Annotated in this window: 53 protein-coding genes (2 of these 53 cut by a window edge); 37 read left to right on the top strand and 16 right to left on the bottom strand. The window is 53.6% G+C overall.

The window, feature by feature from the left end:
- Positions 1 to 44, top strand: partial view of a hypothetical protein gene (locus tag HP435_RS16035; protein ID WP_173596552.1) — the end only. It extends 112 nt beyond the left edge of the window; the window shows 44 of its 156 coding nt (coding positions 113-156); its start codon lies beyond the left edge, outside the window; the stop codon is at positions 42 to 44.
- A gap of 66 nt (positions 45 to 110) precedes the next feature.
- Here HP435_RS16035 and HP435_RS16030 read toward each other — a convergent pair whose 3' ends face one another.
- Entirely contained in the window at positions 111 to 1,595 is a 1,485-nt protein-coding gene (locus HP435_RS16030) for an amino acid permease (RefSeq protein WP_122965377.1), read from the bottom strand.
- Between the two features lie 230 nt (positions 1,596 to 1,825).
- Positions 1,826 to 2,674, bottom strand: coding sequence for a serine/threonine protein kinase (locus HP435_RS16025; protein ID WP_173599482.1), 849 nt, complete (start codon positions 2,672 to 2,674; stop codon positions 1,826 to 1,828).
- Positions 2,675 to 2,780: 106 nt separating this feature from the next.
- Here HP435_RS16025 and HP435_RS16020 point away from each other — a divergent pair, with 106 nt between their 5' ends.
- The 3 genes from HP435_RS16020 to HP435_RS16010 all read left to right on the top strand — a co-directional run bounded on the left by HP435_RS16020 (position 2,781) and on the right by HP435_RS16010 (position 5,700).
- Complete coding sequence (locus HP435_RS16020) at positions 2,781 to 3,896, top strand: DUF3900 domain-containing protein (protein ID WP_173599483.1); 1,116 nt, start codon at positions 2,781 to 2,783, stop codon at positions 3,894 to 3,896.
- A gap of 11 nt (positions 3,897 to 3,907) precedes the next feature.
- Positions 3,908 to 4,495, top strand: coding sequence for a DUF1444 family protein (locus HP435_RS16015; protein ID WP_173599484.1), 588 nt, complete (start codon positions 3,908 to 3,910; stop codon positions 4,493 to 4,495).
- A 308-nt stretch (positions 4,496 to 4,803) separates the two neighbouring features.
- Positions 4,804 to 5,700: a sugar phosphate isomerase/epimerase gene (locus tag HP435_RS16010; protein ID WP_173599485.1), complete on the top strand. Its 897-nt coding sequence runs from the start codon at positions 4,804 to 4,806 to the stop codon at positions 5,698 to 5,700.
- Here HP435_RS16010 and HP435_RS16005 read toward each other — a convergent pair.
- The 3 genes from HP435_RS16005 to HP435_RS15995 all read right to left on the bottom strand — a co-directional run bounded on the left by HP435_RS16005 (position 5,679) and on the right by HP435_RS15995 (position 7,955).
- Positions 5,679 to 6,638, bottom strand: a complete 960-nt coding sequence (locus tag HP435_RS16005) for a prenyltransferase/squalene oxidase repeat-containing protein (RefSeq protein ID WP_173599486.1) — start codon at positions 6,636 to 6,638, stop codon at positions 5,679 to 5,681. The genes HP435_RS16010 and HP435_RS16005 overlap by 22 nt on opposite strands.
- A 20-nt stretch (positions 6,639 to 6,658) precedes the next feature.
- Positions 6,659 to 7,717, bottom strand: a complete 1,059-nt coding sequence (locus HP435_RS16000) for a DUF2515 family protein (protein ID WP_173599487.1) — start codon at positions 7,715 to 7,717, stop codon at positions 6,659 to 6,661.
- Positions 7,718 to 7,814: 97 nt separating this feature from the next.
- Entirely contained in the window at positions 7,815 to 7,955 is a 141-nt protein-coding gene (locus HP435_RS15995) for a hypothetical protein (protein WP_167470339.1), read from the bottom strand.
- 101 nt (positions 7,956 to 8,056) lie between these two features.
- On the opposite strand from HP435_RS15995, the gene HP435_RS15990 reads away from it, so the two are divergent.
- Positions 8,057 to 8,365, top strand: a complete 309-nt coding sequence (locus HP435_RS15990; RefSeq protein ID WP_063228506.1) for an iron-sulfur cluster biosynthesis family protein — start codon at positions 8,057 to 8,059, stop codon at positions 8,363 to 8,365.
- A 17-nt stretch (positions 8,366 to 8,382) separates the two neighbouring features.
- On the opposite strand, the gene HP435_RS15985 is transcribed toward HP435_RS15990, so the two are convergent.
- Both HP435_RS15985 and HP435_RS15980 read right to left on the bottom strand, forming a co-directional pair.
- Entirely contained in the window at positions 8,383 to 8,811 is a 429-nt protein-coding gene (locus HP435_RS15985; RefSeq protein WP_173599488.1) for a DUF441 domain-containing protein, read from the bottom strand.
- A 118-nt stretch (positions 8,812 to 8,929) separates the two neighbouring features.
- Positions 8,930 to 9,241 carry a YfhH family protein gene (locus HP435_RS15980; RefSeq protein WP_063228508.1) on the bottom strand — a complete coding sequence of 104 codons (312 nt, stop codon included), beginning with the start codon at positions 9,239 to 9,241 and terminating at the stop codon, positions 8,930 to 8,932.
- 95 nt (positions 9,242 to 9,336) lie between these two features.
- Between HP435_RS15980 and HP435_RS15975 the strand changes: the two genes are divergently transcribed.
- Positions 9,337 to 10,101 carry an SDR family NAD(P)-dependent oxidoreductase gene (locus HP435_RS15975; protein ID WP_173599489.1) on the top strand — a complete coding sequence of 255 codons (765 nt, stop codon included), beginning with the start codon at positions 9,337 to 9,339 and terminating at the stop codon, positions 10,099 to 10,101.
- 337 nt (positions 10,102 to 10,438) lie between these two features.
- On the opposite strand, the gene HP435_RS15970 is transcribed toward HP435_RS15975, so the two are convergent.
- Positions 10,439 to 11,077 carry a cell wall hydrolase gene (locus HP435_RS15970; protein ID WP_122965385.1) on the bottom strand — a complete coding sequence of 213 codons (639 nt, stop codon included), beginning with the start codon at positions 11,075 to 11,077 and terminating at the stop codon, positions 10,439 to 10,441.
- 246 nt (positions 11,078 to 11,323) lie between these two features.
- Positions 11,324 to 12,019, bottom strand: coding sequence for a peptidylprolyl isomerase (locus HP435_RS15965; protein ID WP_122965386.1), 696 nt, complete (start codon positions 12,017 to 12,019; stop codon positions 11,324 to 11,326).
- 126 nt (positions 12,020 to 12,145) lie between these two features.
- Between HP435_RS15965 and HP435_RS15960 the strand changes: the two genes are divergently transcribed.
- From HP435_RS15960 to HP435_RS15920, 9 genes are all read left to right on the top strand, one after another.
- Complete coding sequence (locus tag HP435_RS15960; protein ID WP_122965387.1) at positions 12,146 to 13,303, top strand: trans-sulfuration enzyme family protein; 1,158 nt, start codon at positions 12,146 to 12,148, stop codon at positions 13,301 to 13,303.
- 133 nt (positions 13,304 to 13,436) lie between these two features.
- Entirely contained in the window at positions 13,437 to 14,000 is a 564-nt protein-coding gene (locus HP435_RS15955; protein WP_063228514.1) for an RNA polymerase sigma factor, read from the top strand.
- On the top strand, positions 13,997 to 15,070 hold the full coding sequence (locus HP435_RS15950) for a TolB family protein (RefSeq protein WP_173596560.1): 1,074 nt from the start codon (positions 13,997 to 13,999) through the stop codon (positions 15,068 to 15,070). Before HP435_RS15955 ends, HP435_RS15950 begins: the two co-directional genes overlap by 4 nt.
- A gap of 17 nt (positions 15,071 to 15,087) precedes the next feature.
- Entirely contained in the window at positions 15,088 to 17,319 is a 2,232-nt protein-coding gene (locus HP435_RS15945) for a hypothetical protein (RefSeq protein ID WP_122965389.1), read from the top strand.
- Positions 17,313 to 18,245, top strand: a complete 933-nt coding sequence (locus HP435_RS15940) for an ABC transporter ATP-binding protein (RefSeq protein ID WP_173599490.1) — start codon at positions 17,313 to 17,315, stop codon at positions 18,243 to 18,245. Before HP435_RS15945 ends, HP435_RS15940 begins: the two co-directional genes overlap by 7 nt.
- Positions 18,242 to 19,108: an ABC transporter permease gene (locus HP435_RS15935; protein WP_122965391.1), complete on the top strand. Its 867-nt coding sequence runs from the start codon at positions 18,242 to 18,244 to the stop codon at positions 19,106 to 19,108. Before HP435_RS15940 ends, HP435_RS15935 begins: the two co-directional genes overlap by 4 nt.
- Position 19,109: 1 nt before the next feature.
- A complete protein-coding gene (locus HP435_RS15930; RefSeq protein WP_122965392.1) occupies positions 19,110 to 19,313 on the top strand; it encodes a hypothetical protein in 204 nt (67 codons plus the stop codon).
- Positions 19,314 to 19,502: 189 nt separating this feature from the next.
- Positions 19,503 to 20,936, top strand: a complete 1,434-nt coding sequence (locus HP435_RS15925) for an ATP-binding protein (RefSeq protein ID WP_122965393.1) — start codon at positions 19,503 to 19,505, stop codon at positions 20,934 to 20,936.
- Between the two features lie 82 nt (positions 20,937 to 21,018).
- Positions 21,019 to 21,324, top strand: coding sequence for a DUF1292 domain-containing protein (locus HP435_RS15920; protein WP_063228520.1), 306 nt, complete (start codon positions 21,019 to 21,021; stop codon positions 21,322 to 21,324).
- A gap of 88 nt (positions 21,325 to 21,412) precedes the next feature.
- Here HP435_RS15920 and HP435_RS15915 read toward each other — a convergent pair whose 3' ends face one another.
- Entirely contained in the window at positions 21,413 to 21,790 is a 378-nt protein-coding gene (locus tag HP435_RS15915) for a YflT domain-containing protein (protein ID WP_122965394.1), read from the bottom strand.
- 500 nt (positions 21,791 to 22,290) lie between these two features.
- On the opposite strand from HP435_RS15915, the gene HP435_RS15910 reads away from it, so the two are divergent.
- The 11 genes from HP435_RS15910 to HP435_RS15860 all read left to right on the top strand — a co-directional run bounded on the left by HP435_RS15910 (position 22,291) and on the right by HP435_RS15860 (position 36,997).
- A complete protein-coding gene (locus tag HP435_RS15910) occupies positions 22,291 to 24,261 on the top strand; it encodes a DNA gyrase/topoisomerase IV subunit B (RefSeq protein WP_122965493.1) in 1,971 nt (656 codons plus the stop codon).
- 2 nt (positions 24,262 to 24,263) lie between these two features.
- Positions 24,264 to 26,810 carry a DNA topoisomerase IV subunit A gene (gene parC / locus HP435_RS15905; RefSeq protein WP_173599491.1) on the top strand — a complete coding sequence of 849 codons (2,547 nt, stop codon included), beginning with the start codon at positions 24,264 to 24,266 and terminating at the stop codon, positions 26,808 to 26,810.
- A gap of 6 nt (positions 26,811 to 26,816) precedes the next feature.
- On the top strand, positions 26,817 to 27,143 hold the full coding sequence (locus HP435_RS15900; RefSeq protein WP_173599492.1) for a hypothetical protein: 327 nt from the start codon (positions 26,817 to 26,819) through the stop codon (positions 27,141 to 27,143).
- 186 nt (positions 27,144 to 27,329) lie between these two features.
- Entirely contained in the window at positions 27,330 to 27,977 is a 648-nt protein-coding gene (locus tag HP435_RS15895; RefSeq protein ID WP_173596563.1) for a nitroreductase family protein, read from the top strand.
- 155 nt (positions 27,978 to 28,132) lie between these two features.
- Complete coding sequence (locus HP435_RS15890; RefSeq protein ID WP_122965398.1) at positions 28,133 to 28,813, top strand: metallophosphoesterase family protein; 681 nt, start codon at positions 28,133 to 28,135, stop codon at positions 28,811 to 28,813.
- A 114-nt stretch (positions 28,814 to 28,927) separates the two neighbouring features.
- Positions 28,928 to 29,968, top strand: coding sequence for a Gfo/Idh/MocA family protein (locus tag HP435_RS15885; RefSeq protein ID WP_173596564.1), 1,041 nt, complete (start codon positions 28,928 to 28,930; stop codon positions 29,966 to 29,968).
- Between the two features lie 53 nt (positions 29,969 to 30,021).
- Positions 30,022 to 30,225 (top strand): hypothetical protein, encoded by a 204-nt coding sequence (locus tag HP435_RS15880; protein WP_063228527.1) that lies wholly within the window; start codon positions 30,022 to 30,024, stop codon positions 30,223 to 30,225.
- 102 nt (positions 30,226 to 30,327) lie between these two features.
- On the top strand, positions 30,328 to 30,843 hold the full coding sequence (locus HP435_RS15875) for a MarR family transcriptional regulator (protein ID WP_229049693.1): 516 nt from the start codon (positions 30,328 to 30,330) through the stop codon (positions 30,841 to 30,843).
- Between the two features lie 76 nt (positions 30,844 to 30,919).
- Positions 30,920 to 32,107: an MFS transporter gene (locus tag HP435_RS15870; RefSeq protein WP_173599493.1), complete on the top strand. Its 1,188-nt coding sequence runs from the start codon at positions 30,920 to 30,922 to the stop codon at positions 32,105 to 32,107.
- 85 nt (positions 32,108 to 32,192) lie between these two features.
- Complete coding sequence (locus HP435_RS15865) at positions 32,193 to 34,601, top strand: AAA family ATPase (RefSeq protein ID WP_173599494.1); 2,409 nt, start codon at positions 32,193 to 32,195, stop codon at positions 34,599 to 34,601.
- A gap of 143 nt (positions 34,602 to 34,744) precedes the next feature.
- Positions 34,745 to 36,997, top strand: coding sequence for a S8 family serine peptidase (locus tag HP435_RS15860; RefSeq protein WP_173599518.1), 2,253 nt, complete (start codon positions 34,745 to 34,747; stop codon positions 36,995 to 36,997).
- Between the two features lie 48 nt (positions 36,998 to 37,045).
- Here HP435_RS15860 and HP435_RS15855 read toward each other — a convergent pair whose 3' ends face one another.
- The gene (locus HP435_RS15855) at positions 37,046 to 38,692 is read right to left on the bottom strand and encodes a PucR family transcriptional regulator (RefSeq protein WP_122965402.1); all 1,647 of its coding nucleotides are present in this window, start codon (positions 38,690 to 38,692) and stop codon (positions 37,046 to 37,048) included.
- Between the two features lie 171 nt (positions 38,693 to 38,863).
- On the opposite strand from HP435_RS15855, the gene HP435_RS15850 reads away from it, so the two are divergent.
- Positions 38,864 to 40,372 (top strand): CoA-acylating methylmalonate-semialdehyde dehydrogenase, encoded by a 1,509-nt coding sequence (locus tag HP435_RS15850; RefSeq protein WP_173599495.1) that lies wholly within the window; start codon positions 38,864 to 38,866, stop codon positions 40,370 to 40,372.
- 14 nt (positions 40,373 to 40,386) lie between these two features.
- On the top strand, positions 40,387 to 41,751 hold the full coding sequence (locus HP435_RS15845) for an aspartate aminotransferase family protein (RefSeq protein WP_122965404.1): 1,365 nt from the start codon (positions 40,387 to 40,389) through the stop codon (positions 41,749 to 41,751).
- An 89-nt stretch (positions 41,752 to 41,840) separates the two neighbouring features.
- On the opposite strand, the gene HP435_RS15840 is transcribed toward HP435_RS15845, so the two are convergent.
- Entirely contained in the window at positions 41,841 to 42,161 is a 321-nt protein-coding gene (locus HP435_RS15840; protein WP_122965405.1) for a MazG nucleotide pyrophosphohydrolase domain-containing protein, read from the bottom strand.
- A gap of 95 nt (positions 42,162 to 42,256) precedes the next feature.
- Between HP435_RS15840 and HP435_RS15835 the strand changes: the two genes are divergently transcribed.
- The 3 genes from HP435_RS15835 to HP435_RS15825 all read left to right on the top strand — a co-directional run bounded on the left by HP435_RS15835 (position 42,257) and on the right by HP435_RS15825 (position 45,813).
- Entirely contained in the window at positions 42,257 to 42,841 is a 585-nt protein-coding gene (locus HP435_RS15835) for an LOG family protein (protein ID WP_063228535.1), read from the top strand.
- 193 nt (positions 42,842 to 43,034) lie between these two features.
- Positions 43,035 to 44,369 carry a hypothetical protein gene (locus tag HP435_RS15830; RefSeq protein ID WP_173599496.1) on the top strand — a complete coding sequence of 445 codons (1,335 nt, stop codon included), beginning with the start codon at positions 43,035 to 43,037 and terminating at the stop codon, positions 44,367 to 44,369.
- Positions 44,370 to 44,547: 178 nt separating this feature from the next.
- Positions 44,548 to 45,813 carry a hypothetical protein gene (locus tag HP435_RS15825; protein WP_173599497.1) on the top strand — a complete coding sequence of 422 codons (1,266 nt, stop codon included), beginning with the start codon at positions 44,548 to 44,550 and terminating at the stop codon, positions 45,811 to 45,813.
- 53 nt (positions 45,814 to 45,866) lie between these two features.
- On the opposite strand, the gene HP435_RS15820 is transcribed toward HP435_RS15825, so the two are convergent.
- Both HP435_RS15820 and HP435_RS15815 read right to left on the bottom strand, forming a co-directional pair.
- Positions 45,867 to 46,274: a hypothetical protein gene (locus tag HP435_RS15820; RefSeq protein ID WP_122965408.1), complete on the bottom strand. Its 408-nt coding sequence runs from the start codon at positions 46,272 to 46,274 to the stop codon at positions 45,867 to 45,869.
- Positions 46,275 to 46,283: 9 nt separating this feature from the next.
- Positions 46,284 to 46,805 carry a hypothetical protein gene (locus HP435_RS15815; RefSeq protein WP_173599498.1) on the bottom strand — a complete coding sequence of 174 codons (522 nt, stop codon included), beginning with the start codon at positions 46,803 to 46,805 and terminating at the stop codon, positions 46,284 to 46,286.
- A gap of 189 nt (positions 46,806 to 46,994) precedes the next feature.
- Here HP435_RS15815 and HP435_RS15810 point away from each other — a divergent pair, with 189 nt between their 5' ends.
- The 6 genes from HP435_RS15810 (at position 46,995) to HP435_RS15785 (ending at position 54,564) form a co-directional block, all read left to right on the top strand.
- Complete coding sequence (locus HP435_RS15810; protein ID WP_173599499.1) at positions 46,995 to 48,338, top strand: NAD(P)-dependent oxidoreductase; 1,344 nt, start codon at positions 46,995 to 46,997, stop codon at positions 48,336 to 48,338.
- A gap of 102 nt (positions 48,339 to 48,440) precedes the next feature.
- Complete coding sequence (gene preA / locus HP435_RS15805) at positions 48,441 to 49,718, top strand: NAD-dependent dihydropyrimidine dehydrogenase subunit PreA (RefSeq protein ID WP_122965411.1); 1,278 nt, start codon at positions 48,441 to 48,443, stop codon at positions 49,716 to 49,718.
- A 97-nt stretch (positions 49,719 to 49,815) separates the two neighbouring features.
- Positions 49,816 to 51,201, top strand: coding sequence for a dihydropyrimidinase (gene hydA / locus HP435_RS15800; RefSeq protein WP_173596573.1), 1,386 nt, complete (start codon positions 49,816 to 49,818; stop codon positions 51,199 to 51,201).
- A gap of 34 nt (positions 51,202 to 51,235) precedes the next feature.
- Positions 51,236 to 52,126: a nitrilase-related carbon-nitrogen hydrolase gene (locus HP435_RS15795; RefSeq protein WP_173596574.1), complete on the top strand. Its 891-nt coding sequence runs from the start codon at positions 51,236 to 51,238 to the stop codon at positions 52,124 to 52,126.
- A gap of 100 nt (positions 52,127 to 52,226) precedes the next feature.
- Positions 52,227 to 52,745 carry a hypothetical protein gene (locus HP435_RS15790; protein WP_173599500.1) on the top strand — a complete coding sequence of 173 codons (519 nt, stop codon included), beginning with the start codon at positions 52,227 to 52,229 and terminating at the stop codon, positions 52,743 to 52,745.
- A 106-nt stretch (positions 52,746 to 52,851) separates the two neighbouring features.
- A complete protein-coding gene (locus HP435_RS15785) occupies positions 52,852 to 54,564 on the top strand; it encodes a methyl-accepting chemotaxis protein (RefSeq protein ID WP_173599501.1) in 1,713 nt (570 codons plus the stop codon).
- A 135-nt stretch (positions 54,565 to 54,699) separates the two neighbouring features.
- Here HP435_RS15785 and HP435_RS15780 read toward each other — a convergent pair whose 3' ends face one another.
- Both HP435_RS15780 and HP435_RS15775 read right to left on the bottom strand, forming a co-directional pair.
- Positions 54,700 to 56,190 carry an NCS1 family nucleobase:cation symporter-1 gene (locus HP435_RS15780; protein ID WP_122965416.1) on the bottom strand — a complete coding sequence of 497 codons (1,491 nt, stop codon included), beginning with the start codon at positions 56,188 to 56,190 and terminating at the stop codon, positions 54,700 to 54,702.
- A gap of 176 nt (positions 56,191 to 56,366) precedes the next feature.
- Positions 56,367 to 57,671, bottom strand: partial view of a UbiD family decarboxylase gene (locus HP435_RS15775; RefSeq protein WP_173599502.1) — the 3' portion only. It continues 459 nt past the right edge of the window; the window shows 1,305 of its 1,764 coding nt (coding positions 460-1,764); the start codon falls outside the window, past its right edge; the stop codon is at positions 56,367 to 56,369.

Raw genomic sequence — 57,671 nt, 5'->3', positions numbered from 1 at the left:
AAGAAAAGATGGAAGCGGCCAAACAGGAGCCAATTTCTGAGTAACCCCACTGTAACAGTAAAAAAGAGCAGGGCTGCCGACCAATGCGGCGCCCTGCTTATTTTGATCGATTACTCGTCTTTTGTAAGCTGACATTGTTGCAGCGGAATGACTTTGGTCTTTTTCACGAACTTGTAGCCAAGCCACAGCAGGATGAACATGGGCAAGCCGATGTAGGAGACGAGAATGCCGTTCCAGTCGATGGTGTCGCCAGTGAATGCGCTGTAGTTTTGCCCGATAATAATGAAGGAGCAAAGGACGAAGGCGAACACAGGTCCGAACGGATACCATTTGGCCCGGTAAGTTAAATCGCTGAGGCTGCGTCCTTGGGCAAGGTACGCTTTGCGGAAGCGGTAATGACAGATGGCGATGCCGACCCAGGCAATAAAGCCGGACATGCCGCTCGCATTAAGCAGCCACATGTACACGACGCCATCGCCAAACAAAGAAGCGAGAAAAGCGAGCATGCCTACCGCTGTCGTCGCGTACAGAGCGCGTGTCGGAATGCCGCGCGAGTTGATCTTTTTCAAAAACTTCGGTGCCTTGCCTTCCATTGCCAAAATCCACAGCATGCGAGCGGAGGCGTACATGCCCGAGTTTCCGCAAGACAAAACGGATGAGAGAATGACTGCATTCATAACCGATGCCGCAAACGCCAGTCCTGCTCTTTCGTAAACTAAAGTGAAAGGGCTTACAGAAATGTTGTCCACATCACCGCTCATCAGGTTGGGATCTGTATACGGGATCAAAAGGCCAATGACGGCGATGGACAAAATGTAGAACAGAAGGATGCGCCAGAAAACTTGCTTGATGGCCCGCGGCACATTGACTCGCGGATTTTCGCTCTCGCCTGCTGCTACGCCGACCAGTTCCGTACCTTGAAAAGAAAATCCGGCCACCATGAACACGCCGATCATCGCCATGAACCCGCCGTGGAACGGAGCGTCGCCGACAGTGAAGTTTTTAAATCCGACTGCTTCGCCGCCCATAATCCCGACGATCATCATCAGACCGATCGCGATGAAACAGATGATAGCAATGACTTTGATGAGTGCAAACCAATATTCACCTTCACCGAATGCTTTGACGGAGAGAAAATTCAACACGAACAACAAGGCGAGAAACAGACCGCTCCATAACAGCGAGGAGCTTTCCGGCAGCCAGAACTTCATGATCAAGGCGGCAGCCGAAATCTCCACCGCAATCGTCACGGCCCAGTTGTACCAGTAGTTCCAGCCCAGGGCGAAGCCAAGTGCCGGGTCGACAAAGCGGGAAGCGTACGAACTGAACGAGCCTGATACGGGGAGGAAGGTAGCCATCTCGCCCAAACTCGTCATCAAAAAGTAAATCATGATACAGATCAAACCGTAAGCGGCAAGCGCGCCCCCTGGCCCTGCGGATTGAATGGTCGAGCCGCTCGCCAGAAACAAGCCTGTCCCGATCGAGCCGCCGATGGCAATCATCGACATGTGCCTTGCGCGCAAACCTCTTTTCAACTCATACTGCTCTTTTCCCGTCTGTTTATTTTCTCTAGTGGGTAGTGGAGTATGATTCAAACTTGATGCCCCCTTTTTTTACTGCGAATGAAAATTCCTAATATTCAGGTTACAAATATGATAGTTGATTTGGGACAGATAATCTATTCGACCGGGTGTCATAAAAACGAAACCGATTTTTATCCAACATGTACAAATATTCCCTTTTTGTTCGCGGGGAATTATCCGTCTCTTTCTCGGAAAAAAGCAGGGCTGCCGTTTGTTTCCCGGCGCCCTGCTTTGTGTATGGCTTATGCCTGTTCGTATTCGCTGGCAGGGCACTCGCTGGCTTGCAAGTACGCATCCAGATCTGCGAGCCACTCGCGGACGGTTGAGTAGGGCGTGTCCAACTGGAACAGCTTTCGGATCATCAGACGAATCTCTGGCGATAAGGAAAGCTCTTCCTCCCAGCTTCGTTCCGGCGCATTCTCATCCGCAGAGTAGCCGGAATAGAGCAGAAACAGAAAACAGTGCCCGAGCGCATACAGGTCGCTCGAAGGCGCTACTTCCCGCTTGAGCTGCTTTTCAGACGGATAGGCGCTGAGTGTCTCTTCGGTGTAAGTCGGCTTGTCACCGACGAACCGCGCCAGCCCAAAGTCAATCAAGTACGGATTTCCTTCCTGCCAGATGACGTTTGGGATGCGGACATCGCGATGGATCAGTCCGCGGTCGTGCAAGTAAGCGACAAGCTCGCCAATTTGCTTCATATAGAGGGCGCATTGCCGCTCCGTCACGACAATGCCGCGTTCGAACAGCATCTCTTCAAGCGTAGGCCCCGTCAAATACGTCATGACGAGAAAGGAATCGTTGCGAAACCGAAAAGCGTCCAGACACCGCGGAAATTGCGGGTGCGACAGCGAGGACAGCACTTTGCGCTCGTACTCCTGCATGGCTTCGCCCTTTGGCTTATGGCGCAAGCTTGGTTTGACCTGCTTGAGCACGACTTTCTCACCTGTTGCGCGATGGATAGCCAGGTAGGCGATGCCGTAGCTGCCCATCCCGAGCACTTGCTTGATCTGATAGGCGCCTGCCACCGTTCCCGCGCGATAGGGCTTGTCCCGGACATTGTTCGTCCACCATTCTTTTACTTCCGTCCACATAACCGTTCCCTCCTGTAGCCATCTTACCATGAATGGAAAAAGCCTGACCTTTTTTCATGCAGGTTTGCTATAATCAGTTCGTTACATGTAGACAGGAGCGACGGGTATGAATTTTATCATTGACTGGTTATCCTTTTATTTGATTGAACAACCTGAGGAAGAAGACGGCATCAAGCAGGTGCGCATGACCCGCTATTTGGGGCATGATGAATATCAGCGCAGCGAGTTGCGCGACTTTTTGGATGGCGAGTTCGCACGTATCGCCAAGCGCAAGGTGGAAATGAATCCGAAGACGGACGGGACGCCGACGAAGCTCGGACAATTTGTCCTGGAGCCGGGGCATCCGCTCGATTCCAATCCGAACTATGCCTTGCTCAACCGTTTGCTTGTAGCCGAGACGCCAAGCGAAAGCAGGGAGCCTTGCCAGGAGCTGATCCAGTCTTATTTGCGGACGTCGCAAGTAAGAGGCGGCGTGCTGATTGTGGTGCGCACGCGTCTGGAGCTGCTCGATGAGCGCTACGTCTTTATTTTGAAATGCGATTTTGAACAAAAAACAGCCGTCATTACGGATGAAAAGAGCCTGATTTCCAACGTGCGGATGGCGATCAATGCGAAAAACATGAAGTCGCTGATGTATCCGTACATGATCGAATCCGGGATGAATGATCCGTACCACGTCAAGATCCATCAGTTTTCCCACGCGCGTTACTTCGAGGAATTTTTGCGCTTTATTGAATATCCGCAAACGGTGACGCAAATCGTCTCCGATGAGGTCATTTCTCTCGCCCGCCAGCATATCGAGTACACCTATCCGGAGGAATCCGAGGAGCGCGTGCGCGAAGTAGAGGCAATTGAGCTGATTGCCGCCAGCCCCAAGCGGGAGCTGTCCGAGAAGTGGGAGCACGAGACGGTGATGGAAGCGATGCAGATCATCACCGACCGCCAGCCGGAGGTCGAACTGAAGTTCAAGCTCGATCACATGCAAATTCGCACCTTGCTCGCGGATTACGGCTCTACTTTGCATATTGCCAAAGTCAACGGTCGTTATGTCGTCATTTTGGAAGGGGAGCAGCTTCAGTTTGAGCGTGGGGTATCTCCTGTTGAATTTGCCAAACCGAAATCACTTGCGGAGATCGTTCAAGAAATCGAATCGCGCAGCAGCTATTCTCCGCCGATGGCAGCAATGCCAGGGGAGCCGGACGATACGCCGCCTTGGGAATAGGAGGAGCGAGCATGACGGACAAAAAACTCACTTTAAAAGGGCAGGAGCAAAACGTATACCCTGTCTTGCGCCATGCTTCTATGGTCAAAAAATACCCGGACCGCTGGGTAGTCAAAGAGCACACGGCAGATACACGCGTGCTGTATGCGCTCGATCAGGGAGAGGGCTACGGCTTGATTACGCCTGACATGCTGGTTGCGGCAGAATGGACGGCTGAACAGCTTCATGCGTACGCGATGGACAACTTGCAACAGCTGCCGTATACCGTGAAAACACAGGAGGTAGCGGGCAACCGGATTCATTTTATCAGTCCGCAAGACGGCTATGCGGCGAGCAGGGTGTTGCTCGATTCGCTGCTCCGCCAGTTTGACCAGGAAAAACAAGGAGATTCGCTTGGCGTTGCCATCCCGCATCAGGACGTACTCATTATCGCGGACATGAATGGCGAGGTCGGGGCGAACTTGCTGGCCCGTCTCACTTACGACTTTGCCTCAAAAGGGCAAGTGCCGATCGCCGTACTGCCGTTTTTCTGGGAAAACGGCGAGCTGACACCGTTTTTGGTCGTGTCGCATGATGCGGATACGAAGGGAAACACATAGGATAGAAACGCAATAAGAGAGTTGACCCTGGTGTGGTGCAACTCTCTTTTGCTATTTCGGGAAGGGTACGTCCATCTTTGTTGGCGCGATGGCGTTTTGTGTAACGTAGTCGACTACATGATCGTAAAGCTCTCTGCCAAGGGATGAAATCGAGCGCTCCAGGGAAAACCCGCCAATGAGACTGGTCCACCATACCTCGAAGCTACGGAATATTTCGTGGTACGCCTCTTCACTCGTTGCGCTTTTCGTAAACAACGCTTCATAAAACGAGCGATTTTGTTGGAACAATCAGGGAAAGGAGCGTATCCATGAAAAACTTCATGATCGGGCAATACGGGCATTTCGATCGGAAAAAGTACGAGCGAGACTTCCGCAAAGGATTTTATGGAATCGAAGCATGCCTGCTGCCTGCGGAAGAAGATCTTCGCTGCTTGCAGCGCGAAGCAGAGGCCAACGGTTTTCAGATTGGCGTTCATTTTCCGTTGCGGGCTGGTCAAGCGAAGCTGAGGGACGCGCTGTTTATGCACCCAGACGAAAAGGTTCGCGCAGAAGCATTTGCCCGGATTGTCGACGAGCTGGACTACATGCGCGAAATCAAGCCCGCCTACGTCCTGTTCCACTACCCGAAGCCTGTCATTTTGGACGACCGTGTGGACTGGCAAAATTGGCGGTTCGCCGATCCGAGCGACTATGTTTTCGAATCGCAGTATCCGCTCGCCGCGTTTGAGGAAAAAAGCGAGCAATTGTTTGCCTGGCTTACGGAAATGGGCGAGAAATATGCGTTTGTGCCTGTGCTGGAGTTTGACGCGCTCAATCGTTACGTATACGAAACCGATGTGTTGGAAGTTTTGCTGAACAAGTACCCGAAAATCAAGCTGTGCCTCGATACGGGCCGATTGTTCGTCCAACAAAAAATCGACCCGTACTTCGACGCGAAGCGGGTCATTCAGAGCTATGCGAAATATGCCTGGAGTCTGCATCTGTGGACGATGAAAGCGACGGATACTTTTGCCTACAACCATTTTCCTGTCTTGCCGGAGTGCACAGCCGAGCAGGGCTGGGCGCCGATCGCAGACTATTTGCGCATCGTCCGGGACGAAAATCCGGATGTCAAAATTATGTTTGAACATCGCTCAGACTTGATTGACGACGAGCAGTTGAACATTTGCTACGCGTGGGTGAATCAACTGCTGCCCGACTCCTGATCGTCCAGCAGCAACTCGATGAATCTTCCTGCTTCGTGAATCAGCCAATACGGCAAACGTGGACCGTGTATGTACAGGTTTGTTGCGGCATCGAGCATCGTGCGGACGCGCTGCTCATCGCCAATCATGCGGGCGCAAACGCCCATGACCATCCACGGGTACATATCGCCAGTGTCAAACGTGTCGAAGCGGGGGAACGCTTTCGTCATCCGTTGATAGAGCATGGCGCCGATGTCCGGCTCACATAAGCCGTACACGATGGGAAACGCCTGCGAGGTCACGTCCGGGTACCATTTTCTCCAGCCGGGATGCGAACGGTCGTACATGGCGAACGAGCGGCGAAGACGGCTGTACATGTTGGCAATTCCCGTCTTGCAGGCAACGGCGCGCACAGACGCTTCCCGGGCGAGCGGTTCCTTGCCGAGCAACGCAAACAAATAGCTGGCGTCATCCAGCCCTTTGGCAACCTCGCAGTTGTCCATCAAATATTTGACGCGAAAAGAATGTTTGGCCCAGGTCAGCCCATCCTTTTGCTGCAACCGGGCGATGCCCCGGAACAAGTAAGCAAGCTGCTCCTGATTGGCGTACAGCCAGGAAGTGTCGCCACAGCTTTCCACCCATTCGCTGACGAGACTGAAGTAAGTCGCATGGTAGCTGTCTTCACTGTCGGCGGCTCCCGTGTCGATCTCTTGCCCGGAATCGAGACGAAAGTCGTTGATGTAGCCATTTTGGCTCAGATGCTGCAAATACCAGTCCAAATAGCGGCGCACCGCTTCCCGCTCCTGTAGCCGGACCAGCGAAATAAGGGCGAGGTTGGTAAAATACGGATTGATCTGATCCCGGTCAGGACCAAGGCGAAAAGCTCCGCTCGGAAGCTGGCAGGACAGGAGGTAATCTCGCTGGTGGGCAAGCAGAGCGTTGCGGGGCTCATCGAGCATGGCGGCATGCCCTCCCTTTTCTACGTGATTGCTGTCACCAATTTTACGCCGTATTCGGTCCAGTGCAAAGCCCGTATGTACGCGTCCGTGTCGATCAGAGGCAGTTCGGCTTGCTTTTCCACTTCCAATCGCCATTTCTCATCGCGAAACCAGTCGACGCCATCGGCAGGAGCGTGCTCGACATCTGCCCAGGCGGTTTGCAGCGCAGGGCTGTACAGCTTCGGTTTGCCAGAAATCAGGTTGTCGCCTTCCAGCCGCAGTTCATATCCGGTTTTTGTCTTTGCTTGCGGCAGGTGACGCGGGGTAAACAAGTGCGGCCAGTAGTCCGCGCGCGAGCCCGTATGGGGAATGCGTGTGCAAAACGTCACAATCTTGTCCAGCCGGTACGGATCGTCGAACAAGAGGCGGTAGAGCGTTTTTCCAATGTCGATCCGCTGGGTGAGTTCGGAAAAATGCTGCACGTTCAGGCCGACGATGTTCAACCTTTTGTCGGTCGGATGTGCTTTGTAAGGAAAGAGAATTTGATTGAGCGAAAACAGCGATTGCGTGAAAAATACATACGTCGAAAAAACGCGGTTCGTCGCAAGCGGCTTATGTACGACGCGCTGTTCAATATATTGCTGCTCGTTGACGATCAATGCGCGAGTGAGCCGCGAGCTTTCCCGTGAAGCGAGAAACTCTTGCCAATACGAATGCATGAACACAGATACGCCAAGAGGTTTCAACAGGGCGCTCAAGTCTTCCTGCCGCTGTTTCATCTGGGCATACAAGAGGAGTTGCGGGTAAGCATCGTGAAAAATGAGCCAGTTGCTTCTCTCCAACAACCAGAAAAAAGGCTTGATTTCTTGCGCATCCATGATCGCAGGAAGCCATTCGCCTTTTAGATCCGTCATATTCCAACCGCCATTTCGCGAGACGAGGTGGGCAAGCAAGGCCCAGTGAATCTCGGGATGCTCGCGGTAAAAATCAAGGTACGCTTGTGTCCGCGTGACATTGTTGCGATTGGCTCTCGCTGTTTGCCATCTGATTTGCGCGACCAGTTCTTGTTTGTCCAAGGAAGAAATCGTGGTAGTCGTCATGAATGGGATAGCTCCTTGCCGTTTGTCCGAATACAGGGGGAGGGGGCCTCTCTGCGGTTAAAAAAAGCAGGTCATCAAAAAACGACCCGCTTTTGGTTCAGCCAATCATTTCGAGAACAAGAAGCCGCACCATCAGTTTTTCCTTGGCTTCTTCCCACGACTTGGCGAAGATGACTACATGCTCCGACTGGAACTGGGCTTCCGCGACAAACATGCCGTCCTGTTCGTAAATGTTCATAGAAGATCGTCCTTTCCGCTGCCTTTCAAGCATTGTATGCTATCATGAGAGAGTTGATGCATACAAAAGTGCTGGAAAAACAATGCAGGAGCGTGAACACGGTGAGAATCAAGCTGACGAAAGAAGCGGTAGACCAATTGCAAAAAGCGACGCGGCCTGTTCGCATTAGCGGTGAACTGGTAGGCGGCTGCGGAATGACCGTGGAATATTCGCTTTGGCTGGATGAAGCAACTCCAAATGACCAGGTGATGCAGGTCGAAGCGATGACTTTGCTGATTGATGCGGAGACGATCGGCTACATCGACTCGGATTCCTTGACGATCGATTATCGGGCACAGCAAGGGTTTCGGCTCGTGACCCCGCAGCAAATTTTGGCGTACGGCCTTACGTTGAAAGAGCGCTGGGGTTGACCCGTTCGCTTTCCGTTTTACTTGGGCAAAAATTGCAGGAGAAAAGCGAGCATTCCGGCGGCGATCAGCGGGCCGACGGCGACTCCGCGGAAAAAGGTGACGCCGATGATCGTTCCCAGCAACAAGCCCGTGACAATGAGCGGATTGCCGGACATCAGATCGGTTCCTTTTCCCGCAAGGTAGGCGACAAACACCCCCATGATGATCGCCAGAATCGTATGCCAATGGGTGAACAGGGCAAGCACGGAAGCCGGATTGACTTTTCCGCTTGCGAGCGGCGCGAGAATGCCGATGGTCAAGATGATAATGCCTACTTGCAAGCCATGCTGCTCAAGCAGCGGAAAATAGCGTTCGAGCGAAAACAGCCGCATGATCGAGACGGTCGCGTTATTGCCCACGATGCCGAGCGCAAGCAAGAGGAGCAGAGTGAGGTTAATGACATCCATGCTGGTTGTGCTCGCTTTCGTTTTTGCCAGTAGTATATCCAGATGGGGCACGGCTTGTGTTGCCGCATACGAAAAAAGAGATCAGGCATGGCAGCAGCATGCACGGATCTCTTTTTGCTTAGTCGAACCAAAGTTCCAGCATCCCTACCGGAAAGCCTGTCTGCTCATCCGAATCAGGGAAGCGTCCCCAGGCGAATACACCGTTGAAATAATCAATCGTAAATGGCTGGTCGTATTCGGCAACGCTGTATTTTCCGCCAATGCGAAATTCTTTCGTCCCCAAATAATACGACTTGGCCATGAAATACTTTTGCGTAATGATGGCAAGCTGGGACTCGTCACCCAGTTTCTTTTTCTCCTTGGCTTCCACGTGCAGGCGTTCCATCTCTTCCTGCAGCTCAGCGAGTGTCATTTGACTGTACAAGCGCAACGGACTGCCTCCTTTCCCTACAGGTATATTGTAACAAAAGACAGGGGAAAAGGCGATGGATGGAGAAGTACGAGAGAACGAATGGAGGGAACAACATGACGAGATTTGATTTGACAGGCAAAAAAGCGATCGTAACAGGCGCTGGACGAGGCATCGGAAAAGCATTGGCGATCGGCTTGGCCGAGGCGGGGGCAGAGGTTGCCGTTGTCGCGCGCACAGAAGCGGACTTGCAGGAAGTGGTCCAGGAGATTCAGGCAAGCGGGGGAGCGGCTACGCCGATTACAGCCGATTTGACCGAGGCAGGTGCAGCAGAAAAAGTAGTGGCCGAGACGCTGGAGACATTGGGCGGCCTGCATATTTTGGTCAATAACGCCGGGATGAACATTCGCAAAAAAGCGCATGAAGTCAACGAGGAAGAATGGGATCGGGTTGTCGATCTGAATTTGAAGGGAGCGTTTTTTCTCAGTCAGGCGGCCGGAAAAGTCATGTGTGAACAGCGCTACGGGCGGATTGTGAATATCGCATCCGTGGCTGGACTTGTTGCGCTGCGCACGGGAGTCGCTTATGGGGCGAGCAAAGCGGGTGTCATCCAGATGACGAGAGTGCTCGCGCTGGAATGGAGCAAATTCGGCGTGAATGTCAACGCGATCGCACCTTGGTATTTCCGCACGCCGCTGACGGAAGCGTTGCTCGACGATGAAGCTTTTTTGCAAGAAGTGCTGCAGCGGACGCCGAGCGGAAGAATTGGCGATGTCGAAGATTTGGTTGGTCCTGCGATTTTTCTCGCTTCGGATGCGGCCAGTTACATATCGGGGCAAACGATTGCGGTCGATGGCGGAATGTCGGTCTACGGCTTCTAGCGCGAAAAGGAGAGAACCAGCATGAATAAGGCAAATAGCAAAAAAAGGGGCATTCCCGGCGTGGGAATGCCTAATTATTGGGGGCGATTGAGAAAATGAACGATTGGCGCACATGACCGGATTGCTCTCACCCAACACAGTCAATAGCCAGCTACTGTTAGCGTAGGCATATTTAGATGGAAAAATCGATCTACCCATGCTTACGTTAAAGAAGTCATTCTAGGAAGAACATCGAACTTTTTCTCAATGCGTTGAAAAAGTGCTTACAATGAAAAGATAACAGACAAAAGTAAAGTCGCAATAAAATAAAAATAAATCATTATTAAATTTTTCGGCGTTATCGGGCGAAGCGGTGATTTCCGATCACGACCGTTTGGGGCCTGGACCAAATCCATTTGGATGTTGCGGTATCAGGATTGAAAAAATAAAGGGAACCGTTTGTCGGATCCTTTCCATTCACTGCATCCGCGACAGCCTTTCTGACGCTCTCGTTCGTTCTCGACGAGAGTCTGCCGTTTTGGACAGGCGAGAATGCGTTGGGAGCAAAAATAACCTCCCGCACCGTATTTGGAAATTGTGATGAAGCTACCCGATTCAATACGACAGCAGCAATCGCTACTTGTCCTTCATACGGTTCACCCCGGCCTTCCGCATATACCAACCGGGCAAGCAGTTCCATATCCCTATCTGAAATTTTTACGTTTCCATGGCGAATCACTTTGCGGCGATCATCTCGACTGACTTGGATATGATCGCGTTTTGCTTGCGTTTGAGGGATAGACATTTTTGTTTGCTTCTTGGCTGTCGGCACAGGTGCTGTTGCTGTTTGGACTACATCTGCCAGAGCGGACGCGGACGGCGTTCCCTTTGAATGAGGTGCCATTGCGCTCGTCGGCGTGACGAACAGGCAGAGAAGAAGCAAGGCAAAACTGTTGAGAAAGAAGAAAAAGCGCGTTCGCGCTTCTCGTGTCTTCATGGTAAGAACCACTCCTTTTCGCTTTTTGCTTTTGTGTGCGGAAGCGAATCGGGTCTTTTGCAAGTCTAGCGACAATGTATGCGAAGTGCAAGAGGAAATTGGTTCCATAGGACTATTTACTGTCTGGAAGAGATGGATGAATACAGGGGAGAAGAAGACGAGGGGAGCGGAAAAAATCTTGTTTTTGCAAGGAAAAACACCACTGCGCATAGACAGTGGTGTTTGGTGTGAGCTAGTCACAAAGGCTTATTTTTCCGTAATCGTAATTGTATTGATTTTGATCGTTTGCTCTGGAGAGCTGGGTTCATTTGTTTGCGGGTTCGGTTTCACTTTTGTGGCTGCGATTTTTTGCACGACGTCCATGCCACCCACGACTTTTCCGAAAATCGTGTAATTTGGCGCGTTTTCCAAACCTTCTACATCTTTTCCCGACCCGATGAAAAATTGGCTGCCGTTTGTGTTTGCTCCGGCGTTTGCCATCGCAACAACGCCAGGCTCGTACTTGTGGCCGTTTTTCAACTCATCCTGGAACGTGTAGCCCGGGCCGCCAACTCCGATTCCCAGCGGATCGCCGGTCTGAATCATGAAATTTTGGATCACGCGGTGGAAAATAACGCCGTCATAAAACTTGTCTTTGGCCAAAAAGACGAAGTTGTTGACAGTGACAGGCGCGTCTTTGGCGAACAAATCAATCGTGATGTCGCCCATCGTCGTAGAGATTTTCGCTTGGTAGGACTTGTTTTTGTCGATCTGCATGTCAGGGGCTTTCTCGTACTTCTTTTCCCCGGTAGGAGCAACAGGTTGGGAAGGCTCATTGGAGCCAGGTTTTTCAGTTGGCGCAGTCGGTTGTGTCGGAGCGGTTTCGTTTTTCGCACTGGAACAACCCGCGACCAAGGCGATTGCCATCAGACATGTGAACAGGGTCATGAAAAACTTTTTCATCTTGTGCACCTTCCTTTGTTTCTTGCCATTAGGGTGGTTCGGTTTCGAATTATAGCATAAATGGACAGGCAAATGCCAATCGGGTAGTCTGTCCCGCTTGTGGCGTGGTATGATGGGAGGAAAAGGGTGATTGATGTGGGAGAACGGTTCGAAACAGCTACGGTACATATTGGGCATTCACCTTTGAAACAGGTAACAAGCAAGTCTACGCCGATCTATCAGACATCTGTTTTTGCCTTCGACGGCTTGGAGGAAGTAGAAAAATATTACGCTGGTGAAGGCGAATATTTGTATACGCGAAACGGCAATCCCAATCAGGTAGAACTGGCTGATGCCATCGCCCGGCTCGAACAGGCAGAGGCTGGAGTCAGTGCGGCTTCCGGCATGGGAGCGATCATGGCTGGCCTGCTTTCGATTCTTTCCCCTGGCGATCACGTACTCGCATCGCATGAAATATACGGGGGCACTTACGCTCTTTTGCATAAGGAATTGTCGCGGTTCGGCATCGAGCTGGAGTGCATTGTACTGGATCAGGGCACCAGGCTGAGCGATCATGTCCGCCCGGCGACGAAGCTGTTTTTCCTGGAGACGATTACGAATCCGTTGCTCACGGTTGTCGACTTGCCGCAGTGGATTCGTCAGGCGAAAGAACTCGGTCTGACTGTCATGGTCGACAACACGTTTGCCACGCCTTATTTGGTGCAGCCAATCGCGTTTGGCGCCGATCTCGTTGTTCACAGCGGAACCAAGTACATCGGTGGACACAGTGACGTTACGTGCGGTGTTCTGGTCGGGAACCGTGCCCTGGTGAAACGCGCAGCCGAAATCGTCGTCAATTACGGTGCGTCCCTCAGTCCGTTCGAAGCTTGGTTGACGGCGCGCGGTCTGAAAACATTGGCAGTGCGAATGGAACGGCAGTGCGACAATGCAAAGGAAGTGGCCCGTTTCTTGCAAAGCCATCCTGCTGTTAGCCGCGTCTACTATCCGAGCGACGAAGCGACTTCCTTTTTCACAAGGCAAAAGCAAGGGGCGATGGTTTCCTTCACGCTCAAGGAAGAGAGCAAGATTTACGACTTTTACCGCGCACTGGATTGGATTCAATTCGCGCCATCTTTGGCTGGAGTAGAGACGAGTGTGTCCCATCCGGTTACGACTTCGCACCGGGCGTTTACCGAGGAGCAGAGACTGGCGACCGGAATTACGATGGGACTGGTGCGCATGTCTGTAGGGATCGAAGCGGTCGACGACATTGTCAGCGAGCTTTCCCGTGCTTTAAGGAATTAATTGAAAAAAGCAGGGAACCTTGTAACTTCTTGGCGGGCTTATCGTATAAATTAGGTAGGATGGAGTCAGGATGAACGAGGGTTATGTATCTTGACTCGATGCAACAAAATGGGAGAAACCGAGGAAAACCGCAATGGGAATGGCGATACAGCGTCCCGCGCAATCATCGGACCAAGCATCTGGAGACTATTACGAATCTCGTCCATTTACAGAACTGTACGACGAGTATTTTGATCGCGTGAATCGTTATTTGCGATGCCGTGTCCAGAGTACGTGGGATGCCGACGATTTGACCACCGTGGTCTTTTTGAAAGCGCTGGAAAAATTTGAACAATATAGCAGAACAAGTCCGTTTGCCTCTTGGATTTTTCGCATTGCGCACAATACATACGTGGATTTCATGCGAAAAAACAGAGAGCTTCCCGTCGATCAGGAAGATTTTTTGGGAGCTGAGCCGGATGATACCTGGCAGCCGGAGCGGCAGGCGTTGACCAACGAGGAAATTCGCCTGCTTCGCGACCGGCTCGACTTGTTGTCGCAGGATCAGAAGGACGTTCTCATGCTGCGTTATTTTGCCGATTTGAAAATCAGCCAGGTTGCTGAGGTGCTGGGTAAGACAGAATCAAGCATCAAAATGATCTCCTATCGGGGCTTGCAAAAACTTCAGAAGATGTACGAAAGGGGGGACTCCGAGTGAGAGAAGAGGAGAAATACCCCCAAGGTCATACCGATGATCAGACTGTAGCTCAACTCCTGACCCATTTAAAACGCATGCGCCGTTCTGTTCCCGTCAATTATCAGTTGAAGGCTGATTTGAAAAAGCAGTTGCTGGAACGAATGAAAGAGTTGGAAGCGAAAAAGGTTCAGCCACAACCGGAGCGACCGTGGATGAAGCGAAAGTGGGTCTGGTCCGGTGGTACTGTCCTGGCAGCCGTAGTGCTCATCGGCGCTTATTTGTTATGGTGGGGCGACAGCTCGGTGACGATAAACAAACAAGAGGTGCTCACACTTCCAGCCGAGGCGACTGTAGAGCAGGTGGATATTGATAAATCTGCCACGCAAATCGCTTACATTGTCCAGTCGTCCGAGTTGCGGACCATCCCGATTGACAGCGAAACTAAGCCTGTCACTTTCAAATTGCCGCCAACGAAAGGCAAGTATGTGGCAGTGGCGTGGTCCAATTTGGGCAAGCAGATCGCCGTTGTCGAGCAAGTCGAGCAGACGTCCCGGATTTGGCTCGTCGATTTGCCAACGACATACAATGTGGGCAGCAGCCGTCTGCTCAAGGAAGAGGAAGGGGTAGCTTTCAGCTCTCCGAGTTGGTCGCAGCACGACGACTCCCTTGCGTATACGCGCTCGAAAAACGGCATGGATGAAATTTGGGTCAGCAGCACCATCTCGTTTCAGGAATGGAAGCTCGCCGAAGGATCTCAGCCGGAATGGTCGCCTGATGGCCGTTTCCTGTCACTGCACAAAGATGGAGAGATCGCTGTCATGGAAATGAGGACGGGGCTGATCACGATACTGGGGCAGGGGCAGTGGGCTTCCTGGCGTTCAGAGCACGAGCTTACTTATACCAAAGCGGATGGCCAGTTGATGGAGGCCGAACTGGGAGACGAGTCTTTCGTGAACAGAGAGCTGCATTTGCGCAACCAGTCTGCTGCTGAATTTGTTCGCGGCAATTGGGCAGCGAAAGGCAAGCAACTCTTGCTCATTTCGCGGGAAAGTCAGCCTGTTGAGCTGGTTGTCTCACTAGCGTCACGATAACGAGCGGAGGAACAAGCATGAGAAGGAGCTGGATGTTGGCCTTTGTCGTGGCATGGGTCTGTTTTTTGGGACAGCCAGCGTCGGCAGAGAACAACGTGGATATAGAAATAAACATGCCGATGAGCGGCTTGATCAAGTATGAATCATGGGCGCGGGTCGGCGTGACGATTTCCAGTCAGGAAAAAGATGTTGCGGGCTTCGTGGAACTGTCGAGAAACCCTTTGGCAAAAAATCAGCGTCAAACGAACTTGCGCCAGCCTGTGAAGTTGGAAAAAGGCAAAAGCACTACTCTGTTTTTTGATTTGCCTGTGCAACTGTTGCTCGATGACTGGTACATCCAGGTGACACAAAATGGACAGGTGATCAAATCAGAGAAATTGCGCCTCCCCTACCCAAAGGACGGCCAGACGATCGGCGTCGTGAACGAGGGAGGCAACGCGTTTCATTTTCTGGCGGTAAATGCTTCCCAGACGAAACAAAATCGGTCGATCTCCGTCCAAACGGTATCTCCCGACATGCTGCCTGATCAGTCGTGGATGTTGGAGAGCCTTGATGTGCTGGCGATCGGCGGGAAGCAGGAGACGCCGATTAACGATACACAGTTGAACGCGATCAAGGAATGGATCAAGCTCGGCGGTGTCGTCATCTTGTCCGCAGGTCCCGAGCAGGATGGGCTGGTGCAAAGGTTTGCAGACATTTTGCCGATCCCGCCGGGGAACAAGGGAAGCGTGAACATAGCGGATGCGCTGCGGGTATACATGGACGACAAGCCTGCTCCACCCGGGAATATCCCTGTTTACAACAAAGATTTTCCGCTGTTTGTTGCCAAGCCCAGCGGAAAAGGACTGCTGTTGTTCGTCAACTACGATGTGACTTTGGAGCCGCTTGCTTCCTGGCAGCACAACTTGCCGCTCTGGCAAAATGTTATGGTGCAGCAGGGCGCGACGACCATTTTGGAAAACAAGCGCTACCTGGATCAAATGTCGCGGCCTTTTTTGGAGTTGAGCAAGAAAATCCCCGATGTACAGACTCCAACGCCTGTTTGGATGGTCGTCCTGTGGGGCGGATACGTGCTGCTGGTTGCCCCCCTGGCTTACATCGTGCTGAAAAGAATCGGCAGACGGGAGTGGGCGTGGGGAATCATCCCAGGGGTTGCCGTCTTGTTGACTATCGGTATTTTCGCGTTTGGAAAACCGCTGGTGGTGAAAACGAACGCCAGCTATACGGTTTCGGAAATCAACATTTTGGACGAACATTTGGCCAGGGCCCGAACAGCCGCAACCTTTTTGTCCGTCGACAAGGATGGCTACGATGTGATTGTGGAGCCTTCCATCGTGGCTGTGCCTTTGACTCAGGGCCGCAGGGATTACGAGCCGGAAGGGCTGACAGATGGCTCGCGCCTGTTGTCTTACCGCAACCTTCCTTACCTGACTCCTAAACAGGCGACCGGGTTTGGGGTGCTGCGAGAGATCGGAGCTTTTGACGTGAACGTGCATGTGGAGGAGAACCGGATTGTCGGGCAAGTGAAGAACAATACGCTTTACTCCTACGAGCAGGCGTACATCGAAGTCGGCTTGCAGCGGATTCCGATCGGAGCATTGAAAAAAGGCGAAGAAAAACAGATTGACGGAGCGGTGGAAGCCTTGTTTATGCCGCGCGATCAACTTCAGGAAGAAGCGGATTCGCCTGAAAAGAGACGAAAAGAGATGCAAGAGAACGTCATCGGGTATGGACAGGGCGGTCAGGTTCGCTTGATCGGGATCACGACAGACCCGATTCCGCTGATGAAAATGCAGGAGCCGCATCAGTCGTACTACTGGAATGTCGTCAACCAGACGGTACAGCTAAAGCCGCAAGAAAACGGGAATGTGGTAATGCCTTACGGGCTTTTGAACGTCGATCTGCTGGAAACGACGGGAGACTACGATTCAATCAATGGCTATTTGTGGCAGCTTGGAAAAGGCAGCATCACTTTTGAACTGCGCACCGACATGACGAATTTGGACCTGAAGCGTTTGCTTGTTCCGCTTGATCACAGTTCCTACCGTCCGTTCCGGGTGGAGTATTTCCAGCAGAAAAGCGGGAAATGGCGCCTGGTTGACCGGGGAACAAAGCTCGTGCTGGATCGGGAGCTTCAGGATGCGTTGACCGTGAATCATACGCTGCTGCTGCGCTTTTCCAATGACGGACCGTCGCGCTTGTCGCTGCCTGTGCCATTCTTCCAGGTTGAAGGGGTGAGAAAATGGTAATTGAAACCGTGCATCTTGGGAAGCGCTACGGAACCCTGCAAGCCTTGTCAGACTTGAATTTGGCCATCGAACCGGGAAAAGTATTCGGATTCATCGGTCCGAATGGCGCTGGCAAATCGACAACGATGATGATTTTGTCTACTTTGCTTGAACAGAGCGAAGGGGAGGCGTATGTGTGCGGCTACAACGTCCGCAAAGATCCGGCCAGCGTCCGCCAGTCGATAGGATACATGCCCGATTTCTTTGGCGTGTACGACAATTTGACGGCAGTCGAGTATTTGGAGTTTTACGCAGGCGCTTTTAAAATCCCTGCCCGAAACAGGCGATCCCTGGTCGCCGATTTGCTGGAGCTGGTCAACCTGTCGCCGAAAGCGGATGCTTTTGTCGATTCTTTGTCGCGCGGAATGCAGCAAAGGCTCGGTCTGGCGAGGTGTCTCGTGCACGATCCGGCTGTCCTGATTCTGGATGAGCCTGCTTCCGGTCTGGACCCGCGCGCACGCATCGAGCTGCGGGAAATCATCAAGCAGCTGCGGGAGATGGGCAAGACGATTTTGATCAGCTCGCACATCCTGCCGGAGCTGGCTGAGCTGTGCGATGATATCGGAGTGATCGAACACGGCAAGCTAATCGCCTGCGGCTCCGTCCACGAAGTGAGCAATCGCGAGACAGGTGGCAGCGTCATGCAGCTGCGGGCGTTGCGCAAGCTGGACAAGGCAGCGCTGCTGCTCGAAAGCTCGCCGCTCGTCAACCATCTAGAGGAATACATGGGCGGTTTCCGCTTTTATTTTCAAGGAACCGAGCAAGAAAAAGCAGAGTTGCTGCAAGAGCTGATGGATGAGCAAGTGGCTGTCGTCTACTACGGGGACGCGAAGAAAAATTTGGAAGATGTTTTCTTGGCGATTACGGAAGGAGTCGGTATGGAATGAACGGCTTCCTTTTCAATCCGATTCTCGTCAAAGAGATGAGAGAGCGATTTCGCTCGCGCAAAACGGTGTGCATCCTTGCCATTTATTTGCTGATCATGGGCGGCATTCCGCTCGGTTTTTTGCTGACGGATACGCTGAAGGCCGAGGCGTTGGGCGAGAACCGCAATCTGTTTCTTATTTCCGCAGCGATTCATTATGCGATGGTCTGCTTTGTGGCTCCGGCATTGACCGCAGGCGCCATCAGCGGGGAGCGTGAACGGCAGACGCTGCACATTTTGCTGACGACACAGTTGTCGCCGACTACGATCGTCTGGAGCAAGCTGATCACATCGCTTGCGTTTTCGACACTGCTGATCGTCGCGTCGATGCCGCTATACAGTATCGTCATGCTGTACGGCAGCGTGTCGCCGGAACAACTGGCCCAGCTGATCCTGTTTTTGGCGGTCAATATTTTCTTTTTGGGCTCGCTTGGACTGTTTTGCTCTACCTGGATCAAGCGCACCTCGATCAGCACCATTACAGCGTACGGAATCGCGTTCTTTTTCGTCGTCGGAACCGGGCTGTTGTTCTTTTTCATCGGGGAATGGCTACAGCAAAGCTATCCGGACATGTACCCGGACCAAGGAGTTTGGAATTTGCCCGAGCTGCAAGTGCTGGCGGGGATGAACCCGGTGATTGTCCTGTTCGGCATTTTGGGAGAGTCGTTGGATCATTCCGAGCAGCTGGCGTTTTCACCGTGGCTGTTTTTCTCCTGCACGTATGTGGTGCTAGGCTTGCTCCTCGTAGTTTGGAGCGCTTATTTGCTGAAACCGATCCGCCGCAGATGGTGGAGTTGGAAGAAAGCGTCTGGTCGTGTAAAATGAGATGGATGTGTTGGAAAAGGAGGTATGTTTTGTGAGCAAACAGGAAGAAGTGCAAATCATCGATTTTGAAGAAATGCTCAGATCGATTGAAAGTCGTCTAGCATCTGCCGGCATGTACGTGCAGCGGGAAGCGATCATCACGATTTTGCAAGCAGAAGAAGCGTTTCTGCTGGAAAAAGGCGTGCTGCAAGAGTATAGCGAGTAAAAACGGACAACCTGCCCTTTTCGGTAGGTTGTTTTTTTGTCAAAAGACGCATGCATGGAAATGGCAGATGTGCTCAGTGCTTCATGGCGTATACGCGAATGCTTATGGATGGTTAGACGGAAAAAAGAGGAAATGCGACTTCTGTGGTGAATTTGTCCATATCCTTACGACCGAAGAGGTGAATGCTCGTTGCGTGCACAAGGCGTCGAAGCTGGAGCTGCTTCACCTAAAAATGAATGGCTCCATATTATCCAAAACGTACATAACCATATTTTCAAATTCATTCGGAATGAACAGGACGAGTTTATCTTGGAGCTGTCGGAAGGGAAGCTTGCGCATGAGTACGGGATTCACACGGATGCATTGAAAGGCATGCGCATGGAGGATATTTTTCGCAAAACCGATGTAGAGTATATCCTGCCTTACTACCAGGTAGCCGTTGCCGGGCAGACTGTAGAGTATGAACTCGTTCTGGGCGAACGGTATTTTGCCTCGGTATTAACCCCGATCAGCCATGACGGCGTCGTTACGGAAATCATCGGTTCAGCTACGGATATTACTGAATACAAGCTGATGAAACAGCAGATGCAAGAGGCAGAGGAGCTGTACCGCAGTCTGGTCGAGGACACTTTGATCGGCGTTTACATCGCATATGTCGAGGAGCCAGGGTTTGTTTACGTCAATCCGCGGTTGGGGGACATTTTTGGATACAGCCAGGAAGAGCTTGTGAGAATGACCGCCTCTGATCTGGTCATCGAGGAAGAGCGCGGGATCATTCACGGACATCAGGAGCGAAGATTGAACGGCGATCGTTCCAATATCCACTATCAGTTTCGCGGGCTGTGTAAAAACGGCAGCAGGATCGATGTCGAAGTTTTGCAAAAAACGAGCATGTACAGAGGCAAACCGGCGGTCATCGGCATTTTGCAGGATATAACCCAGCGCAAGCAAGCGGAGGAGCTTGTGCGCAAATCGGAATTGTTGTCGGTGATCGGCCAGATGGCGGCAGGCGTTGCTCACGAAATTCGCAATCCTCTGACGTCTTTGAAAGGGTTTGTCCAACTGCTGCGAGCGTACCCGGAGGGCAAGGACGAATATTTTGGCATCATGCTGTCCGAACTGGATCGGATCGAGTTTATTATCAGCGAATTTCTCGTGCTGGCCAAGCCGCAGGTTATCCTCCAGCGCAAGCGGGAAATGCGCCCGCTTCTGGAGCAGATCGTCATGATCGCGGACACACATGCGATTATGCACAATGTCCAAATCATCACAAGCTACGCCGAAAACCTGCCGTCGATTGTCTGCGAGGAAAACCAGCTGAAGCAAGTTTTTCTCAATCTGCTGAAAAATGCGGTGGAAGCGATGCCGAACGGCGGGGAAGTGAAGGTGACGGCGGCTGTGGAAGGGGAGACGATGGTCATCGCCTTTTCCGATCAGGGCTGCGGGATTTCCCAGGAACAGCTGGCGAAGCTCGGCGAGCCATTTTTCACGACGAAGCCGAACGGGACGGGCCTCGGCTTGATGGTCAGCTACAAAATTATCGCCAATCACGGCGGGACGATCAGCGTGCGTAGCGGTGAAGGGACAGGCACGACCTTTGAAATCAGATTGCCGATCGGATAGCGCCATTTGCCCGTTTGCTTCTGCCGGAAAAAAACGGTATGATGGTGTAGAGAACCAATATCAGCATAAGGACGTGAACGCATTGACAGAAGATAACAAAGACCTCGAATTGGGCGATATCATTACGCTGGACGATGAAAACGGTGAACCGTTGGGTGATTTTGAAGTAATCGCGATGTTTGACCTGAACGGTAAAGAATATATTGCCTTGACGGAAGCAATCGAAGATGAAGAGGCAGAAGAAGACCTCGATGAAGAAGTAGACATCTTCGTATTCCAAGTTGACGGCGGCGAAATGGTTCCGCTGGAAGAAGACGAGGAAGGCGTTGTTTACGCGAAGCTGAACGAGGTTCTGGAAGGCATTGAACTGATCGACAAAGGCGAATAATCGGGTTGCCCCCAGGAAGCAAGCGGCACTCGTACGCATGAAGAAGCCACTGCTGGTGTCAATGACCAGGCAGTGGCTTTTTGACGTCTCAGTTTTTCATTTGAATAATATTGTCTTTGAGATCGCGCACGACCAACAGGCAGGTGTAATCCGTTTCTTGCAGTTCTCTGACCAGCGCGGAGCATTCGTCTTTGGTCAGCCCGAGCTTTTCCAGACGGGTGCGCAGTTCCTCGCCGCCATTGTCAAAAAAGTGGGCTTTGCTGTCGATGTCTCCTACGGCACTCTCGAAGTGGGTGCTGTATTTATAAAAATTGTTGCGCTGGTTCGAGTGGTTTTTATCGGGATTCCATTTCAGCACCCAGATGTCATCCTTATGATAGCCGGACGAATTCAGCGCCTGGATATCTGAAACCAGCTCCTGATCGTAGCGATGAAACTTCACAAACGGCTTGGTAGCACTGATCAAAGTTGTTCCCCCCTATGTCGGCTCAGGAATCGATGCCTTACTAGGATGCCCGCCGGAGCGTTCACGATGAATGGAAAATAGTTCGCCGCAGGCCACACTTGATGCGAAAAAAAGCACAGCGGTAATAATTTCCGGCAGAAGAGAAGGGTTTTTCCAAAACAACCAAGAAAATAAGTAAGAGCAAGCGAGGTTGCTTCGCTTTGACCTTGCTTTGTTGCAAATGCTACACTAATGAAGAAGCGTCATATGCTGGAGTGAATGCGGTGCGTGATCGGCCATCTCGCTAGGGCGGGGTGGTTTTTTTGCCCCATTTTGTGACTGGCGTTGAATACTATGGGAAGCATACGGTACAATAGCGATTAAGTGTTCGCTTTTTTCTGTGAAAAATTCCCTAGGTGGATCGCAAGGAGTTTTTGCGAAAAACAGGCGATGACCTGCGCGGTTACCAAAACGCCAGCAAGTTTTGGACGCTTTTCGAATTAGTAGAGGGGAGAGCGCGATTGAAGGAAACAGACACACTACATACACTGACCTATACCGAGGAAGATATCCAGGTACTGGAGGGCCTGATCGCCGTCCGTAAACGTCCTGGGATGTACATAGGCTCTACCGGAAGCAGAGGTTTGCACCATCTCCTGTGGGAAATCGTCGACAATGCCAAGGACGAGGCGTTGGCTGGCGTCAATGATACGATCATCGTTACTTTGTACAAGGACGGCAGTGTCAGCGTAGAAGACCACGGCCGGGGGATTCCGACCGGGATGCATAAAACGGGACGGCCTGTTCCCGAAGTCATTTTTACGACACTCCACGCCGGAGGGAAATTCGGCGGCGGCGGATATAAAAAAAGCGGCGGCTTGCACGGGGTAGGCTCCAGCGTCGTGGTCGCCTTGTCCAAATGGCTTGAGGTGGAAATCCACCGGGAAGGCAAAGTGCACAAGCAACGCTTCGCTTACGTGGTCGATGAAAAAGGCGTCGAGCATGTCGGCAAGCCGGTTACCGATCTGGAAGTGACAGGTACGACGAGAAGAACGGGAACGACTGTGCGCTTTTTGCCGGACGAAGCCGTATTTGGCAGCGCGCGTTTTGATTACGAGACGATTCGCGACCGTTTCCGGGAGACCGCCTTTCTGTTGAAAAAGCTGCGCATGGTCTTGATCGACGAGCGCGGACCGGAGAAAAAACGCGAAGAGTTTTACTTCGAGGATGGCTTGAAATCGTACGTCTCTTATTTGAATGAGGGCAAAAACACGCTGCACCCCATCGTTTATTTCGAGGGAGAAAAAGACAACGTCTACGTCGAGCTGGCGTTTCAATACAACGACGGTTATGCAGAGACGCTCGTATCGTACGTCAACTCGATTGTCACGACAGACGGCGGTACGCACGTCACGGGCTTCCGCAACGGAACGACCCGGATTTTCAACGAATTTGCGCGGAAAAAAGGGTACTTGAAGGACAAAGATCCCAATCTGACGGGAAACGATTTGCGGGAAGGTTTCCTCGGAGTGCTGTCATTGCAAATGGCTGATGTCCAGTTCGAGTCCCAAACCAAGGACAAGCTGGGGAACGAAGAAGCGCGGGCAATCGTCGAACAAATTGTCTCAGAAAAGCTGGGCTTCTTCCTCGAGGAAAATCCGGAAATAGGCAAGCTTTTGATCGACAAGGCAGTGCGGTCTGCCGAAATTCGCGAGGAGCTGCGCAAACAGCGCGAAGCTTTGCGCGGAGACAAGAAAGGCAAGACGGCGAAAAAACGCAAATCGATCTCGGAAAAATTCACTCCTCCGCAATACCGCGATTCCAAACGCAACGAGCTGTTCCTCGTCGAGGGTGACTCCGCAGGCGGCTCGGCCAAGCAAGCGCGCAATTCCGAGTTTCAGGCGCTGTTCTCCTTGCGAGGAAAACCGTTGAACACGGAAAAGGCCAAGCTGTCCGAAGTGTTGGCAAACGAGGAATTTCGGACGATTTTGGAGGTACTGGAGACGGATATCGGGGAAGAGTTTGACATCGAAAACTGCGCTTTTGACAAAGTCATCATCATGTCAGACGCGGACGTCGACGGCTCCCACATCCAGACGCTGCTCCTCACCTTCTTTTTCCGCTACATGCGTCCGATGATCGCAGCAGGCCACTTGTACATCGCCCAGCCGCCGCTTTACCAGGTGAAAAAACAGGTGAAAGGCAAGCAGACGGAAGCGATCTACTGTTGGAGCGATCAGGAGCTGGAGCAGGCGCTCAAGCGGGTAGGACGAGGTGCAGAAGTACAACGATACAAAGGCTTGGGTGAGATGAACGCCGATCAGCTGTGGGAAACGACAATGGACCCGGAAACGCGCAAACTCATCAAAGTCGAGCTTGAAGACCTCGCTCACTGTGAAAAACTCGTGACGGTGCTGATGGGAGACAAAGTTCCGCCTCGTCGCGAGTGGATCGAGAACCACGTTACCTTTGAAGTGGGAGAGGATGAATAAACATGTTGTCCAATCAGATCATTAACCAGAGCTTCGCGGAGATCATGGGGAAGCGGTTCGGAGACTATGCCAACCTGGTCATTCTCTCCCGCGCGATCCCGGACGCCCGCGACGGTCTGAAGCCCGTACAGCGCCGGATTTTGTACGCGATGTACCAAGAGGGCAATACGAATGACAAGCCGTACCGGAAATCGGCGAAAACAGTCGGGTACGTGATGGGTACATATCACCCGCACGGCGACTCGGCGATTTACGAGACGATGGTGCGCATGGCCCAATGGTGGAAAATGCGTCAGGTGCTCATTCAGGGACACGGGAACTTCGGCAGTCTGGACGCCGATCCGCCTGCAGCGATGCGTTACACGGAGTCCCGCTTGTCCGCACTCGCCAACGAGCTTTTGCGCGATATTGAAAAGGATACTGTCACCTTCATCCCGAACTACGACAACTCGGCACAGCAGCCGGCTGTATTGCCTTCGCGTTTTCCCAACCTTTTGGTGAACGGCGCTTCCGGGATTGCTGTCGGCTTTGCCACGGACATTCCGACCCACAATCTGGGGGAAGTGATCGACGCGGCGATTGCCCAGATGAAAAATCCGGACATCTCGCTCGACGAGCTGATGAAGCACGTCAAAGGGCCGGATTTTCCGACGGGAGGCATCGTGCAAGGTCTGTCGGGAATCCGCAAGGCGTTTGAAACAGGCCGCGGCCAATTCATCATCCGCGCCAAGACGCATGTGGAGGAGCCAAAAGGCGGCAAGGTGAAGAAAATCGTCGTCTCGGAAATTCCTTACGAGGTGGTCAAGTCCAAGCTGGTCGGGCAAATTGACGAGCTGGTCATGGACCGCAAAATCGAGGGCGCGCTGGCTGTCCGCGATGAGACGGGGCGCAAAGAAGCGGAGATGAACAAAGTCCGCATCGTCGTCGACATTCGCAAGGAAGCAGACGAGCAGGCGATTTTGAATTACTTGTACAAAAATACCGACCTGCAAATTTACTACAACTACAACATGAACGTGATTCACGAGGGAACCATCCACCAGATGGGACTCAAAGGACTGCTCAAGGCGTACGTCGATCACCAGAAGGAAGTCGTGACAAAGCGCTGCGAGTACGATTTGGAGCGCAAGTCGAAGCGCGAGCATATCGTGCAAGGGCTGATTCGCGCCAAGTCGATTTTGCGCGAGATCGTCGACACGATCATGGATTCCGAAGACCGTGCCGACGCCAAGAAAAACATCATGGAGAAGTACGGCTTCTCGGATGAGCAGGCAGACGCGATCCTGAGCATCCAGCTCGCTTCCTTGACCCGCCTCGATATCGTCAAGCTGGAAAAAGAGCTGGCGACCCTGGCGAAAGAAATCGAGGAGCTGAAAGCGATTCTTGCCAGCGAGAAAAGGCTGATTCAGGTTATTACAGGCGAGTTGAACGAGATCAAGAAAAAGTACGCGGAAGAGCGCCTGACGGAAATCCAGGGCGAAATCGAGGAAATCAAAATCGATATCGCCATGCAGATCAATGCAGAAGATTGCATCGTCACCCTCACGAACGAAGGGTACATCAAGCGGACAAGCCCGCGTTCCTTCAAGTCGGTCGGGGGAACCCTGGAGACGTGCGGAGTGAAGGACGGGGATAAGGTTCGCTACTTCGTGGAGACGAACACGTCCCATACGGCCCTGTTTTTCACGCAGGACGGCAAGTATTTCGCCACACTCGTCAATGCTTTCCCGGACGACAAGTGGAAAGATATCGGCTCTGCGCTGGTCAACGTCATCCCGCTGGAAAAAAATCAGCGGATCGTCGGATTCACCATCGTCGAGAACTTCAAGCAGCCGTTGTTTGTGTACCATGTCAGCAAAAACGGCTTGATCAAAAAGACCGCGCTGTCCGAATATGAAACCAATCGTTCGAGCGCACTCGTGGCTGCCAAGCTGAAATCAGAAGATGACGAATTTGTCCATGTATTCGTAACGGCGGAAGCTGGCGGGATTTTGGGGGCAACCCGCGACGGGATGGGAATCCGCTTTATGCAGGCAGAAGTCGGGGCGACAGGTCGCGCTTCCAGCGGCGTAAAAGCGATTACACTCGCAGCGGGAGATGAAGTCGTGACGATGCTGCCGACTGAGCTGGAAGACAGCCGAGCGTTTACGCTGTTGACAGAGGAAGGCGTAGTGAAGCGCACAGCGATTGCCGCCATGCCGCTGCAAGGACGCGCTGGCAAAGGCGTGCAGTTGATTCGCAAGCGCAAAAACCATCCGCACCAGCTGACGGCGATTTACCTGGAGGAAACCGTGTACGCCTGGACGGCGCAAAACGAGTGGGTGTCAGTGGACGCGAGCCAGGTGATCGTGAACGAGCAGGGCGGAATTGGCCGCGTCGTCGTGGAAGGCGGCGTCAAAGCGGTTGTCTTTGAAACCGTTTTGCCAACTGATGAACCAAAAGAGGAGCCGACCGCAAAAGGCTCTGGAGAGGGAGAATCCGCAAGCTCGCAGCAAAAGGCGACAGGTGCTCCTGTCAGTTTGTTCGATCTTGGCGAAGAGAAGGAATGATGGAAAATGGCAACTCCGTTTGAAGCGTTTGTATCACCGTTGAGCTGGCAGCAAGTCTCTCTTCTGCTCGACACGGTTCAGTATTTTGAAGAAGCGCCCAAGCTGCTTTCCCTTCCGCAAGAGGAAGGGCCGAGCGTGCCAGTGCCCGTTACGGCAGATACACTGCGGCAGATGCTGGCGAGTTTGGATGAGGACGATGCTTTTTCGCGCAAGCCGTTTGCTCTCCGCTGGGAAGCGGGCGAGGATGCGGACGCTGGAGCTCTTATCGTTGAATTGCCTACTGGCGAAACCGTGAAGCAGCCTGCGGTTTTGTCCGCGTTTTCTCCGGTTTAACCGAATCAGGATGGCTTTAAAGGACGCTTTGGCACATGCTCATGCACCCGTGCAGGGGAAGGGCAGTGCCAAAGCGTTTTTTTACAGTTGCAAGGATTGCCAAAAACTTGGCATGTATGGTACAGTTTGAGCACGTTTCTTTTTGTTTCAAAATGTTAGTTACTTACTGATTGGAGGAGCAAGCAGATGGAACAAACGATGAACCAAAAAGCTTTTGCGGATGTCATTCGCGAACGCAGATCAGTACGTCATTACGACGCATCCGTCAAAATTTCCCGCGACGAGTTGAAAGAGATGCTGGCCGAAGCGACATTGGCGCCATCCAGCTCGAATCTTCAACCTTGGCGTTTTCTGATCATCGACGAGCAGGAGCTGAAAGAAAAGCTGCTCCCGATTGCCTTCAATCAAAAGCAGGTTGTCGAAGCTGCCGCAGTGATCGCCGTACTTGGCGACTACGAGGGCTACAAGCAGGCGGAGCAAATTTACCAGAAAGCAATCGACGCCGGCTACATGACAGAAGAAGCGAAAGCAACCATGATCGCCAACATCAACCGCCGTTACGAAAACCGCGAGCGCAGCGTGCTGAAAGAAATTGCGCTTGTAGATGGCGGACTGGTCGCGATGCAATTCATGCTCGTTGCCAAAGCTCGCGGGTATGACACCGTTCCGATGGGTGGATACAACGACGAATTGTTCAAAGAGGCGTTCCAAATCTCGGATCGCTACGAAACGGTCATGCTGATCGCCGTAGGAAAAGCGGCACAGCCTGGACATCCGACTACCCGGCTAGACGTAGATGCCATTACGTTCTGGAATGAGATGCCAAGTAAATAAGCAAGTGTGTGGTACGACAGTCACTGGTCTATGAACCGTGACTGTTTGTTTTTTGATCAGGCAATCTTCCTGTCGGGGTAGAAATCGGGCAGGAGGGGGCGTACAATGAAACAGGACGAGCAACAACCTTACAGACAGAAGAAAGAAGGGTTAGCATGAAACGGATTTTGGCAATCAGCGATATACATGGGGAACTGGACAAGCTGGAGTCGCTGATGGAGCTTGTGAATTACGATGCGCAAAACGATCAGCTGATTTTGCTCGGGGATTACGTGGATCGCGGCCCCAAATCGCGAGAAGTGGTCGCAAAAGTGAAACAGCTTCACGAACAAGGAGCAGTTGTCCTGATGGGCAACCATGACCATATGATGGTGAAATCGTTTGAGCAAGACCCTGTTTTTATCGAACGTTGGTTCCGCAATGGCGCTCAAGCTACGCTGGCGAGCTACGGTCACGCAGGCGCTGCTACTGAGTCTGGCGCACCAGAAGCGTTGGAAGTGACGCCAGAAGTGCAGGAGCACCTCGATTTTCTCGGAGGACTGCGCTGCTTTTTTGAGACAGACGATTATATTTTCGTCCACGGAGGCGTGCATCCCGAGACTCCGGTGGCGGAAACAGACCCGTACAAGCTGATGTGGATTCGCGATGAGTTCCACAAAGGCTATCGCGGGGAAAAGACGGTTGTATTCGGGCATACCCCGACGGAAAATTTGCACGGAAAACACGATGTTTACTTCGGGGACAACAACATCATCGGGATTGATGGCGGCGCTGTTTTTGGCGGGCGCTTGCATTGCCTGGAGCTGCCGAGTCGCAAGGTGTACTCGGTCGAGTAGTCAAGAAAAAGAGACGGCATACCTGTCAGGGACAAGACCAGGGGCCGTCTTTTCTTTGCTTGTGATCGTCTGTATAATGAGAATATTAAGATAAATATGAAGGGAGAATAAGCATTGACCTTAAAAGTCGGCATTATCGGTTGCGGTTCTATTGCCAATCACCGCCATGCTCCCGAATATCGGCAAAATCCTTACACGGACATTTTGCTTGTCTACGATCCGAATCCAGACCGGGCGAGGAAGCTGGCAGACAAATACGGCGGGCAAGTAGCGGGGAGCTGGGAAGAAGTCGTACGACATCCTGAAATCGACGCGATCAGTGATTGTTCAACCAACGAAATGCACCATCTGATTACGACACAGGCGCTTTTGGCGGGCAAGCATGTGCTGTGTGAAAAGCCGATTGCGACGACAATCGCAGGGGCGAAGCAAATACTCGCAGCAGCGAACAAGTCGGGCAAAGTGTTGATGATTGACCACAACCAGCGCCTGGTCAGTGCGCATGCCAAAGCGCGGCAGCTGATTGAAGCCGGGGAGTTGGGAAACATTTTGTCGTTCAAAACAAGCTTTGGTCATCAAGGCCCTGAACATTGGAGCGCCAACGGGACAAACGGAACGTGGTTTTTCAAAAAAGCCCGCTCCGCGTTTGGCGTTGCAGGTGATTTGGGCATCCATAAAGTCGATCTGCTCCGGTATTTGCTCCAGGACGAGATTGCGGAGATTAGCGCTTTTTCCGGCGTTTTGGACAAAAAGGATGAACACGGACAGCCGATCGAGGTTTGCGATCATATGTCGTGCCTGCTCAGAACCAAATCGGGTGCGATCGGGACGGCATCTTTTAGCTGGAGCTATTATGGCGATGAAGACAACAGCACGATCTTGTACGGCGAGCGGGGTATCATGAAAATTTTTGCCGAGCCTGAAAAAGACCTGGAGATCATCAAGGCGGATGGACAGCGAGTGCTCTATCAGCTCGGGGCGATGCAAACGAACGACAACCAGACGGCGAGCGGCGTGATCGATGCTTTTGTCGAAGCCATCCGCACGGGACAAGCGCCGATCGCCACAGGCGAGGACGGATTGGCTGCGCTGCGCATTGTCGAGGCGGCGATGGAGTCGGCTGCCACGGGGAGAAGTGTCCGCTTGGAGACGTGACAGGGAATGAGAGCACACATGGCTGGTCACACTAGAAGGGGAGGTGTGATCACATGGAAGGAAACATTCAGGTCAATGGCAAGCATTATCAGTGCGAATGCACATATGATGGGGATTCCCAGTACAACGTTCAAGTGCGCAATGGCAAAAATGTAGTCGCAAACTATAAAATCTCGGCAGGTTCGGAAGGCGAAGTGCTGGAGTCTGCCCAGGCGCATTTTGCCGCAGACGTGGAGCTGGGCAATGTAAAAGGGTAAAACCGGGCAAAACGCAGCCGCCTATTCAGCGGACTGCGGTTTTTTCTTGTCAGCCGCCGCAGAACGTGATACAGTAATATTGTTTCCTTGGAAACCAAATGCATGACAAAGGAGCTGACCGCTGAATTGGATCAGAAAACGAAAATTTGGAATCAGTGGCTGACTCTGCTACATAAACAGGAGGATCGCAGCAAACGGCGCGAGTCCTTACTGCTTGCGAAAATCCGCAGCAGCATCCCTGATTACCAGCATTTGGACAGCCTATCGATAACCGAACTGCACGTCATTTCCGAAATCGGCAGCAACGCACGGGTGAACGTGACGACGATTGCCCAAAAAATCGGGGTTACCAAAAGTGCCATATCCAAAATCACGGTGAAGCTGTTGAAAAAAGGCTTGCTGGAGCGGTATCAGTTGGAAGACAACCAAAAAGAAGTTTTTTTCCGGCTGACAAAGGTAGGCGAGTTGGTCAACTCGATTCACGACAGCTTTCACGCGAAGCTGGAGAACGACATGATTCGCTTTTTGGATCGGTACAGCAAGGAAGAGTTGGCTTTTGTCTCCCGGTTTATTGGCGAGGCGACGGAGCAACTGCAAAAGAACTGGGCAGAGGACTAGCGAGGGAGAGAGCATCTCCCTTATTATTTCGGAAGATTGTTTCCTTGGACACAAAATGATGAGGTGAAGCTGAAAGATGAACGCTAAAAAAGTATTAATGCTGCTCGGGATCACCATTTTGTTCGGTACGTTCGCGCAAAATTTGTTCATGCCGATCCTGCCAGCGATGCAACAAGAGTTTCAGACGAGCGCGTTTCTCGTCAACCTGACGATTTCGCTGTTTACGGTCATGCTGGCGGTTATGCAAATTGTCTATGGCCCGCTCGTGGATCAGTATGGCCGGAAAAAAATCTTGATTCCGGCGCTCGTGTTGTACGCGCTCGCTTCCATCGGTTGCTATCTGGCAGATTCGATTGATATGTTGCTCGTCTTTCGGGCGCTGCAAGGGATCGGTTTCGCAGCGATTCCGATTGTCGCGGCGACGATGATTGGCGACCTGTTTGAGGGCAGCGACAGAGCGAGTGCCATGGGAACGTATCAAATGATGCTGGCAATCGGTCCAGCAATCGGTCCAGCAATCGGGCCACTGCTCGGCGGCTGGATTGGCGGAGCAGGCGGACATACGGCGGTGTTTGCATTTTTAGCGGCTACGGCCGTGCTGCTGCTCGCTGGAAACGGACTTTTGCTGCCGGAAACGAAAAGCAGTCAGTCTAGCTCCAGACGGTTTCAACTGAGCGGCTATCTCGCTGTATGCCGGCAACCAACTGGTTTGTCCGTGATCTTGCTCGGCTTTTCACAGATGTTTACGTACTACTGCTTCTTGTTGTTTATCCCTGTGCAGTTGACAAGCTACTATCACTTGTCTGCCGACAAAATCGGCTTGCTTTATTTGCTCGCCTCTGTCGTCTTCATGATCAGCAGCAAACAGGCGATTCGCTTGCAGAAGAGGTGGGGATCGCGAAAAGCACTCCTCTGGACGGCGGGAATGCACGCTATGGCTACCTTTTTCCTCATGGTGACAGCGAACGTGTCCCTGCCGTTGCTCGTGGCAAGCAGCGCGTTGTTTGCCTTTGCGCTCGGGATCGGGATGCCTGTGCATACGACTCTGCTTTCGGAAGTGTATGAACAGGAACGGGCAACGGCAATCGGCGTCTACAATTTGATCCGCTACCTGGGAATGGCCGTTGGGCCGATTGCCGGAGCAGCCTTGTACGGCGCAGGCGGTGCTTTCCTCGAATTTGGCGGTGCAGGCATTTTGCTCGTGCTGGCGACTTTGCTTGCGAAAAAGCAGATCGGCGCAGCAGCGGCAAACCGAAGCGTGTAAAAGCGAGTTTTGGCGATATCCTTTTCTTCCTCCAGTAAATGTGCTACAACAAAGATTGACACAGAAGAGCGGGAGGAACCAAAACATGCAGCAACAACATGAGCGAGAGCGGCAACCTGACAGGGAGCGCGCGTTTGACAACCCTGTATGCATTCAAACGTTTACCGAGGGCGAATGCCTGGCCCTTTTGCAAAAAATAGAAGAAAGTCGCACCATTCATTCCGAAGAGCAGCTCGATCAGGCAGAAGCCGCTGTTCTTGCCAGGCTGTCAATCTTGCGCATGATGAAAAAAGGCGGAACAGCCATGGCGCAGGAGTGGCTGGACCGGGCTTTGGCGTTGCAACCGAACGATCTGTATGCGCTCGGTGCCCAACTGCGGCTTTTCTTGCTGCAGTTGCGCAGTCATGAACTGGAGACAGCGTTTCCGACCTTGCGGGAGACGGACAATGTAGTCGCCAAAAGGCGGGCGGTGGAAGTGCTCGTAGACAAGGCGCTCCAGGCCCAAGACGACATCGGCAACTGGCAGGCGATGGCCAAAGCAGCGCTTCGCGTAGCCAACATGCTCGCAGACGAGCAGACGACGGCTTTGGCGGAAGCGATGGTCGCCCTGTACGACAGGCGACAGATGCTGCTGGAAGAGCTGCTTGCGCGCGTGCAAGCTTATGGAGCCTCGCTCTCCGGCGTCTTTTTTTCCGCCGAGCTGCTTACGCAACTGCAAGAGACGATTCGCGCCCTCAACCAGCAAGCGCAGGAAAAAGAGCAGTTGCTGCCAGAGGAAGATAGCGAGCTGGCGCATGACGGGCCGACCAGCGAGGACCAGGACAAACGGACGGCATTGGAGCAGTTGGAGAGTTTGATCGGTCTGGACGAGATCAAACAGCGCGTGCGCCTGTTGGCCCAGTTTTTGCAATATCGCCAGCTTCGCGAGCAAAAAGGCTGGCACATGCACGACCAGCTCCCGTTGCATCTCGTGCTCATGGGCAATCCTGGCACCGGAAAGACGACATTGGCGCGCTTGATTGCCCGCCTGTATCACGAGCTGGGGCTTTTGGCTAAGGGACAGTTGATTGAAGTAGATCGCTCCCATCTGGTCGGCGGCTATGTCGGCCAGACGGAACAGCGGGTGATGGATGCGATCAAGCAGGCAGACGGCGGCGTCCTGTTTATTGATGAAGCATACAGCTTGAAGCGGCCGGACAGCTCGGGCAGCGACTACGGGCAAAATGCGATCGACACGCTGGTAGCCGCCATGACGAGTGGGGAGTACGCCGGGCGCTTTGTCGTCATGCTCGCTGGCTACCCGGAAGAAATGCGGCACTTTTTGTACGCCAATCCCGGTTTGTACAGCCGTTTTCCCCAGACAGGCCACTTCGTTTTGCCGGATTACTCGGCGGACGAGCTGGTGCAAATTGCCGATGCGGTGGCGGCGCGCAACGATTTTACCTTGACGGATGCCGCCAAGCTGGCCTTGCGCGAGCGAATCGAGAAAGCGCAAGTGGACGACACATTCGGCAACGCCAGAACGGTCACCAGTCTCGTCCTGGATGCGATTTTTGCCAAAGGACGAGCCACGGCGGGCAAAGCTTTGCAATGGGACGATTTCACGATTTTGCGCCCGGAGGATGTTCGCGAGCTGGCTGCGCCCCAGGCGGAAAAGCCTGCGGAGGCAAAGCTTCAGGCGTTGATCGGACTCGATCAGGTGAAATCCGAGTTGAAAAAAATTGCGGCGTACGTCGCGGTGCAGCAGGAGCGCTCGGCAAGAGGCTTGCCCAAGAGCGCGATCGAACTGCACGCTGTATTTACGGGCAATCCGGGTACGGGCAAAACGACCGTCGCCCAGTTGTACGCGCAAATTTTGCAAGAGGTCGGGTATTTGAAGCGCGGCCACCTGGTCACCGTGAGCCGAGCCGATTTGGTCGCGGGATTCGTCGGCCAGACCGCCGCTCTCACTCGCAGAAAAGTGCGGGAGGCATTGGGCGGTGTCCTGTTTATCGACGAGGCGTACGCCTTGCTCGGGAGCAGCCAGCAAGACTTCGGTCAGGAAGCGATTCACACGCTCGTGGAAGAAATGACGCGGCACGCGGAAAACCTCGTCGTAGTGCTGGCGGGCTATCCGCAAGAGATGAGCGGCCTTCTGCTGAGCAATCCCGGGCTTGTGTCCCGCTTTAAAAAGTACATTCACTTTGCCGACTACTCGGTGGCGGAGCTGGTCTGCATCTTGCAACAGGCGGCACAGCAGGCAGGCTATGTGATCGAGGCGAGCGCCGTTGCAGCGATTGCGCAAAGTCTGGAAACAGCCGAGCAGAAGCAGATGCTGCAAGGAAACGGACGGTTGAGCTACAATCTTTTGCAGGAAGCGATCCAAAACCAGGCGATGCGACTCACGAGTATTCCGCGGGAAGCCTGGGATGAAAAGTTGCTCGCGACGCTGTCGTGGAGCGACTTCGAACCGCTTCTGACCTTGCAATCAGAAGAAACCGGGACAAAAGACTAGGTTTTGTCCCACACATCTGTCTTCCTACTCTTTTGACAATTCACCCGATCCCGTATAATGGTAATACAAGCCATGAGGGGAAGGGTGTTTTTTCGTTGCAAAAGAAATGGCATGCTACACTATCTACTACCATCGCCGTAACGATGCTGCTAACCAGTTTGCCAGCGGCGGCCAGACAAGAAGGGGAGAGACGGGGCAATATTGAGATCGAAGCCACAGAGGGGCTGGCGATCGAGAAAACGTCAACCAAAAAGAGCGCGTCCGAACTCGTCATCATCCAGCTGTCAGGCCCTGTCCGTGAAGAGTGGAAAGAGAAGCTGACAGATATGGGAGCGACTTTGGGCGATTACATACCGGACTACGCTTTCCTGGCAAAGCTTGCAGACGAAGAGCAGCAAGAAGAAATCGAGCAGCTTTCCTTCGTGAAAAAAGTGGTTCCGTTTCAGCCGAAAGCCAAACTGGCACCGCAGCTGCGTTCCTCGCTGGAAAAAGACAAGGCGGTAGAGGTGGCGGTGATCGGCTTTGACCAAAACGTCGACATGGTGCGAACAGTAAGCCGTTTAGCCGATGACGCCGATATGGCAGGGCTTGCCACGCCAGAGGACGCACCGCATATTTCGATCGCTACGATGAACGAGGACGCGATTGGGCAGGTCATCGAGTCAGAGGATGTGATCGCGATCGTTCCGGTGCCGCAAAACGAGCTGCACAACGACATCGCGGCCAGCATCATTCATGCGGATGAGCTGTACTCGACAGGATATACAGGAAAAGGGCAGATCGTCGGCGTAGCGGATACCGGGCTTGATACAGGCAAGCTCAGCTCCATGCATCCGGATTTTTCCGGCCAGGTGAAAAGCTTGTACGCGCTTGGACGACCAGACGATGCGAGCGATCGGCACGGGCATGGGACGCACGTAGCTGGCGCGCTGCTCGGAACGGGAGAAGCTTCGGATCAGCAATATAAAGGGATGGCTCCCGGAGCCAAGCTTGTCTTTCATTCGATTCAGGATCGCAGCGGCAACCTGGTGACGGACGTGGAAACGATTTTGCAGGAGGCGTATGTCGACGGAGCGCGGATTCACTCCGACTCATGGGGAGCGAATGACAACGGGGATTACAGTTTAAGCTCGTTTCTGTTCGATCGCTTCTTGTGGGAGCATCCCGACATGACGGCATTGATCGCTGCCGGAAACAAGGGGCTGGCAGGCTATCAAACGATCGGCAGTCCTGCCACGGCGAAAAACGTCATTGCAGTCGGGGCGAGCGAGAGTGTTCGTCCCAGCTTGGGCGAGCATTCCGACAATCAAGACGAAGTGTGGGAAGAAAGCAGTCGCGGCCTGACAGCAGACGGACGCTTGAAGCCAGATATCGTAGCGCCAGGGACATCCATCTTGTCGACCAGGTCTTCGCTTGCTCCGAGCAAAAATTTTGACAAGCGCTTCAACGATTATTATGCCTACATGAGCGGGACGAGCATGGCGACCCCGATTTTGGCGGGCGGTGTCGCGCAAATTCGCCAGTACCTGGACGAGCAGGGGGAAAAAGAGCCAAGCGGAGCGTTGCTCAAGGCCATACTGTTGGCCAGCGCAGATGATTTGGGAGAAGACATGCGCTTGCAAGGCTTTGGCCGTGCCAATCTGCAAGAAGCGATCCAGACGAATTACAAGGATGTACAAGACGGGCTGCGAACGAGAGAAAAAGCCGAGTATGCGATCAAGGTGACGGACAGCTCCAAGCCGCTTGCCATCACGCTTGCCTGGACAGACTATCCCGCATCTTTTGCCGCCCGGCGCACGCTTGTCAACGATTTGAACCTCAAGGTCACTACGCCAAGCGGCGAGCGCCTGAACGGGAACGACTTTTTCGAAGCGCCTTATGACGATCAGGTCGACAACCTCAACAACGTGGAACAAGTGTGGATTGTGGAACCGGAAAAAGGGACGTACACGGTGACCGTGGAAGGCTACAACATTCCGAAAGGCCCGCAGCCATACGCTCTGGCGACGACGGGAAAATGGGCAAAAGCTGACAATGACGGCGGCGACGATGATGGCGAGACAGGGAATGGCGATAACTACGAAGTCAAGAGCGAACTGAAAAAAGGGACACTCGGCAAGAAAACGCCCTACAAGGAATTTACGATTCGCACCTATAACGCGGGCGAACTGGACGTGTCTGCGCAATGGGATGAGGAAGCCGATGTGAATGTGTACGTGTACGACAACAACACGCGGGAGGAATTGGCCGCTGCAACAGGAACGGATAACCCGGAAAAGCTGACGGTGTCGTTGCCAAAGTCCGGCTTGTTCAAGATTCGCGTCGAGCTTGCGGACGGCAAAGAAGCGAAGTTTCAGATGAACATCAGCTATCCAGGAAAAAAGAAGAAGCGGTAGGTTAGCCCAGCGATCAGGAAAAGGAACAGAAAAGGACAAAGCTCTGCGCTAGTACCGAGGCAGAGCTTTGTCTTCTTTTTGCAGCCATTGCTGTGCGTGCAGGGCGATTTCCAGACAGAGACGGCGCTCAGGCGAAGCGAAATCGTCTCCGATCAACTCCGCGATTTTTTCCAGGCGATGATACAGCGTTTGCCGATGGATGAACAATTGCTCGGCGGCCGCCTGCTTGGACAGATTGGCATTCAAATAGACGTGCAGCGTCTGGGTCAGTGCTGATCCATGCTTTTCGTCGTGCGCAAGCAGCGGGCCGAGGTAATCGGTGATGAAATGGTCCAGGACAGGCTCGGCCGGAATGTGAAACAGCAGGCGAAACAACCCCAGATCGGAAAAAAACGGGCTGCTAGAGTCGCGCTGGAAGGTGAGCGCCTGCTCCGCTTCCGCCAGATGTCGTCCCGCATCGGACAAACGCTTGCCCACGCGCCCGATCCCGCAGCGAATCTGGGTGTCTGCTCCGAGCATTTGCACGGCGATCCGCTTCAAGTCAGCCCACGCCTTTTCCAATGCCCGCCGGGAATCTGCCCGCGGCTTCGGTTCGATCAGCAAAAAATAAAAGCGGTGGCCCATACAGCGGATGAACGGCAAAAAGCCTTGGCGCGTCAACAGCGAACGGTATATCGCGGTCAATTCGTGCGGCGGGAGGGCGCCTTCTGCGGCTGGTTCCGATTTTTCGCAGGAGACGATCAACGTATGGTAGCTCACTGTTTTCACGCTTCCCGACAAACCAAGGAGTGTACGCATATGATCTTCTGTCATCGGCCGATCGGCGATCAGATCGTCGAACAGTCGGTTTTCCATCACCCGGGCTTGTTCTTCGGCAAACATTTTTCGCATAAAAAACTGGGCCATGGCGGAGACGGTGTTGTCGAGCGCAAGCAGCATGTACTCGTCCGCATCCCGCTCGTACAAAATGACGCCTACATAGGCGAGCAAATGCCCCATTGCCATAACCGGCTGGTAGACGAGCTGCTTGGTCATGGATAACGGGTGGAAGCGGACGCTGGCATCACGGGTGTCCTCTTCGGCAAAAAGCGATGCCATCAGCTCGTTCATCTCTACCTGGACGGCGTGGGGCAAAACGGGAACGTACTGGGCCGCGACATCCGGCGAGTAAAACAACACCTGGGTTTGCACGGCCGCCTGAAAATGCTGGAGCAGCTTGGGGATGCTTGCCGCCTGGAGGCTGAGCTGCTGCAAGCCTCGGGAATACGCCTCCAGATCACGCAAAGCCTGCATCTGGCGATTGATCAAATGCTCGTGCAAGTCTTGGGTAATATCGACAAAGCGCACGGGCTGATGGAAGATGATCAGCGGAAACTCGTGATGATCCGCCATTTCCAGCATGTCAGCCGGAATCGCCGGGATGTATTCGCCAAGCTCGATGCACAGCCCGGATGCTTTGCGCCGAATCAATTCAGCCAAATAGGCAAGCCGCTTCTCTTTTGCCCCGCCAAAACCAAGCCCTGTCGAGAGGATGAGTTCGCCGCCATTGAGAAACTGTCCCGTATCTGCTGTTTCCAGGACATGCACCCAGCGAACCGGACGAGCCAGTCCGCGGTGGCCCGCGACCACTTCTGCGTGCTGAAACAGCGGGCGTTTGATTGCTTCTGTGATCGTCAAGCGCCAGTCATTGCTCATGTGCTTCTCCTTTTCCTGCCCGCCTACGTGAAGAGAGCCTTTTTCCGAACGGACAATTGACACTATGTATGATGAATGCTACCGAATGCTTAGCGTTTTGTCTAGTGATGACAAGCTTTATTTTTGGATAAAATGGAATTGTCAAACAAATGAGCGTAAGGAGTTGAAAGGATGAACACAGCCGCTGTTGGAAATCCATTGAAAAACTACGTAGGGGGGCAATGGGTGGAGTCGCAGGCAACCCGTTTCGAGGATGTGCCCAATCCGGCGACAGGTGAACTGCTTTCCCGCGTACCGCTGTCGACGAAGGAAGACGTGGACAAGGCCGTTGCCGCTGCGAAGGAAGCTTTCGTAGGCTGGAGCGCAACTCCTGTAGTCGATCGGGCGAGGATCATGTTCCGCTTCCACAGTCTGTTGATGAAGCACGAGGACGAGCTGGCACGGATGATCACGCTGGAGAACGGCAAAAATTTGCCGGAGGCGCAGGCAGAGCTGTTGCGCGGGCTGGAAATGGTCGAGTTTGCCTGCGGGATGCCGACCTTGCTGATGGGCGAGACGCTGCCGAACATCGCGGCCAACATTGACAGCCAGTCGATCCGCTTCCCGCTCGGTGTCGTCGGCGGGATTACACCGTTCAACTTCCCGGTGATGGTTCCGATGTGGATGTATCCAATCGCGATTACGGCGGGCAATACGTTTGTTCTCAAACCGTCGGAGCGCACTCCGCTGTCCTGTATCCGCATTGCCGAATTGCTGAAAGAAGCAGGCTTGCCGGACGGCGTATTCAACGTCGTTCACGGCGCTCACGATGTCGTCAACGGCTTGTTGGAGCATCCTGATGTGAAGGCCATCTCCTTCGTCGGCTCGCAGCCTGTAGCGGAGTACGTGTACAAAACGGCGGCCGCTCACGGCAAACGCGTGCAGGCGCTGGCGGGCGCGAAAAATCACCATTTGGTCATGCCGGATACCGACTTGAAGCGGGCGGCGAAAACGATCGTCAGCTCGGCGTTCGGTTGCGCTGGCGAGCGATGCATGGCGGCGAGTGCCGTGGTTGCTGTGGAGGAAATCGCCGACGAACTGGTGGCGCATCTGATCGAAGAATCCAATGCACTGAAGATGGGCAACGGTCTTGAGGCAGGCGTCGATCTCGGTCCGGTCATCCGTGACGCGCATTTGTCCAAAGTCCACAGCTACATCGAAAAGGGAGTGGAATCCGGGGCAGCGTTGGTGCGAGACGGACGGGAGGATGCGAAACAACAAGGGAGCGGCTATTTCCTCGGCCCGACCATTTTTGACCAGGCGGATGCGGAAATGGTCATCGTGCGCGACGAAATTTTTGCGCCTGTGCTCAGTGTCATGCGCGTGAGCAACTTTGAAGAAGGATTGGCGGCGATCAGCCGTTCCCGCTTCGGCAACGGGGCGACGATTTACACGAACAACGGAAAATGGGGCAGAGAATTTGTGCAGCGGGTGGAAGCAGGGATGGTCGGCGTCAATGTCGGCGTGCCCGCGCCTATGGGCTTTTTCGCCTTCTCGGGCTGGAAAGAATCGTTTTACGGAGATCTCCACGCAAACGGCAAGGACGGCGTCATGTTCTTCACCAAGAAAAAGACGGTCACCTCCAGATGGTTTGAAGATGGCGATACAAGCATCGGCTCGCAAAAAGTGTTCGTCAAATAAAGGGGGCTTTCGCGATGGAGCAAGATCAACAGTTGCAAGAGTACGACAAGGACAGCCTGCTTGCGTCAGACCGCGAGCACATGTGGCACCACATGTCGCCCTACAATCCGAACCCGATGATCGTGACAGGCGCCCAAGGCTCCTGGATCACCGATATTGACGGCAATCGCTACCTGGATGGCATGTCGGGTCTGTGGTGTGTCAACGTCGGCTACGGGCGCAAGGAGCTGGCAGACGCCGCCTACGAGCAGTTGAAGCAGCTCGCCTATTTCCCGCTGACGCAGAGCCATGTGCCTGCGATCCGGCTCGCGGAAAAAGTCAGCGAGTGGCTGGGGGAAGAGTATCGCGTCTTCTTTTCCAACAGCGGGTCGGAGGCGAACGAAGTCGCATTCAAAATCGCGCGCCAGTACCATCACCAGAACGGAGAACCGGGGCGCTACAAGTTCATTTCGCGCCACCGCGCTTACCACGGCAACACGATGGGGGCGCTGGCAGCGACAGGCCAAGCAGTGCGCAAGGAAAAGTACGAGCCGCTCGCACCAGGATTTTTGCACGTTCCGCCGCCGTACTGTTATCGCTGTCCAGCGGGAAAATCGTACGGCAAGTGCAATCTGGAATGCGCCCAGTATTTCGATCAGGTGATCAACTGGGAAGGCGAGAAAACAGTGGCTGCGGTGATTATGGAGCCGACGATTACGGGCGGGGGAGTGCTCGTCCCGTCACCGGAGTACATGCCGAAGGTGCGGGAGATTTGCGACAAGTACGGCGTCCTGATGATCGTCGATGAGGTCATTTGCGGGTTTGGCCGCTCCGGCAAACATTTTGGCCATCAAAACTTCGGCATCAAGCCGGACATCGTCACGATGGCAAAAGGAATTACGAGCGCGTACTTGCCTCTGTCGGCAACAGCCGTGCGGGCGGACATCGCCGACAAGTTCAACGAGCAGGGCAATAATGCGCACTTCCGCCATGTCAACACGTTTGGCGGCAATCCGGCCGCCTGTGCGCTCGCGTTGAAAAACCTCGAAATTTTGGAAGAGGAAAAACTGGTCGAGCGTTCGGAACAGTTGGGAGCGGAACTGCGGGCCAAGCTGGCGTTTCTCGCGGATCATCCTTACGTCGGCGACATTCGCAGCTTCGGCTTCCTGATGGGGATCGAGCTGGTGGAGGATCGCAAAACAAAAGAGCCTGCCGCACCGGCGAAGCTCACACAGGTGATCGGCGAATGCAAAAAGCGCGGACTCATCATCGGCCGCAACGGCGACACGATTCCAGGCTTCAACAACGTGCTCACCCTGTCTCCGCCGTTTTCCACGACCAGCGAGGACATCGACTTTATTGCCCGCGTCATGAAAGAAGCTTTCGATACGTTGGAGTAGGAGCGGTCTATATAGCGTACTAGAGAGAAAAAAGCAGCCGCACCCGGCGTTCCGCTTTCGTGAGCGGCCAGGTGCGGCTTGCTGTGATGCTATTTTTGGTCGTACCGTTTTTGCAGCTTGGCTTTATGGGCATCGAGAATCTCTTCAAACGGAATCTCGTACTGGTTGGCGAGCAGGATCAAGTTACCGAGCACATCCCCCAGTTCCTCGACCAACTCCTGACGCGCTTCATGCGCCGCTTTTTCCCCTTCGTCCGGCCGATCCCTGCCGATTTCAATCGCCCGTACCGCGCGGGCAAGCTCGCCTGCTTCTTCCATCAGGAAGCCGACGCGAATAAACGGCCCGTACTGCGTCCAACCGCGCTCCTCGTAAAAATCTCCTACCCATTTCTGAAATTCCGTGATATTCAAACGTATCTGTCCCTTCTAGATTTTTGTATAATTGTACTATACACCAAAAAGTGGTGCTCGCAGCCACACAACTTTGATTGGTCTAGGAGGATGACATGAAACGTATCTGTGTTTTTGCAGGTTCCAACCCGGGAGTAAACCCGGCTTTTGCCGAGTACGCAGAAGCATTGGGCAAAGAACTGGTCAAACGAGAGCTTGAACTGGTATACGGTGGCTCCAACATGGGACTGATGGGGCGAGTGGCGAATACGGTTCTCTCGGCAGGAGGGAGCGCGATTGGCGTCATGCCGACAGGATTGTTTCGCGGTGAGATCGTACATACGGGTCTGACCGAACTGCATGAAGTTGTATCCATGCACGAGCGAAAAGCGAAAATGAACGACTTGTCCGATGGCTTTATCGCCTTGCCGGGCGGCTACGGAACGTTTGAAGAAATTTTTGAAGTGGTGAGCTGGGGGCAGATCGGGATTCACAGCAAGCCGATTGGTCTTCTGAATGTCGACGGCTACTACACTCCGCTGATGGAACTGGTGCGGCACGCTACCGAGACAGGCTTCATCCCGCAGATGCAGGGAGAGTTGGTCGTGTGCGAGAGCGATCCGGCCGTGTTGCTCGATCGTCTGCGCGATTACAAGCCGCCTGTCAAAGTAAACAAATGGTCAGAGCTGACTGAGGAGTAGCCGCCATATAAAAAAGCAGTTCGCTGTTTCAAAAGGGCGAACTGCTTTGCTTTTCTGATAAAATCATTTTCATTAAACGAAAAAGCGTTGACACAAAGTAAGAGCAAGTGATAATGTAAATGATCATATATCCAAGTGAACATATAGGAATAGTCATTATATGTTTCTGCTTCATACATAAGGAGGAACGGTCATGATCAAAACAAACAAATGGCTCCAGCTTTCCGCCACAGCGGTACTGCTTTCTGCACTGGTGCTTCCGCAAGCAGCCGGAGCAGCGCAAGCGAATCAACCTGTTGCCGTATTGGCAAAAGAAACGGTGGCTGCAACAGCCAAAGCCGAATACGCCAGCTATCTTGCCCAGCAATATGGCATTTCCATTGACAAAACAGTATCGCGCAGCCAATTTTCCCAAGCGCTGGCGAAAGTTGTGGCCGCTACTCAAAGTATAACGGAAAAAGAAGCGCTCGCCAAAGCTTATGTTCCGGAAGCGAAGGCGGGAGCAACGAAAATCGCTGCCTGGGAAGCGATCAGTGCCTCTGTCAAGGCAGCGGGATTGGCTGAGCTTGCTTACACATACAGCGAGGACAAGGTAGCATCTGCCTGGAAGGAAGCAGATCTTGCCTACCAAAAAGGCGGAGCGGTTTCGCTGCAAGCGGCACAGGAAGTAGCCGCAGCAATTGATACCGGGCTTGTATCGGCAAACATCTTGGCAGCAATCAAGGCCGAAGGCGATACGACAACTGAATTGGCGGTAGAGCTGCTGGGGAAAGTGGTAGAGTTCCACGGCGACTACAAGAACTATCTCGGGACTGTGCAGGAGTCGGGCATTTACGGCAAGCTGGCGCAAGCCTGGAGCGAATCGTCGATTATCAAGGCAGGGGAGCTGCAAAAGCTCATTGATACGGGCTTGAAGCAAAATCTGTACACAGGCTACAACTTGAAAGATGCGGCATTCGACCCGCATTTTGATCCGGCGCGCACAATCACGTACGGGCATAGCGACTTGACTCATGCGATTCAACTGATCGGCTTGCTCAAGAGCGAAGGCATCGACGCGAAAATCCAGTTTGAGCCGAAAACGTCTGCTTTTATCTACTTGAAAGAGTGGGGAGAGCCGACGCAGACAGATGATTATCAAGTGGTCCAGATCGAAAACGGCAATTTCATCGCTTATGCGAAAGAATACGATTTGAGCTTTGAGTTTGCGAGCGAGGCTGAGAAAGAGCGCTTCCAGCCGCTCGTGCTGAAATACGCCAAACGGGATCAGGAAGACACGACCGGGCTCTTGGCAGCATCCTGGTGGCAGCCGCTCTACCATTCCCGCACGGAGCTTGCCGATTATCCGGTAATCACGAACAACGTGATCAAAGAAGGTCGCTACGTCGTCCAGACGTTCTCCTTGAACGAGGAGTCGGCAAAAGTGGTTGCCGGCTTGAAAAAGCTCAGCGACAAACTGAATGTCGAGACGTACAAGTTTTGGGTAGACCAGCCGTTCTTCAATTACTTGCACGGCGAATCGAAGTAAAGTCCATCACGGTCGCTGTTGTCCGAAAGCCTTGCTTTTCCGTATGCGGGAGCAAGGCTTTTTCCTGTTGCTGTCCTGTTTTCGGCTTGCGAAGCAATTTGCCTCACCGAAAAGTGGAACCATTTGGTAAACTGGAAAAGACAAACATCCGGCAAGAGGGAAGCGGGGAGAGAGTACCGTGATTGTGAAATATATGATTGCCTTGGTTTCTAGCGTATGCCTGTCAGCAACAGTGTCAGCCGCCGCCTACAGTGTGGCTCCTAGCTGGCAACAGGCGGATTCGAGTCAAGGGATGCACGCCCAAGCCGTACAGGAGCTGTCCCAGACTTCGCTGCTCGGTTTTTTGCAGACGGGCAAGTGGCAGCGAGATACTTTGCGCAGACAGCTTGGACAGCCAGTCAAAACATTTGACGGATATGAATATTTTCAAAAGGGCGTAGCCGTCAAGTGGGACGAAAACGAGCGTGCATTTGGAGTGCTGGCTGACTCTGCGTTCACGGGAGAGATCGTCCCGGGCATTACCGTCCAAACTGCGAAAAAGGAGCTTTTGCGCAAGCTGGGAACTCCACTATTCTCGCAACAGGAGCAAGAGCTGATCGGTTACGCGTATCCGAATTACTATTTGTTTGTGACGTTTGCCGGGGAAAAGGTCAAAGCTTTTTCGCTCTACCGTCGCGATCCTCTCACAGACACCCGGGCGATCCTTGACATGGCAAGACATTTGCAAGAATACGGCGAAAAGCTCGCAGAGCCGGCCAATTCCGGGTCATTTTCCATCTTTGCCGCCTGGGGCCAGCCAGATTTCACCTATCATCTGCACGGGATCGGCACGTACGCCTGGGAGTATCCGTCCAGAGGAATCGCCTATGACGGCGCCCCGGAGGATGGGACTTTGACGATTTACAGCAATTTTCCGGCGAAAAGCGAGCTGCCTGCCTTGGCGAAGCTGCCGCATGTGACGATTTCAGCGGAAGACGCGCTCTTTTTGGCGGAAAAAGAGCGAATCGAGCTGGAAAAAGCCAACGTGGCACGAGCGAAGAGCGAAGGAATTGCCTCGCCCGATCAAAAAACGATCGCGGTGCCCGATTCGGAAGGGTTGTACAGTTCGACGAACATTCGTTTTTACAATAAGGATTACCAGCCACTCGCCCAGTTGTATCCGGGACATTTTGTCAATAAGCTCACCTGGCTCGACAATAACTGGATTTTGTACGACACGATGCTGGGTGTTGGCGCGTACCACGTTCCTGCGCAAAAGAACAGTGTTATCGTCGCGATGGACAAGCAGCCGGGCGTGCCCTTCACGGTTTTTGATATCAACCAAACCCGCATAAACACAACGAAAAAAGAAATCGTCTTTGAAGTGGGGACAGAAGCGAAAAAGTTGTACACCGTCACGTACCAAATCGCGGGTGAGCGCATTTTCTTCACTTGGAAAAAATAAAGCCACCTCCCGTTGCGCGAAGCTGCGCAGGAGCTGGCAAGGCGAGCGTTGCTTCATTCGTTTCGGTCCTCTTCTTGTTCCGCGAGGTAGGAGCGCATGCCCCGCACGAACAGCTCGCGAATCACTTCCTGCTGGGTTTTGCTGCTGACGAGCGCGCGAATTTGCTCCAGTTCGGCAACCAGCTCGGAATCGAGGTGGAGATTGACGGTCTTCCCTTTGTGGCGGGGATGGATTTCTCCATGGCTGGCGACCTGGCGGATCGTCCCATCCAGAATGGTGCGCGGATCAAGCTGCTTCGGGTCGGGTATGTACAGGCACGGTGCTTCCAAAATAATATGGGTCAGTTCTTCGCTGAAACGAATGGCGAGGGGCTGCCCCTTTTTTTTGTGAAAGTCGCGTATTTGCCGGGAAAACGCCTGATTGTCCACGGTATTTTCCAGCATGATGACGGCCAGTTCCATAGTGCCTCCTTACGGGAGAGGGAAAAACAACTCTTCTTCCGGTACTGCCGGCACGACTTCTCCCGTGGTTTCCAATTGAACTTGGTAAAAAAAGCGAAGATCATGGCGCGAGACAGCCGTGACCAATGCCCAGCAAAAGTCCCGATTGGCCTGGCGGAGCTGCACGCGGTCCAAAACATCATACGCAGGGGCAAGCAGTCCTTTTTCATCTAAAAACGCCAGCACGGCTTCGCGCGGATACAGAAAGCGTTTGTTCCCTTGCTTGCTCGCGAGCAGGGGAAAAGCTTCCCGTTCATCGACGCCTTCTCCCAAGTAGCCGTTGTCCGACCAGCGCTTGATGGAGGCCATGCTGCCGTAGCGCCCCTGCTTTTGGTTCAGCAGGTCGAGAATTTCCCGCGAGGACAAATACGTTTTCCGCTGTTCCAGCTGCTCCAGATAGGCGTGCTGTTCCTGTTCCAGCTCGGCAAGCAGGGCGTGCAGCTCGGCGATTTGTTTTTTGGTCTGCTCGATTTTTTGGGCGTAGTCCCTCATCTGACAAACTCCTTTGCCGCCGTGGTTATTGTTAGCCTATTCGCTGCTGAAATCATTCATGACTGCGCGAGCGAAATGATTGCATCGCAAACATATGCTGCCGTGAAATGAAACAATCATAAAACGCGCTGCTTGCACATTGATTAATAGCAAGCATCTTATTCGAGCTGGCAAGGAGGTTGTGTATGGATGAGCGTGCCCAGTGATCTGCAAAAAAATTTTAGCGAAGTGGTGAGCGCCCTAAAACCGAAAGAGGCGGTCGATGAAGCGAATCGCTGCCTGTTCTGCTACGACGCCCCCTGTATCAAGGCTTGTCCCACATCGATTGACATTCCTTCGTTCATTCGCAAAATCGCCACAGGCAATTTGCTCGGTTCGGCGAGGACGATCATGGAATCCAATCCGGTAGGGGCAAGCTGTGCTCGTGTTTGTCCGACCGAGGAACTGTGCGAGGGCGCCTGTGTGCTCAATCACGCCTCCAAGCCAATCATGATCGGTTTGTTGCAACGCCACGCGACCGACTGGGCGATTGCGAACAAAGCCAGTCTGTTTCAGAAAGGAGAGCCTGCCGGAAAGCGGGTGGCGATCATTGGCGCGGGACCAGCCGGGCTGTCGGCGGCGCGGGAACTGGCCCGTCTCGGTTACGAGGTCACGATGTACGAAGCGAAAGAAAAAGCGGGCGGCCTGAACACGTACGGCATCGTTTCCTTCCGGCTGCCGCAGGAAGTTTCGCTGTGGGAGGTCGAGCAAGTAGAGGCGCTCGGCGTCAAAATCCACACCAACACGCGGATCGGCGTCGACATCATGCCCGATGAGCTTTTTGCCAACTACGACTCGGTTTTGCTCGCGGCAGGCATGGCCAAAGTGCCTTCGCTCCAGATTCCGGGGGAAGAGCTGGAAGGTGTTTTGGATGCGATTACATTGGTGGAGGAGACGAAAACAAAGCCGCTGTCAGCTGAGATGGTCGGCAAAAAAGTAGTCGTGATCGGCGCAGGGAACACAGCGATTGACGCCGCGACCTGTTCGAAGCGGCTGGGTGCGGACAACGTGCAAATTTTGTATCGGAGAACCGTGCAGGAAATGAGCTGTTACCAGTTTGAATACGAGTTTGCCAAACAGGATGGCGTAGAGTTCCGCTGGCTGGTTGCCCCGACGCGCGTGCTTGGAGAAGGCGGGCGTGTGATCGGGCTGGAGCTGATCCGCATGCAGCTTGGAGAGCCGGATGCCAAAGGCAGAAAACGCCCGGTTCCTGTCGCTGGCAGCGAGTTCGTGATCGAGGTGGATTTCGTAGTGAAAGCGATCGGCCAAAACCGCCATCTGCCGTTGATCGATCTGCTTGGCTTGCAGCATCAAAACGGCATCGTCGCGGTTGAGGAAGGCACGTATCGCACATCGAATCCGCAAGTATTTGCCGCAGGGGACGTGATTTTCGGCGGAGGGAAGACCGATGCGATGGTAGTGGATGCAGCCAATCACGGCAAGCGTGCCGCTCACGCGATTCACAAGGCGATCAGCGAGAAGCAGCCTGTCTGAACAAGCAGGCGGGCGCAGCAAGCAGCCCTCTGAGCCTGTTTTTGCAGCAGATCAGGGGAGTACGGCGGGCATATTCTCGCCAAAAGATGGAGGAGTCCGATCATGGCCGATCTTTCTATCAATCTCGCAGGTATTCAATCCCCCAATCCGTTCTGGCTGGCCTCAGCGCCGCCGACGAACTCGGGCTATCAAGTCCAGCGCGCTTTCGAAGCGGGGTGGGGCGGTGCGGTCTGGAAAACATTAGGAGAACCGATCGTCAACGTCACCTCGCGTTTTGCCGGATTGAATTTTGGCGGGCAACGCGTGTTCGGCTTCAACAACATCGAGCTGATTACGGATAAACCGTTGGAAGTGAACCTGAAGGAAATGGATGAGACGAAGAAACGTTTTCCGAAACACACCTTGATTGCCTCGCTGATGGTGGAGCACAAGCAAGAGGCGTGGCACGAGATCGTCAAAAAGGTGGAAGCGATCGGCGTCGATGGCCTGGAACTGAACTTCGGCTGTCCGCACGGCATGGCGGAGCGGGGAATGGGTTCGGCGGTCGGTCAGCATCCCGACTTGATCCGCCAGCAGGTCGAGTGGGTAAAAGAAGTGGCGCAGACGCCTGTGATCGTCAAGCTGACGCCCAATATTACGGATATTCGCTTTACAGCCAGAGCCGCTTCAGCAGGAGGAGCCGATGCCGTCAGCATGATCAACACGATCAACAGCTTGATGGGCGTCGATTTGGACAAATGGCTGCCGATTCCCCACGTAGACGGAAAAGGGGCGCATGGCGGCTACTGCGGGCCTGCCGTGAAGCCGATCGCCCTGAACATGGTGGCGGAGTGTGCCCGCGATCCGTTTGTCCGCCTGCCGATTTCCGGTATTGGGGGCATCTCCAACTGGCGGGATGCGGTCGAGTTTTTGCTGATGGGCGCGACTGGCGTACAGGTGTGCACAGCGGCGATGCACCACGGCTTCCGGATTGTCGAAGACATGATCGACGGCTTGAACAACTATTTGGATCAGCGGGGAATCGCGTCAGTGATGGACATCGTGGGCAAAGCGGTACACACCTACTCGGATTGGGGCCATCTGAACCTCAACTACAAAGTAGTCGCCCGCATTCACGAAGAAACCTGTATCAACTGCAACAAATGCCATATCGCCTGTGAAGACACGTCTCACCAGTGCATCGATATCGTCAGCGATGCAGCGACTGGCAAAGAACGGCTGGTCGTGCGCGAGGAAGACTGCGTCGGCTGCAATCTGTGCTCGATCGTCTGTCCGGTAGAAGGCACGATTGAGATGGTAGAAATCCCGTCGAACCAGCCGCCGCTTTCCTGGAACCAGCGTCAGGCGGCACTTGCTGGCGGCGGCAGCTGCGAGACGTGAGTGGGACTTCTGGCATGATGGAGGCAAAAGCGGCATAGCATGTACGAGGAAAGATTGTCTCATTCACGCGCGGCAGAGGAAAGGAGCGAAACAAGCGATGAAAAAATGGATTCGCAACGGGACGATTGTGACCGCATCTGACACGTACCAGGCAGACGTGTTGATCGAGGGAGAGAAAGTCGTGGCGATCGGCTCTCAATTGCAAGCAGGCGATGCGGAAGTGATAGACGCGTCAGGCTGTTACTTGTTTCCAGGCGGGATCGACCCGCATACGCATCTCGACATGCCGTTTGGCGGCACCGTTACTTCGGATAACTTTTTCACGGGCACAAAAGCAGCGGCATTCGGCGGGACGACGAGCATCGTGGACTTTTGCCTGACGACCAAGGGAGAGTCGCTTCATTCCGCGATTGCCACCTGGCACGAAAAAGCACGGGGCAAGGCCGTCATCGACTACGGATTCCACTTGATGGTGTCCGATGCGAACGACGATGTGCTGGAAGAGCTGGAGGCAGTCGTCAACAACGAAGGGATTACTTCGCTCAAAGTATTTATGGCCTACAAAAATGTGCTGATGGCCGATGACGAGACGTTGTTCAAAACGCTCATCCGCGCAAAAGAGCTGGGGGCACTCGTCCAGGTGCATGCGGAAAACGGCGACGTGCTGGATTATTTGACCAAACAAGCGCTGGCTGAGGGAAATACCGATCCGGTGTACCACGCCTATACACGTCCGCCGGAAGCGGAAGGAGAGGCGACGGGACGCGCGATTGCTCTTACGGCGCTGGCGGATGCCCAGCTCTACGTCGTGCATGTGTCGTGTGCCGATGCCGTTCGCCGGATTGCCGAAGCGCGTGAAAAAGGCTGGAACGTGTACGGAGAAACGTGTCCGCAATATTTGGTGCTGGACATCACGGCATTGGAACAGCCGAATTTTGAAGGAGCCAAATACGTCTGGTCGCCTCCCTTGCGCGAAAAGTGGAACCAGGACGTGCTGTGGAGCGCCCTGAAAAACGGCATTTTGCAGACAGTCGGCTCCGATCACTGCCCGTTCAACTTCTCCGGGCAAAAAGAACTCGGGCGCGGCGATTTCACGAAAATTCCCAACGGAGGGCCAATCATCGAAGACCGTATGACGATCTTGTTCTCCGAAGGGGTGCAGAAGGAGAAAATCAGCCTCAACCAATTCGTGGACATCACCTCGACGAAGGTTGCCAAGCTGTTCGGCATGTTTCCGCAAAAAGGCACGATTGCAGTCGGTTCCGATGCGGATATTGTTTTGTTTGATCCGAATATTCAGCGGACGATCTCGGTGGAGACGCATCATATGAACGTGGACTACAACCCGTTTGAAGGAATGCAAGTGTACGGCGATGTCATTTCCGTTCTCTCGCGCGGCTCCTTCGTCGTTCGCAACAAGCAGTTTGTCGGCCAGGCGGGAGCAGGGCGCTACGTCAAACGCTCCACTTTTGCCAGACCGTAGTGATTACAACAGGAAGGCGCGAGGAGGGATAGGCATGGCGGATCGAGTACGGATTGGTCTGATTCAGGCCAAAAATGAGGTGCATGGCGACGAGCCTGTGCATCTGCACAAGGAAAAGGCAATCGAAAAGCATGTAAAAATGGTGCGGGACGCCGCTGCCAAAGGGGCGCAAATCGTCTGCCTGCAAGAAATTTTTTACGGCCCGTATTTTTGTGCAGAGCAGAGCACGAAATGGTACGAGTCGGCGGAAGAGGTGCCCAACGGCCCCACAGTCCAGCAGTTTTGCGCCCTGGCGAAGGAGCTTGGCACCGTGATCATTTTGCCTGTGTACGAAAAAGTCGGAATCGCCACGTACTACAATACAGCGGCCGTCATCGATGCGGACGGCACGTATTTGGGCAAGTACCGCAAGCAGCACATCCCGCATGTCGGGGTCGGCAGCAGCGGCTGCGGTTTTTGGGAGAAATATTACTTCAAGCCAGGCAATATGGGGTACCCGGTTTTCGATACCGCTTTTGCCAAAGTAGGCGTTTATATTTGCTACGACCGCCACTTCCCGGAAGGGGCGCGTCTGTTGGGACTGAACGGCGCGGAAATCGTCTTCAATCCTTCTGCGACTGTAGCGGGGCTGTCCGAGTATTTGTGGAAGCTCGAACAGCCTGCGCACGCCGTGGCAAACGGCTACTACGTCGCCGCGATCAACCGGGTCGGGACGGAAGCGCCGTGGAACATGGGCGAATTTTACGGCCAGTCGTATCTGGTCGATCCGCGAGGCCAGTTCGTCGCTGTCGGCAGCCGCGACCAGGATGAAGTGATCGTGGCGGACATGGATCGCAGCAAAATCAGGGAAGTGCGGGATACGTGGCAATTTTATCGGGATCGCCGCCCGGAAACGTACGAAGACATGGTGAAATTGCTGCCGTAATGCAAAGAGGGGGAGACGCCGGTTATGCGTCTTCCTCCTTTTCACATCGTGGGTACGTTCTGCAAAACGATGACGATACGGGAAAAAGGAGCGCTCCGGCATGAAGAGGAAAGAAACGGTCTATCGGGGAGTGGAGTATGAGGAAGCCATGCGAGTCGTCCAGGCGCAGAAGTACGAACGCGCCGAACGCCGTCATTTTACGAATGGAGCAAGCGCCAAAGCTGTGTTTGGATCAGGGGTGTACCTGGTAAGCAATCCGGTGGTTGCGGCGCAGTACGCCATTTGCCATGCCGAGACGATCGGAGACAAGGCTGTCGTGCTCAAGCAAGAGGTCGATGTGCCCAGGCTTCTCCAATTGGACGAGCGCTTTGGCGAAAACGAGCTGCGCAGGGAAGCGCTGCGGTACAGGCATTCCCCCGAAGAGCTGGAACAGCGTGTTGCGAACATGGAGCATCAGGAGTGGCTGGAATGGACAGGGGACGAGGTGCGGGCCTATTTGCTCGCCTGTGGATACCGGGGGATTCGCTATCGGATCACCCCGGACCTTACGTACTACGTCTGTTATGAGCCTGATGCGCAAATCAAAGCGATTTCGATCCTTTCTGTGCTCGAACTGTGAGAAATCACCCAAGACTATCGACGTACTCGCCGTAGTTTGGTAAGATTAGACAATATTCGAGCTTTTCCATCTATCTAGTTTGGACACAGGAGGATTGCCTACAGCTATGAATGTACTACGTAATCTCAGTACCAGGGCCAAAATGTTCAGCTTGATCATCTTGATGGCTGTCTTCTTATGTGTGGTTGGATTCACAGGCTATTTCCATGTGAAAATATCCGGTGAGCGGATGCAATCCATGTATGAAGAACAACTGCTTCCAGTGAAATGGATCAATGACTGGCGGCAAGACATCCGGGCCATCGACGGGCTGATCTACAAAATGATTCTCGATCCCACTCCTGCCGTTCTCGCCGGGTACATGGCCGAGCTGCAACAGCGAGTCGCTTCGGCAGATCAGACGTTCCAATATCTCCAGAACTCCCACCTGGACGAAAAGGAGCAGGAGAAAGTCAAGAAGCTGACAGAGCTTTTGGCGCAGTACGAGAAAGATCAGACAGAGGTTATCAATCTGATCAAGGAGCACAAGACGGATCAGGCTTACGCTTACTATCGGGCCACTGACAAAACGCTGAGCTGGATCAATCAGGAGCAGCTTGAATGGGCCAACTACAAATCGTCCCAGGCCGATATGATTCAGCAAGAGAACGCTGCCGATTCCGAGAAAGCCGTCTTGATGCTGTTTATTGTAGGAGGCGCCTCGATTGCTTTGGCATGCGTTTTAGGATATTTGATCTCTCGCATGATTTCCGAGCCGCTGCGTCTCGTAGCAACCCGGATGGAAGAGTTGGCGCAGGGCAACTTGGCGGTTGCGCCAGTCACCTATTTGGCAAAAGACGAGGTAGGCAAGCTCGGGCTTGCTTTCAATGAGCTGGTCGTCAATTTCCGTTCCTTGATCGAGCAGGTAAAAGTGGCAGGGGAGCAAGTCGCCGCTTCGTCTGAGGAGCTGTCAGCGAGCGCTGAACAGACCGTTCGCGCAACGGAGCAAGCGATGGGCAGCGTGGAGCATATTGCCGCTTCGTCAGAGGTGCAGACGCTTCGCACACAGGAAAGCGTACGCGTCATGGAGGAAATGTCGATCGCGATTCAGCGGATTGCAGACACGTCCAGTGCCGTTTCGGAATCGTCGGCGCTGGCTGCGGATGATGCCCAGCAAGGGAACACACAAATCCAGCACGCTGTCGCGCAGATCGACTCGCTGTCCCAAGGCGTCAATCACGCAGCAGACCTCGTGCAGCAGCTTGGCGTTCGCTCCCAAGCGATCGGACAAATTGTCGATGTGATTACAGGAATCGCTTCCCAAACGAATCTGTTGGCGCTGAATGCAGCGATCGAGGCAGCGCGCGCCGGAGAACAGGGCAGAGGATTTGCTGTCGTGGCAGATGAGGTGCGCAAGCTGGCGGAACAATCGGAGGAGTCTGCTCGGGAGATCGCCCGCCTGATCGGAGAAATCCAGCAGGAGACAACACAAGTGGTTTCCGTCATGCAGTCAGGTACGGAAGAGGCGAAAAGAGGGGCTGTCGCCGTTCAGGAAGCGGGGGACACGTTCCAGCGGATTGTGGCGTCAGCCAAAGACGTGGCTGGCCAAATCCAGGAAGTATCCGCAGCGACCGAACAAATGTCTGCGAGCATGCAGCAGGTTGCATCTGCCATGGACGAGATGAACAGGCTGTCAGAGGAAGCCGCCGTACATACGCAAGCCGTATCAGCGGGAGCGGAGGAGCAGTTGGCTACCATGCAGGAAATTGCTCGCTCCAGCAACAATTTGAACGAGCTGTCGCATGAATTGCAAGAATCCATCAGCCAATTCAAATGGTAGGGTAGAGCGTACCCGAACGAACAGAAGACTGGCAACCCACGTGGTTGTCAGTCTTTTTTTGCTCATCTAATAGGAAAAGGCTCCGTCAAAAACGCGACGAAGCCGATCTTTATTTCGCAATATTTAGATAATAAATCAGGAAGCTTTTGACTCTCTTGCTTGCGATGTGATTTGCTCGTAATCTTTTTGGCTCAAAATCGTCGAGTCGCTCTTCATCATCCACGTATAAATCGCCAGCGAAATCAGCAGGCCGATGGTCCAGGCGTTGTCCCAAATGATGTGCAGGCCAGGGATGTACTTGCTGATAAACGGAATGGCGATCCCGATCAGCATCGCCCAGATCGCGCGGCTGTTGAAGCCGGTTTTGTAGGCGTACATGCCATCAGTTTTGTACAGCTCCGTCAGATGGATGCGTCTTTTGCGCACGAGCCAGTAGTCAGCGATGGCAATGCCGTCAATCGGTCCAAGCAGTGCGCCATAAGTGCCGAGCCAGAGGAAAATGTAGTTGCCGAAATTCTCCAGGATGTACCATGGCTGCATGAGCAAGGAGACGACACCGGCAATGATAGCCCCGGCTTCATAGGAAAGACGGCGCGGCGCGAGGTTTTCCACAGCACGGGCGGGCGCGACGATGTTCGCGGCGACGTTGGTAGTCAGAGTAGCGAGAATGATGCCGAGAGTACCGAGGAAGATGGCAAACGGCGAGAATTTGGCAAGGACCGCAGCCGGGTCCCACAAAGCTTCTCCATAAATGACGACAGTAGCGGAGGCGACAGCTACCCCGATGAAGGAGAAAAAGCCCATCGTTGTCGGCAAGGAAGAGGATTGGCCGACGACTTGCGCCTTTTGGCTTTTGGCGTAGCGACAGAAGTCAGGAATGTTCAGCGCCATAGTCGCCCAAAATGCGATGGCTCCGGTCAAGGCCGGGAAGAAGACGACTAAAAACTCGCTTGTCGTGGTGAACTTGGACGGAGCGGAGAGCATCGGGCCCCAGCCGCCTGCTTTGGTCAGCGCCCACACGAGCAAAGCGAGACTCATCAGGATCAGGATAGGGGCTGCCCACGCTTCCATTTTCTTGATCGCTTCTGGACCGCGATAGGCGACCCAGACGTTCAACAGCCAAAAGCCGAAGAAGGCGATCCACAGATGGCCGGGAACGCTTGCCCAATCTGTCATCGACATAAGCAACGTATCGATGGCGGCACCGCCGAACCAACAGTTGATGCCAAACCAGCCAGCTCCGATCAGACCGCGAGCGACGGCCGGAATGTGCGCGCCCTTCGATCCAAACCAGAGCCTTGCAAACACGGGATAAGGGATGCCGAATTTTGTCCCGGCATGAGAGTTGAGGAGAATAGGGATAAGGACAATACAGTTTCCGAGAATGATCGTCAAAATTGCCTGCCACCAGTTCATGCCCAGCGAGATGAGTCCGGCGGCCATCGCGTACGTGGGAAGACAGATACACATCCCGATCCAGAGACTGGCGAAGTTGTAGGACGTCCACGTGTGTTCTGCTTTGGTTGTCGGCCGCAGCCCTTCATTATAGAGCGGACTGTCCTTGACCAAATCCGTCCCTTCTTGGGTCAGGGTGACGATTCCATTTGATTCTGCCTGCGTCTTCATTGCTTTCCCTCCTTTTTTTGACAAAATCCGCTGGCATTCGGACAACCGCCCCCAGTTTGTCTCGAATACAAGTTGTAACATTATATTGGGGGAGAGAAGACCTAATTCCAGCTTTTTGCCGGGGAAAAAAGAACGCCTGGAACGGAAATGTTCCAGGCGAGCAGCAAGTACGAGCGTTATGCTTTTGGGAAATATTCATTCCAACGTTTGTCGACCAGTGCCGAAATTTCGGGTAGCGTTTCGACTTCATCTGGATAGAATGGCTTCATCCGCGCGTCGACGACCAGTGGCCCTTCATAACGAATCTTGTTGCGAACAATCGTCGATTTCGCGTACAGATCGTGTGCCGGATCGAAGCGGGTAAAGACGGTCCAGAGGAAGCTGCTTTGCTTCTCGGCGATCGCCGCGTCATCCACGATGCAGATCATCGGCCAGTCCGCGAGATTTTCATTGAGATAGCCCGTCAGTTCTTCACCCAGCTCCGGCCGGTCGGTGAAGCTCGGTCCGGAGATCACGAGACATCCGGGACAGAAAGCGCGAATATCGGAAATGCCCGGGATGCCGTGTCCTTTGTACTCCCGGGGAAGCTCGCGGACAGGATCGCCGATGCCGAGCATGATTCCTTTAGAGCCATGATTCAGCTTGCGTCCGGTGTAGTCGAGCGTATCGTTCGACGTATCGTTGACGATGAGCAGGTCGCGTTCCGGCTGGAAGCGCGCCAGAATGATCTCCAGAAAATGCTTGAAGTTGCCCAGGTCACACGGCACATCTGTGACCATCAAAAACTTGGTCAGCGTCAGTTGCCCTTCTCCCATGATGCGGAAAGCGTGGGCCATCGCTTCTTTATAGTAGCTTTCGCGCACGATGGCTCCGGCCAGAGCGTGGAAACCCGTCTCGCCGTACGTCCAGAGCGCTTTTACACCTGGCATGACGACCGGGAAAAGCGGCGACAGCAGACGCTGCAAGTATTCCCCGATGTAGTAGTCTTCCTGGCGCGGCTTTCCTACGACAGTCGCCGGATAGATGGCGTCTTTGCGGTGCCACATTTGTTTCACGTTGAAGACAGGGAAATCGTGCTCCCACGAATAATACCCAAAGTGATCGCCAAAAGGGCCCTCAGGACGTCTAACGTGCGGCGGCACTTCCCCGGCAAACACAAATTCGGCCTCAGCGACGATCCGGTGCGGATGATTCGGCACTTCAGCCATTTTCAGCTTGTCCCCCATCAACAGCGAGGCGAAAACCAGCTCAGGCACCATTTCAGGCAACGGCGCGATCGCGGAAACAATCAGGGCAGGAGGGCCGCCGATTGTAAGGGTAACAGGCAAAGCCTGGTTTCTTTTTTCAGCTTCATGGTAATGGAAGCCGCCGCCTTTTTGAATTTGCCAGTGCATCCCTGTCGTGTTTTTGTCGTAAATCTGGATGCGGTACATCCCCAGATTGTGATCTTTCGTATCAGGGTGCTCCGTGTACACGAGCGG

Origin of the sequence: Brevibacillus sp. HD3.3A, assembly GCF_013284375.2 — a bacterium.
Lineage (GTDB): Bacteria > Bacillota > Bacilli > Brevibacillales > Brevibacillaceae > Brevibacillus > Brevibacillus parabrevis.
Note: the sequence above shows the minus strand (reverse complement) of the source record. Positions and strands in the feature narration are given on the sequence as shown.

Bases quoted from the DNA above. Each gene is read 5' to 3' on its own strand.
- HP435_RS16000 (WP_173599487.1), bottom strand. From the start codon at position 7,717: ATGACGACTACCACGATTTCTTCCTTGGACAAACAAGAACTGGTCGCG.
- HP435_RS15850 (WP_173599495.1), top strand. From the start codon at position 38,864: ATGAACACAGCCGCTGTTGGAAATCCATTGAAAAACTACGTAGGGGGG.
- HP435_RS15975 (WP_173599489.1), top strand. From the start codon at position 9,337: ATGACGAGATTTGATTTGACAGGCAAAAAAGCGATCGTAACAGGCGCT.
- HP435_RS15995 (WP_167470339.1), bottom strand. From the start codon at position 7,955: ATGAACATTTACGAACAGGACGGCATGTTTGTCGCGGAAGCCCAGTTC.
- HP435_RS15820 (WP_122965408.1), bottom strand. From the start codon at position 46,274: ATGGAACTGGCCGTCATCATGCTGGAAAATACCGTGGACAATCAGGCG.
- HP435_RS15835 (WP_063228535.1), top strand. From the start codon at position 42,257: ATGAAACGTATCTGTGTTTTTGCAGGTTCCAACCCGGGAGTAAACCCG.
- HP435_RS15860 (WP_173599518.1), top strand. From the start codon at position 34,745: ATGCTGCTAACCAGTTTGCCAGCGGCGGCCAGACAAGAAGGGGAGAGA.
- HP435_RS15890 (WP_122965398.1), top strand. From the start codon at position 28,133: ATGAAACGGATTTTGGCAATCAGCGATATACATGGGGAACTGGACAAG.
- HP435_RS15930 (WP_122965392.1), top strand. From the start codon at position 19,110: ATGGATGTGTTGGAAAAGGAGGTATGTTTTGTGAGCAAACAGGAAGAA.
- HP435_RS15895 (WP_173596563.1), top strand. From the start codon at position 27,330: ATGGAACAAACGATGAACCAAAAAGCTTTTGCGGATGTCATTCGCGAA.
- HP435_RS16005 (WP_173599486.1), bottom strand. From the start codon at position 6,638: ATGCTCGATGAGCCCCGCAACGCTCTGCTTGCCCACCAGCGAGATTAC.
- HP435_RS15845 (WP_122965404.1), top strand. From the start codon at position 40,387: ATGGAGCAAGATCAACAGTTGCAAGAGTACGACAAGGACAGCCTGCTT.
- HP435_RS15965 (WP_122965386.1), bottom strand. From the start codon at position 12,019: ATGAAAAAGTTTTTCATGACCCTGTTCACATGTCTGATGGCAATCGCC.
- HP435_RS15985 (WP_173599488.1), bottom strand. From the start codon at position 8,811: ATGGATGTCATTAACCTCACTCTGCTCCTCTTGCTTGCGCTCGGCATC.
- hydA (WP_173596573.1), top strand. From the start codon at position 49,816: ATGAAAAAATGGATTCGCAACGGGACGATTGTGACCGCATCTGACACG.
- HP435_RS15865 (WP_173599494.1), top strand. From the start codon at position 32,193: ATGCAGCAACAACATGAGCGAGAGCGGCAACCTGACAGGGAGCGCGCG.
- HP435_RS15780 (WP_122965416.1), bottom strand. From the start codon at position 56,190: ATGAAGACGCAGGCAGAATCAAATGGAATCGTCACCCTGACCCAAGAA.
- HP435_RS15945 (WP_122965389.1), top strand. From the start codon at position 15,088: ATGAGAAGGAGCTGGATGTTGGCCTTTGTCGTGGCATGGGTCTGTTTT.
- HP435_RS15935 (WP_122965391.1), top strand. From the start codon at position 18,242: ATGAACGGCTTCCTTTTCAATCCGATTCTCGTCAAAGAGATGAGAGAG.
- parC (WP_173599491.1), top strand. From the start codon at position 24,264: ATGTTGTCCAATCAGATCATTAACCAGAGCTTCGCGGAGATCATGGGG.
- HP435_RS16015 (WP_173599484.1), top strand. From the start codon at position 3,908: ATGACGGACAAAAAACTCACTTTAAAAGGGCAGGAGCAAAACGTATAC.
- HP435_RS15810 (WP_173599499.1), top strand. From the start codon at position 46,995: ATGAGCGTGCCCAGTGATCTGCAAAAAAATTTTAGCGAAGTGGTGAGC.
- HP435_RS15815 (WP_173599498.1), bottom strand. From the start codon at position 46,805: ATGAGGGACTACGCCCAAAAAATCGAGCAGACCAAAAAACAAATCGCC.
- HP435_RS15795 (WP_173596574.1), top strand. From the start codon at position 51,236: ATGGCGGATCGAGTACGGATTGGTCTGATTCAGGCCAAAAATGAGGTG.
- preA (WP_122965411.1), top strand. From the start codon at position 48,441: ATGGCCGATCTTTCTATCAATCTCGCAGGTATTCAATCCCCCAATCCG.
- HP435_RS15785 (WP_173599501.1), top strand. From the start codon at position 52,852: ATGAATGTACTACGTAATCTCAGTACCAGGGCCAAAATGTTCAGCTTG.
- HP435_RS15880 (WP_063228527.1), top strand. From the start codon at position 30,022: ATGGAAGGAAACATTCAGGTCAATGGCAAGCATTATCAGTGCGAATGC.
- HP435_RS15875 (WP_229049693.1), top strand. From the start codon at position 30,328: ATGACAAAGGAGCTGACCGCTGAATTGGATCAGAAAACGAAAATTTGG.
- HP435_RS16010 (WP_173599485.1), top strand. From the start codon at position 4,804: ATGAAAAACTTCATGATCGGGCAATACGGGCATTTCGATCGGAAAAAG.
- HP435_RS15955 (WP_063228514.1), top strand. From the start codon at position 13,437: ATGGGAATGGCGATACAGCGTCCCGCGCAATCATCGGACCAAGCATCT.
- HP435_RS16025 (WP_173599482.1), bottom strand. From the start codon at position 2,674: ATGTGGACGGAAGTAAAAGAATGGTGGACGAACAATGTCCGGGACAAG.
- HP435_RS15900 (WP_173599492.1), top strand. From the start codon at position 26,817: ATGGCAACTCCGTTTGAAGCGTTTGTATCACCGTTGAGCTGGCAGCAA.
- HP435_RS15830 (WP_173599496.1), top strand. From the start codon at position 43,035: ATGATCAAAACAAACAAATGGCTCCAGCTTTCCGCCACAGCGGTACTG.
- HP435_RS15855 (WP_122965402.1), bottom strand. From the start codon at position 38,692: ATGAGCAATGACTGGCGCTTGACGATCACAGAAGCAATCAAACGCCCG.
- HP435_RS15870 (WP_173599493.1), top strand. From the start codon at position 30,920: ATGAACGCTAAAAAAGTATTAATGCTGCTCGGGATCACCATTTTGTTC.
- HP435_RS16020 (WP_173599483.1), top strand. From the start codon at position 2,781: ATGAATTTTATCATTGACTGGTTATCCTTTTATTTGATTGAACAACCT.
- HP435_RS15940 (WP_173599490.1), top strand. From the start codon at position 17,313: ATGGTAATTGAAACCGTGCATCTTGGGAAGCGCTACGGAACCCTGCAA.
- HP435_RS15790 (WP_173599500.1), top strand. From the start codon at position 52,227: ATGAAGAGGAAAGAAACGGTCTATCGGGGAGTGGAGTATGAGGAAGCC.
- HP435_RS15970 (WP_122965385.1), bottom strand. From the start codon at position 11,077: ATGAAGACACGAGAAGCGCGAACGCGCTTTTTCTTCTTTCTCAACAGT.